The sequence below is a fragment of the Nonomuraea glycinis genome, from assembly GCF_014646515.1.
GTDB classification, from domain to species: Bacteria; Actinomycetota; Actinomycetes; order Streptosporangiales; family Streptosporangiaceae; genus Nonomuraea; species Nonomuraea glycinis.
Window position 1 is genome coordinate 409306 of record NZ_BMNK01000005.1, and the last position, 57671, is coordinate 466976.

The window sequence follows — 57671 nt, forward strand, 5'->3', positions numbered from 1 at the left end:
GAGCCAGTCGTAGTTGCGCACGTCCATGGCGAGCCAGAGGACGTCGGCGGCGCTGTCGACGTCGTGGTCGGCGCGTAGCCGGCCTGTCCGCGCGAGCTCGGTGGCGAACATGACCATGCCGCGGCGGCGGTCGTCGAGGTTCTTCTGCCAGATGGCGGCCGCGTCGGGGTCGGCGGTCGCGGCGCCGGCCAGGGCGATCATCACGGCCGCCTGGCGGGCGTGGGTCTCGGTGAGGTGGCGGGCGTAGCGTTCGAGCTTGGCGCGCGGGTCGGCCAGCGCGCGGATCTCGTCGACGAAGGAGCGTTCGGGCAGGCTGATGGCCTCGTCGTCGCCGGCGACGGTGACGTCGACGAGCTCGGACAGCAGTTGGCGTTTGCTGCCGAACGTCGCGTACACGGTCTGGATCGCGACCCCGGCCTCGGCGGCGATGGCGGTCAGCGGGGTGGCGGCGTAGCCGGGCTCGACGAAGAGCCGCCCGGCCGCCGCCAGGATCGCCCGCCGAGTCTGGCGGGCCTGATCCTGCCTGCGCGCTGACTGGTACTTCCTCTTGACAGCCACCTGAGAAGTGTAGTGCTCTATTGGATAGAGTTCCGCTCTATCAAAAGGTGGCCGCCAAGATGAAGATCAGTCTTTTACGCCAGGCACTGTCCGTGAGCGCCGTGCTCGCGACGCTGTGCACCGCCCTGCCGGCCCATGCCGCCCAGGCCGCCGCGACGCATGCCTGCGCCATCAAGCCCTATGGCCTGATCGGCGCCCGATGGAACGAACTGGGCGGCGAGAAGAGCGGCCTGGGCTGCCCGGCCGCCGTCGAGGCGGACGTCTACCGCGACGGCGTCTGGGCCGGGCGCAGGCAGCGTTTCGCCCGCGGGCAGATGGTGTGGTCGCCCGGCGAAGGTCCCAAGCTGGTGGTGTCGGCGTGGTCGATCGGCGGATACGCCTACGTCGACTGGCGCTCCACCCTGCCGCGCGTCTACCACCGCTTCCTCGTCCGCTGGACCAGCGCGGCCGACTCCGGCGGCGTGAACCGGGAGGTCGGCGGCGGGGACGGCGGACGGATGCGGGTGCGGGTGGCGACCAGCGGTGGCTACCGGTTCTACGTCCAGGGCTGCGACGTCGGCATCTCCGGATCCGGCTGCACGCACGGCTGGACAGTGTCGGTGACCGCGCGATGACACCGAACACCGGCAAGATCCTGCGCGCCGCTGCCCTCCTCGCCGCTGCCCTGCTCGTCCTGTCCGGCTGCGGCCAGGACGGCTCCGGTCGGGACGGCTCCGGCGCGTACGCGGGCGACCCGCCGCAGAGCCTGTCCGCCCAGGACGACCAGAGCGCGGCCGGGCAGGATCCCTGCGGCGGGAACGCCGAGAAGGTCGAGAAGCAGGTACGGCAGGAGCGGGTCCGCTCGGTCACCCTGGCAGGCCAGTGCACCTCCCTGTCGGTCGAGACCACCCTCGGTGACGAGGAGTCGGACGCGGCCAAGAAGATCTGTGACGCCGCGGCCGAGGTGGCCTACTCCGGGGACACCAACGCCATCCGCGTAGTGGGCGCTTCGGGTAAGGAGCTCTCCGTGGGGATCGCCGGTGCCCCGTGCCTGGCCCAGCCCTGAGATCGGCACGGCACGAGCCACGTCGGCCAGGTCGGGGAGCGGTGCCACCGCGGCCCCGATGGAGCGGATGGCGGCTATGCTCAGATTTTGTGCGTGCGGATGAAAACGTGACTACAGGTGATACCGGGCGCTCGTCATCGGCGAACGGGGCCGCGCCGTCGGCTGAGGAGGGGCAGACCAGCAGCGGCATCGAGCGAGCCCTTCAGGTGATCTTCGCTGTCGCGGCGGCCAAGGAGCCGGACATCGGGGTGTCCGAGCTGGCGCGGACCCTCGGGCTGAGCAAGGCCGTCGTGCATCGGGTCGTACGCACCCTCGTCGCCGCCGACTTCTTCTCCTTCGACGAGCGCACCCGCCGCTACCGGCTGGGCCCTGGCGCGGTGAGCGTGGGCCTGGCGGCGATGGCGCAGATCGAAGTGCCGAAGATCGCTCAGCCTTACCTGGAGAGCCTGGTGGCCCGCACCAAGGAGACCGCCACCCTGTCCGTCCGGTACGACACCCAGCGGATGTACCTGACGCAGGTGCTGTCGCCGCAGGAGATTCACATGTCGGTGCAGCTCGGCAGGCTTTACCCGCTGCACGCGGGTGGTTCGTCCAAGGCGATTCTCGCCGCGATGGGCCCCGACGAGATCCGCGCCTATCTCGACTCCCAGGAGCTGGTCGCGCTGACGTCGATCACCATCCAGGATCGTGATCGGCTGCTCGAGGAGCTGGAGCTCACCCGCCGGCGTGGTTACTCGGTGAGCCTGGGGGAGCGGCAGCAGGGAGCGGCCTCGGTGGCCGCCCCGGTCTTCGAGGCGCACGGCCGTGTCTACGGTTCGATCTCCGTGTGCGGTCCCGTCAGCCGCCTCAGCGTCGGCAAGACGGAGGAGTACGGCCGGCTCGTCCACGACGCCGCGGCCGCGGTGTCGCGCCAGCTCGGTTACCGGTCCGCCGACTCGTAACGCCGACCGCGTACCGACCGCCCCTGCGGTGATCACGGCTCAGCCGAACCCCCAGGGCGCTTTGGCATGCCGCGTCCTGAGCCTTCGCGGCCCTCTCTGGGGCGTTCCCGCGTTCCAACACCCGTTCGCGCGTTATGCGGGGCTGCCCACCGGACGGCTGGCCAACGTCGAGCTGACGCGCCCCGGGTCGGTGATGGTGAACCCGTCCGGCCGCCGGTTCGTCAACGAGGCGCAGAACTACCACGACCTGACGAAGGTGTTCCGTGAGGTGGATCCCGCGAACGGGGTGCCACGCCACGCGCCGGCCTGGCTCGTCTACGACGGCGGCTACCAGGAGCGTTATCCGGTGGCCGGCGTGCCGCGCGGCGCGCTGCCGGAGTGGGCCGTCTCCCGGCCCACCCTGGGCGAGCTGGCCGACGCCTGCGGGATCGACGCGGCGGGCCTGGCCGAGACGATCGAGAGCTTCAACGAGGACGCGGCCCGGGGATCGGACCGGGCGTTCGCCCGCGGCGACTCGGTGGCGGACCGCCATCTGGGTGACCCCTCCCTCGGGTCCAATCCGTGCCTGGCGCCGATCGCCCGGCCGCCGTTCACCGCGGTGCCCGTGCACGCCGCGACCCTCGGCACGTGCGGCGGCGTGCTGACCGACGACCACGGCCGTGTCCTGGCGCCCTCGGGCGAGCCGGTGGCGGGCCTGTTCGCGGCGGGGAACGTCTCCGCGAGCCTCTTCGGCGACTGCTATCCCGGCGGCGGGACGTCGCTGGCCGCGGCCGTGGTGCGCGCGTACGCCATCGGGGCGGCGCTCGCCTCCTGATTTACCCGTTTTGCGGGTGGTTGACCGGCGAGAAGCGCTAACATACCCTCTGAGCGGACCACCGTTCGCTATAGCGGAACAAGGAGCCAAGGTGGAAGACGGCCCGCTGACGGGGCTGAGGGTGCTGGACGTGTCCACCATCCTCGCCGGACCGCTGTGCTGCCAGATCCTCGGAGACCAGGGCGCGGACGTCATCAAGATCGAGCACCCGGTCGCCGGTGACGGCATGCGGGGGCACGGACCCTCGAAGGAGGGAGTCGCGCTCTGGTGGAAGGAGATCTCCCGCAACAAGCGGACGGTCGGCCTGAGCCTGTCCGACCCGGCGGGGGCCGAGGTGTTCCTGCGGCTCGCCGAGACGGCCGACGTCCTCGTGGAGAACTTCCGGCCCGGCACGCTGGAGCGCTGGGGCCTCGGACCCGACGTCCTGCACCGGATCAATCCCCGGCTGGTCATCGTCCGGATCACCGGCTTCGGCCAGCAGGGGCCGTACGCGGCGCGGCCCGGATTCGGCACCCTGGCCGAGGTGATGAGCGGATTCGCCCACCTCACCGGGGAGGCGGACGGGCCGCCGACGTTGCCGGCGTTCGGCCTGGCGGACAGCATCTGCGGGATCGCGGCCTCCTCGGCGACGATGATGGCGCTGTGGTCCCGCGAGAAGAGCGGCCGCGGCGAGATCGTCGACATGAGCCTGCTGGAGCCGATCATGACGGCGGTGGGGCCGGGCCCGACCGTGTACGACCAGCTCGGCACCGTCGGCCGGCGCCAGGGCAACCGCTCCGCCAACAACGCGCCGCGTAACGCCTACCGGTGCCAGGACGGCGGCTGGGTCGCCATCTCCACCAGCGCCCAGAGCATCGCCGAGCGGGTGATGACCCTGGTGGGACACCCGGAGGTCATCGCCGAGCCGTGGTTCGCCTCGGGCCGCGAGCGGGCCGAGCACGCCGAGCTCCTCGACTCCTACGTGGGCTCGTGGATCGCCGCGCGTACCCGCGACGAGGTGATCCGCGAATTCGAGCGCGTGGGCGCGGCGGCCGCACCCGTCTACAGCGCCCGCGACCTCACCGAGGACCCGCACGTACGGGCCACCGAGATGCTCACGCGGGTCGAGGACGACGAGCTGGGGCCCGTGCTCATGCACAACGTGATGTGGCGGATGTCCGGTGCTCCCGGACGCATCCGCTTCACCGGCCGGCGTCTCGGCGCCGACACCGACGAGATCCTGCTGCACGAGCTCGGCCTCGACGCCGAGACGGTGGCGGACCTGCGAGCCAAGCGGGTGATCGCATGACCAGCATTGAGACCAGGAACGAGGGACAAGGCGACGTGAGCGGTACCACGACCACCGACCTGCTGCTGCGGGCGGTCGGCGAAGGGGTCCGGATCTACGATCTGGGGCGGCCCCTGACGATCGGCATGCCGCAGTCCCCCAACCATCCCGCCTTCTGGCACGCGCTGCCCCGCAGGCACGGCGACATGGTCCGGGTGGACGGCGGCTCGGCGGCCAACGACATCATCACGATGGGCACGCACGTCGGCACGCACATCGACGCCTTCGCGCACGTGTCCCAGGACGGCAAGCTGCTCGACGGATCGGACGCCGCCCAGGCGAGCCAGGGCGGCCGGTTCGCGGAGCTCGGGGCGCACACGATCGCCCCGATGGTGCGCCGCGGCGTGCTCCTCGACGTCCCCGCGGCCCTCGGCACGCCAGTCGGCTGCGAGGCCGGTTACGAGATCACCCCGGCGGATCTGGAGGCGGCCGTCGAACGGCAGGGCACCCCGATCGGCGCCGGCGACGTGGTCCTGGTGCGCAGCGGCTGGGGGCGGTTCTTCGGCCACAGCGACCGGAGTGTCTACATCGGCAACGACTCCGGCGTCCCGGGTGTCGGCGAGGCCGGCGCGACGTGGCTAGCCGACCAGGGACCGCACGCGGTCGGCGCCGACACGATCGCCTTCGAGTGCCTCAAGCCCGGCAGCGGGCACAGCGTGCTGCCGGCGCACCGGGTGCTCCTGGTCGAGCGGGGCGTCTACATCATCGAGGCGATGGCACTCGACGAGCTCGCGGCCGCCGGTGTGCACGAGTTCGCCTTCATGCTCTCCCCGCTGTCCATCTTCGGCGCCACCGGGTCGCCGGTCCGGCCGCTGGCGGTGGTCGGGGCGTGAGTGAGACGAAGGAACCGGTCCTCGCCCCCGAGCTGTCCCTCTTCGCGGCCAGGACCCTGTCAGGACCGCTGCCCGCGGACGTGGCCGACAGCGTACGCCGCCGCATCCTCGACGTGCTCGGGCTGTGCGTCGCCGCCTACCGGCTGCCGACCAGCGCCGCCGCCGCCGGCTACGCGGCCGACCAGGGCGGACGCCCCGAGGCGTCCGCCGTCGGGGTGGAGACGTCGTTGCCCGCCGCGCAGGCGGCGTTCGTCAACGGGGTGCTCGCCCATTCGCTCGACTACGACGACACCCACCTGCCCTCGGTGCTGCACCCGAGCGCCGCGGTCATCCCGGCCGCGCTCGCCGCGGCTCAGGCGTCCGGCGCCTCGGGGGCCGACACCGTCGGCGCGGTGGCGGTGGGGCTGGAGATCGCGGTACGCCTCGGCATGGCGGGCTACGACCGCGAGCTCGGCAACTCGGTGTTCTTCGAGCACGGGCAGCACGCCACCTCCATCTGCGGCGCGATGGGCGGCGCCGCCGCGGCCGCGCTGCTGATGGGCCTGGGGGCGGAGGGCGTGCAGAACGCGCTGGGCGTCACCGCGTCCTTCGCGGCCGGCATCATCGAGGCGAACCGCACCGGAGGAACGGTCAAGCGGCTGCACTGCGGCTGGGCCGCCCACTCGGCCGTCACCGCCGCGTCCCTGGTCCAGCGGGGCTTCACCGGTCCGCCCACCGTCCTGGAAGGGCGGTTCGGCTTCTTCGAGGCCTTCCTGCGCGGTGAGAGCGACCTGTCCCAGGTGCTCGACGGGCTGGGCGAGACCTGGGCGGTGCCGGGGATCTTCTTCAAGCCGTACCCGGCGAACCACTTCACCCACACCGCGATCGACGCGGGCATCGCACTGCGTGCGCGCGGCCTCCCGATCGACCGGATCGAGCACATCGAGGTACGCGTGCCGTCCGCGGTGATCCGTACCATCGGCCAGCCGCTGGAGAAGAAGCGGGCGCCGGAGACCGGGTACCAGGCCCAGTTCAGCGGGCCGTACGCGGTGGTGGCGGGGCTGATCGGCGGGTCCGGCCTCGGCGTGGGGCTGGACGACTTCACCGACGAACTGGCCCGGGACCCCGCGCGCCGCGCCCTGATGGCCCTGGTCGACGTCGTGCCCGACGAGAAGTGCGACGCGATCTACCCCTACCAGTTCCCCGCCGTGGTCCGGGTCCGTACCGACGACGGCCGCGAATGGACGGAAGAAGTGCTGGCCAACAGGGGAGGGCCGGGCAGGCCGCTGTCCGAGGCCGAGCTCTCCCGCAAGTTCGGCGAGAACGTCGCGGGCCGGCTGCCGGCGGAGACCGCCAGGACCGTGCAGGACCTCGTCCTGCGGCTCGACCGGCTCACCGGCGTGGCGGACGTGCTGCGCCCCCTCACCCGTCTTGACCTGAACGCTCATTAAGGAGACAGCAGTGGCACAGTTCGACCTGATCGTCAGCGATGTCAGGGTCGTCAGGCACGACCGGGCCCAGGCGGAGGTCGCCGACATCGGCGTCGTCGACGGCCGGATCGTCCGCGTCGCGCAGGGCCTGGACCCCGCCGAGGCGCGCACGGTCGTGGACGGCGGCGGCAAGCTGGCCTTCCCCGGCGTGGTGGACGCCCACCAGCACTGGGGGATCTACAACCCGCTGTCCGTGGACACCGAGACGGAGAGCCGGGCGTGCGCCCAGGGCGGCGTGACCTCCGCGCTGACCTACATGCGGACCGGCCAGTACTACCTCAACAAGGGCGGCGAGTACGCCGAGGTCTTCCCCGAGGTCCTGGCCGCCTCCGACGGCCGCGCGTACGTCGACTACGCCTTCCACCTCGCGCCGATGATGCGCAAGCACATCGAGGAGATCCCCGCGCTCGTGCGCGACCACGGGGTGACCTCGTTCAAGGTGTTCATGTTCTACGGCAGCCACGGCCTGCACGGCCGCTCCGCCGACCAGAACGCGTTCCTGATGATCCCCGAGGGGGAGCGGTACGACTACGCGCACTTCGAGTTCGTCATGCGCGGCATCCAGGCCGCCCGCGAGCAGTTCCCCGACCTGGCCGACGAGATCTCCCTGTCGCTGCACTGCGAGACGGCCGAGATCATGACCGCGTACACCAAGCTGGTCGAGGAGGAGGGCACCCTCACCGGTCTGGCGGCCTACAGCGCCTCGCGCCCGCCGCACTCGGAAGGGCTGGCGGTCAGCATCGCCTCCTACCTCGCGCACGAGACCGGACTGCCCACGATCAACCTGCTGCACCTGTCGTCGGCCAAGGCCATGGACGCCGCGCTGCGGATGGCCGAGGCGTTCCCGCACATCAACTTCCGCCGCGAGGTGACGATCGGCCACCTGCTCGCCGACATCGACACGGCCAGCGGCATCGGCGGCAAGGTCAACCCGCCGCTGCGCCCGCGCGAGGACGTCGAGGCGCTCTGGGGCCACCTGCTCGACGGCAAGATCGACTGGGTGGTCAGTGACCACGCCTGCTGCCGTGACGAGCAGAAGTTCGGCGACCAGCGCGACGACGTCTTCCTGGCCAAGTCCGGCTTCGGCGGCGCCGAGTACCTCCTGCCCGGCCTGGTCACCGAGGGGGCCAAGCGCGGCCTGTCCTACGGCGACATCGCCAAGCTGCTCTCCTGGAACCCCGCCCAGCGGTTCGGCCTGCGCTCCAAGGGCGCGATCGCGGAGGGCATGGACGCCGACTTCTCCCTCGTCGACCCCGCGTCCACCTGGACCGTGCGCGCCGAGGAGTCCGAGTCCACTCAGGAGTACACGCCGTTCGAGGGATTCGAGCTCACCGCCAAGGTGGTCGACACCTTCCTGCGCGGTCACCGGGTGCTGGAGGACGGCAAGGTCGTGGGCGACCCGCAGGGCCGCTACCTGCCCCGGCCGGCCGGTCGCTCGTGACCCCTCGCAGTTATCTGTACGTCCCCGCGGACCAGAGCGACAAGCTGGCCAAATCCCGCGCGAGCGCGGCCGACGCCCTCATCCTCGACCTTGAGGACGCCGTGGCCGCGGGGAGCAAGGAGACGGCGCGCAAGCAGGCAGGGGAGTTCGTCGTCTCCCTCGGCTCCGCGCCGGCCACGCCCCAGACCTGGGTACGGGTGAACGCGGACACCGTCGAGGAGGACGTGGCCGCGGTCGCCGCTCCGGGCCTGCGCGGCGTGGTCGTCCCCAAGGCCGACCCCGAGGTCCTGGCCAGGGCGGACGCGGCGCTGACCCGGGCGGAGACGGCACACGCCCGGCCGGCGGGAGCGTTCGCCGTCCTGGCCCTGATCGAGTCGGCCGTCGGCGTCGCGCGGGCGGAGGACGTCGCGGCCGCCCCCCGGGTGGTACGGCTCGGCCTGGGCGAAGCGGACCTGGCCGGCGAGCTCGGCCTGCGGCCCGGCCCGGCGCGTGAGGAGCTGTGGCCGATCCGGTCCCGCATCGTCGTCGCCTCCGCGGCGGCGGGCATCCTCGCGCCGGTGGGACCCGTGGACACCGCGGTGCGCGACACCGGCCTGCTTCAGGAGACCACCCGGACCCTGCTGCGCCAGGGCTTCCGGGCGCGCACGGCCATCTCCCCCCGTCAGCTCCCGGTCATCAACGAGGTGTTCACCCCGGACGCGGACGAGCTCGCGGTGGCGCGTGATCTCCTCGATCGCCTCGCCGAGGCGGAGCGGCGCGGCAGCGGTGTCGCGCTGGACGCCGCCGGCCGGCTCATCGACGCCGCGGTGGCTCGCACCGCCCGCGAGGTGGTGGGCAGAGCGCGCTGACCCGAGAATCCGGTGTCGATGGCTGCTCGAGAGTCGCTCGGCCGGATCCTCCCTGAGGCGAACTGCCCGGATGCGGGCCACCGGGGGACTCAGGGCCGCGATCTCGATCGCGACCCTGAGTCACCTGATGGCCCGCATCGTCATGCCGGGATCTGCGTCAGGAGGCCAGGACGCCGGTCGACGCGAGTGCGGCGGCTTCGGCGCCTGCCCGGCGACCGAACACCGAGCCCGCGGCGAGGCCACTGCCGCCGGGGTAGTTGTGGAAGAACAGCCCGCCCGCCATCTCTCCCGCGGCGAACAGCCCGGGGATCACCTCGTCGGCCTCGTCGATGACGCGACCGGAGGTGTCGATCTTCACTCCTCCGAAGGTGAACGTGATGCCGCAGGTCACGGCGAACGCGAGGTAGGGAGGCTGGTCGAGGGGCTGGGCCCAGTTGCTCTTCGGCGGGGTGAGTCCGGTCGTGCCGAGCCCGTCCTTGACGGCCGGGTTGAACGGCCCGAGGCGGGTGGCCGCGTTGTACTCCTCGACCGTGGCTGTCAGCCCGGCGGCGTCGATGCCGGCCTGCTCGGCGAGCTCGGCGATCGAGTCTGCCTGGAAGCGGGAGACGCCGGGCGCTTCGTACTCGGCCTCGCGCAGCAGGGGAGCCGTCTTCGCGTCGAAGATCTGGAACGCGAGGGCGCCCGGCTGGCGCAGAATCTCCGCGCCGTACTTGGCGTAGGTGTAGTTGCGGATCTCGGCCCCCTCGTCGAGGAAGCGCCGGCCCGCCGTGTTGACCACGATGCTGAGCGGATACGACTGCTTGGTCAAGCGGTTCGTGAGCTCGAGGTCGCCGCTCTCCGGCGCGTTGGCGTCCCACGCCACGGCGTGGCAGCCGCTCCAGTGGCCCGCCGACTGAGCGCCCGCGCGTAGTGCGGCCGTGAGCACGCCGCCGGTGTTGTGCGGGGTGCCGCGCACCTTCGCGAGGTCCCAGTTGGGTCCGAGATACTGCGCGCGCAACATCTTGCTGGCCTGAAACCCGCCGGCGGCCAGGACCACGGCGCCCGCCCGGAACTCCGCCGTGCCCGCCGCCACGCCGACCACGCGCCCGTCGGGATCGCGCAGGACGCGGTCGACGGCGGTGTCGCAGCGGACCCGCACACCGGCACGTTCGGCCGCCGCCAGGTGCTGCGCCACCAGCCCCTTACCGCCGTCGACGGTGGCCAGCGGCAGGCCGCCCCAGAACCGGAAGCGGTTGTCCCGCTCGTATGCCTGGCGCTCGTACTGCAGGCGGAACCGCACTCCGTGGCCGCGCATCCACCGCACGGTGTCGGCGACGCCGTGCACCATCGCGTCGGTCAGTGCGGGATCACACCGTCCGAGCGTCACCCGGCGCATGTCCGCCGCGAACTCGGCAGGACCGTAGGGATCGATATCGGTGTACGGCAGGCGCTCGTCGGGGTCGTCGATGATGTCCGCGAGGTCGTCGATGTCCTGGTAGGTGGTACGGATCGCCCCGGCTGTGAAGTAGGTGTTGCCGCCGATCGTCCCCTCCGGCCCCTTCTCGAGCATCAGGACTCGCGCGCCCCGCTCGGCCGCCGCGTGCGCGGCGCAGAACCCTGCGTTGCCGGTGCCGACGACGATCACGTCCGCGTGGTCATCCATGGATGAAAAACCTCCTGGTCTTGGTGGGACAGGTCAGCTGGCAGTCGGATTCGTCCGCATATGGACTCGTTTGGAGAGGATCCGGATGGCCGTCGCCTTGTGAAAGTGCTGCAGTGTGACGCTCTCCGCCGTGTCGGCGTCGCGTGCGGTGATCGCCGCGAGAATCGCCCGGTGCTCGTCGAGGGCCTGTCTCTGGCGGGCCTCCGAGCTCAGGGTGGTGGAGTTCAGTCGTTCGATCAGGGAGCGCGTCTGCTGCAGGAAACGCCTGAGCGCGGAGTTGCGGGCCGCGTCCCATACCGCGTCATGGAAGGCGTGGTTGAGATCGACGATGTCGGAGACGTCGCCGCCTATGGCCGCTTCGAACCGCTCGGTGAGCTCCTCCAGCAGCGCGAGGTCAAGATCGGTGCGGGTGGAGGCGGCGAGCCGGGCGGCCAGCGCCTCCAGTGAGTCGCGGACGGTGCACGTCTCGGACAGCTCGTCCGCGGAGAGCTCGTTGACGAGCAGGCCGTGCTGCGACGCGCGCAGCAGGCCGTCCGACTGGAGACGGCGCAGCGCCTGCCCCGCCGGAGTGCGGCTCACGTTGGCCCGCGCCGCGATGTCGCCCTCGACCACTCGGATGCCCTCGGGCAGCTCGCCCCGGATGATCGCGTGCCGCAGGTAGTCGTACAGCTCGTCGGCAATGGGCCTGTTGCCGGGCAGTGCAATCGCCGGCGCGTCGACGGGCGCCTCGAAGGGTTCGTCCATGCCTCAGAGAATACATGTGAATACCTCGGTACTCAAAGCGTCTCTTATGCGTCCGACGTCGGGCTCGCGTGCGGCGGAGAGCGGGCTGTGAATTGCGCTGTTCTCGCACGTAGATCGCCGATGGATGCCGGGAAAACTCGTCCTTGTATGTCGGAATACGGTCGAGTACAGTCGCATTCCATGCAAGAGAGAACGGTTGTGGACGCCGTCACAGCAGCGCTGGTCGCTGAGGGCACCGAGGTGATCTTCGCGCTGATGGGCGACGGAAACCTGGACCTGCTCACCCAGATCTCGATGACGGGGCGGATCAAGCTGGTGCACGCCTGCCATGAGCAGGGCGCGGTCGCGATGGCCGACGGCTACGCCCGCTTCTCCGGGAAGCCCGGAGTCGCGAGCGTGACCCACGGTCCCGGTCTGAGCAACACGGCCACGTCGCTGCTGACCGCGGTGGCCGCCCACTCCGCCGTCGTGCTCATCGCCCCCGACACCCCGACCGGAGACCTGAACCATCCGCAGCGGTTCGACCAGCAGTCGTTCATCCGGTCGACGGGCGCGATGTTCCGGCCGCTCCACCGGCCCGACACGGTGCACGCCGACACCGGTGCGGTGTTCCGGCACGTCCGGTTCGGGAAGGGTCCGGCGGTGCTGAACGCCCCCACCGACGTGCTGCTCGCCCCACTGCCGCCTGACACGACGCCCTACCGGCCGGCGGCCGGACCACCGGCTGGACCGGCACCGGATCCCGCGGCCGTCGACGCCGCGGTGGCAGCGCTCACCGCCGCGCGGAGGCCGGTGATCCTCGTCGGCCGTGGCGTGCCGCCCGGAGACGACGCCGCGGCGGTCGGTGAGCTCGCCGACCTGCTGGGAGCCCCGATCACCACCTCACTCAAAGCCAAAGGGCTGCTTGCCACCCATCCCCGCAGCCTCGGCGTGGCCGGCGGGCTCGGCGCGGGCCCCGCCTCCCGCGCGCTGGCGGACGCCGACTGCGTTCTCGTGCTGGGCGCCACCGCTAACCCGTGGACGACCGACGGCGGCCTGGACGGCGGCGTGATCGTACACGTCGATCACGATGCCGAAGCGATGGACAGGCACTCGCGGGCGGCCGTCGCCGTCGTCGGCGACGCTGTCAAGACCGTGGCCGTCCTGCGCGACCGGTTGACCGCCGCCGGTGCGCGCACCGGCTGGACTCCTCCCGCCGAGGAGAACCACCGGGCCGGCTCCGCGGCCGACACCTCACCGGTCCCCCCGCAGGACGTCGTCGACGCTCTCGACGCGGCGCTGCCCGAGGATCGTCTGCTGGTCGTCGATGCCGGTCACTTCGGCTCATACGCGCAGCAGACGTTGCGCAGCTGGGATCCCCGCCGATACGCCTTCACGCACGACTTCGGCGCGATCGGCCAGGCCCTGGGCGTGAGCATCGGCGCGGCCTTCGCCAGACAGGGCGAGCGGGTCACGGTGGTGCTCGGCGACGGATGCCTGATGATGAGTCTCAACGAACTCGCCACCGTGCGGCGCTACGGGCTCCCGCTGACCGTGGTGGTGATGAATGACGGGGGTTACGGCCAGGAGCGTCACAGCCTCAGGGCCAAGGGGCTCCCCGTCACGGAGTCTGAGCATGCGTGGCCGGACATCGCCGGCATCGCCCGGGGTTTCGGAATACCCGCCCACTCCATCGGACACACCGCGGATCTCGCCATCCTGCCGCGGGTGCTGGCCGAGGAGACAGGGCCGGTGCTGTTCGACGTGCACATTGACCCGGACGCCCAGAATCGGGCGTTCGCCGACATAGCCGCTCGGCTGCGAGGTTCCTCGCAGGATGTTGAAGGAGAAAGACGTTGACGCGGATAGATGCGAGTGACGGCGGCCCTGACGCCGCGACCCCGGCTCCGACTCCGGAGGAGGCTTCCCGGGTCGCCAAGGCGGCGTTCATCGGGACCACGATCGAGTGGTACGACTTCTACATCTACGCGAGCACCGCGACGCTCGTGTTCGGCACGCAGTTCTTTCCCGCGATGTCCCCGGTCGCGGCGACACTCGCCTCGTTCGCGACCATCGCGGTGGCCTTCATCGCCAGGCCGATCGGTGGCCTGATCTTCGCCCACTACGGCGACCGGGTCGGCCGGAAGACGACGCTGATCGCGTCCCTGATGCTGATGGGCATCAGCACGATGCTCGTGGGTGTGCTGCCGACCTATGCCACCGCGGGCGCGCTGGCTCCGGCCCTGCTCGTCCTGCTCCGCTTCGTCCAGGGCGCCGCGGTGGGCGGCGAATGGGGCGGCGCCGTCCTGATGGCCAGCGAGTTCGCGCCGCCCGGCAGGCGAGCCCGGCTGTCGAGCTGGGCGCAGCAGGGCGTCACCGCCGGTCTCGCGCTGTCGACCGCCGTCCTGCTGACCGTGACCCTGCTGGTCCCCAAGGAAATCTACGTGGAGTGGGTCTGGCGGTTGCCCTTCCTGTCCAGCGCCGTGCTGATCGTCGTCGGGCTGGTGATGCGGCTGCGCCTCGACGAGTCGCCGATATTCAAGGCCGGCAAGAAGTCCGGCGACACAGCCGGCGCGCGTCTTCCGATCGCGACCGTGCTGCGCGAGTCATGGCGCTCCGTCGTCCTCGCGACCCTCGCGTACGTGACCGTGAGCGCGACCTTCTACGTCGCCTTCGTCTTCTTCCTCTCCCATGCCACCGGGCCGTTGAAGATCAGCCAGGCGGCGGCGCTCACCGCGGTGCTGCTCTCGGCGGGGGCGTACAGCATCGGTCTGAGACTGTCCGCCGGGGTGGCCGACACGCGAGGCCGTCGTACGGCGCTGCTGCTGGGATTCGGCGGGATCCTGGTCGTCGTCTTCCCCTCGATCGCGCTCATCGAGACCGGCTCACCCGTCCTGTTCGCCGTCGGCCTCGCGCTCCTGGCCTTTCCCGTGGGCTGTGCCTACGCCCCGATCGGTGTCTACTTCGCGGAGCTGTTCCCCACCGCCACCCGCTACTCGGGCATCACCGCCGCCAACCAGGGCGGATCGCTGCTGGGCGCGGCGGTGGCGCCGTTCATCGCCATCGCGCTGTTCAGCGCGGTCGGCATGTACGCCGTCGGCGCCTACGTGGTGCTGGTCACGCTCATCAGTGCCGCCGCGGTGTGGGCTCTCGGTGAGACCCGGCACCTGAACTTCGAGCGGTGAGGAGTACCGTGCTCAGCATCGATACCGCCGTCCGGGTGGCAAGTGAGCTGGACCTCGCCCATGTCCCCGAGCAGACGTTGCGCCGCGCCCGGCTCGTCATCGCCGACACCGTCGCGGTCGCCGCCGCCGGGGCCAGGACGGCGGAGATCGCCGCGCTGGTGGCCCTCGACGAGCACGACGCGCTGGTGACCCCGGCGGATCGGGCCGGCGCGGGGCACACGGCGACGGTGCTCACGACACCGCGCCTGAAGGCCCATCCGGCGTACGCCGCGTTCCTCAACGCGACCGCGGGCACCAGCCTCGAGCTCGATGAGGGCATGCGGCCCACGGGCCATCCCGGAATGCACGTGATCCCGGCGGCACTCGCTGTCGCCGAACGGGTGCACGCGCCGGGCGCCGACCTCGTGCGAGCGGTCCTGGCGGGGTATGAGGTCAGCAGCCGGCTCTTCCGCGCGTTCCGCCTGCGGCAGGGCGTCCACCCACATGGACACGTCGGCGCGGTCGGCGCCGCGGTCGCCGTGGCACTTCTCGACGGGACCGATCCGGTGACAGCGGCCACGATCGCGGCGACCAGCCCGCTGTTGTCCGTGTGGCAGGCCTGCTATGACGGCGCGACGGCGCGCAACGCCTACACCGGATACGCCGCGCAGAGCGGTGTACGAGCCTCCGCCCTGGCCCGCGCCGAGTTCACCGGCTCAGCCGCCGCGCTGGAGGTGGCGTTCGGTCAGATAGCGGGCGAGATCGTGAACGGGTCGGTGCTCACCGAGCCGTTGCGCTATGACGACCTCGGCATCTCTCGCAACTACTTCAAGGTCCACAGCGCCTGCGCCCTGTCGCACAGCGCCGTGGAGGCGGCACTGGCCATCACGCCCGTTCGCCCGGAAGAGATCCGTCAGGTGCTGGTCGACACGGTGGCCGTCAACCTGAAGATCGACCGGCAGCCGGCCGCGAACGACCTGTCCGGCCGGTTCTCGCTGCCCTACGCGGTGGCGACGGCGCTCGTCCTCGGCCGCAGCGACGTGGAGGCGTTCCGCTTCCGCCCCGAGGTCGCTGCCGTGGCCGAGAAGGTGCGGGTGAGCGTACGGCCCGAGTTCGAGGCCGAGTGGCCGGAGTCCGCCCCGGCGCGGGTGACCGTGGTGACCGATGACGGCTCCACGGCCGCGACCGTACAGAATCCGCGTGGCCACCACACGCGCCCGCTCACCGAGGCCGAGCACCGGGAGAAGTTCGCCACGCTCGTCGGCGACCGGCGGACGGCGACGGCGTGGTGGGAACGGCTCGACGGGCTGCTCGCGGTCCCCGACTGCGCCGACCTGTTCGACGGAGAGCGATGACCAGGGCAGTGGTGAGCCTGCTGGCCATGGGCGGCACCATCGCCACCGCACCCACCGCGGGCAGGGCCACCCCGCACCACGGAGCCGCCGATCTCGCCGGCCTGATCGAGGACCTGCCGGTCGACATCCGGACGAGCGACGTGCGCACCATCTCCAGCCGGGCCGTCACGCCGGCGGACATGTGGACGCTCGCCGAGGCCGTACGCCGCGAGATCTCCGCCGGCGCCGACGGGGTCGTGATCACGCACGGCACGGACACCCTGGAGGAGACGGCCTACGCACTGGCCCTGCTCGTGGACACCGCCGTTCCCATCGTGCTCACCGGGGCCATGCGTGCCCCGCATCTCCCCGGCGCCGACGGGCCGGCCAACCTCGTCGCCGCCGTCGTCGCGGCGCTCCACAGGCCCCTGGCCCGGTACGGCCCGGTGGTGGTGTTCCAGGACGAGATCCACGTGGCCCGGCTGGTGACCAAACAGCACAGCACCCGGGTCGCGGCGTTCTCCTCCCCGTCCGCCGGACCTGTCGGATTCGTGATCGAGAACGAGGTCGAGCTCCTGCTCGGCCCTCCACCGGAGCCCGACCGGCTGACGGCCACGGCTCCGCCGGACGTGAAGGTGGAGCTCGTCATGGCGGTGGCCGGTTCCGACGGGAGGCTGGTCGACGCGATCGCCGGCGACGTGGCCGGGCTCGTCGTCGCGGGCACCGGCGCCGGGCATCTCTCCCCGGCGCTGGCCGAAGCGGTCGTGCGTTCGGTGCGGTCGGGCCGGCCCACCGTCCTGACCAGCCGCTGCGCCGACGGCCCGATCCTTCGGCGCACGTACGGCGGACCCGGATCGGAGACGCACCTGCTTGGCGAAGGAGTGCTCGCGGCACGGACCCTGTCGCCGGCCAAGGCACGGCTCAGACTGCTCTTCGGCCTGTCCGCAGGACTGTCCGCCGGGGACCTCTTCCCTCCTCGCACCTCACCCACCACGCCCTATGGCGATGAAGGAGCTGACCGTGACCGCATCACGTGACTTCGTCGGATACGGTCAGAATCCGCCGGAGTTCAGCTGGCCGAACGGTGCCCGGCTCGCCGTCAACTTCGTGATCAACTACGAGGAGGGCGCGGAGCGCAACCTCCTCGACGGCGACACCACCCGCGAGACCCTGGTCGAGGCGAAATACGACGTCCCCGAGGGGGAGCGTGAGCTCTTCGCCGAGTCGACCTTCGAGTACGGCAGCCGCGTCGGCATCTGGCGGACGCTCCAGGCGCTGGACGATCACGGCGTCATCCCCACCGTGTTCGCCTCGGCCCTCGCGTTGGAGCGGAACGCGCCCGTGACGGAGGCGATCATCAAGCGAGGGTGCGACGTGGTCGGGCACGGCTACCGGTGGATCCCGCACACCGGCATGACCGTCGATGAGGAACGCCGCAACATCGAGCACTGCGTCACCGCGCTGGAGGGTCTCACCGGCCGACCCGTCAAGGGCTGGTTCACCCGGCCGCCGAACACCGTGCACACCCGTTCGTTGCTGGCACAGGCCGGCCTGGCCTACGACGCCGGCTCGGTCAGCGACGACCTGCCGTACTGGGACCAGGTCGACGGGCGGCCGTTCCTCATCGTCCCGTACTCGCTGGACGTCAACGACACCAAGTTCTACAAGGGACAGTTCTTCACCGCGGACGACTTCGCCCGCTATGCCATCGACTGCTTCGAGGTCCTGCTCGCCGAGAGCGCGCGGCACCCACGGATGATGTCGATCGGGCTCCACCCCAGGATCATCGGGAGACCGGCCCGGCTGGCGGGCCTGCTACGCGTGCTCGACCGGATCAGCGCGCGCGACGACATCTGGATCACGGGACGGGACGCCATCGCCGACTTCTGGCAAGAACGTTTCCCCCCTGCCGAGGGCGCAGCCTGAGCGGCGTGACCGGAAGGCTCGCCGCGTCCCTGGTGCGCTCATCGAGCCAGACCTCGTGCAAGCGGCTTGCCGCGGTCATCCGTCGGCCGGCGCCTGCGGCTCGGGAGCTCCGTCGTAGCGGGTGTAGGTGGCGGCCATCGTCCCTGACGGGTCCAGCCTGGTCAGGAGGGCGTCGCCGATGGCGGTGAGCTGCTCGAGCTGCTCGCCGGTGAGCGCGTCGATGACGTGGTGGTGGACGGTCGCCACGTGGCCCGGCGCCGCCTGCCGTACCTTCTCCCAGCCGTCGTCAGTGAGCAGGACGTTGGTCGTGCGGCGGTTCTCCGGGCAGGAGCAGCGCTCCACCAGGCCCCGCCCCTGCAGGCGGGTCACCACGTGGGAGAGCCGGGGCAGCGTGGCGTTGCTCAGCCGGGACAGCTCGGTCATGCGCAACGTCCGGCCGGGCGTCTCGGAGAGCGTCGCCAGCACCTGATACTCGAACTCCGTCAGGCCGGCGTCGCGGCGCAGCTGGGCGTCGAGCACGCCGGGGAGAAGCGCGAGCACCGCGCGGAGCCGGATCCAGGCGCGTAGCTGCGGCCGGTCGAGCCAGGGAGTATCCACGGTCACGTCCTTGTCGGGAATGGTTGTCGCGACAAGTTTGCTGTACAGAGCAGCGCTTGTCGCGACAACCAATCTTCCCCCACGGAAGCAGCCCCGCCGTCCTGGCACACCGCAGCATCACCGGCATCAAGGAGCCAGCATGACCTCGCCTGACGCCTCTCCGACCGCCGCCGCCGACGCCCGCGTCCCGGCCGCGCACCCGTTCGCCGCGCACCTGCGGCGGACCGCCGCTCTCGAGGCCGCTGACCCGCACCGGTCGTGGACGCCGCAGGACGGGCCGCTGCCCAGCCTCTATCTGTCCCACGGCGGCGGCCCCCTGCCCTTCGGCAGCCCCGAATGGCTCACCCCGCTGCACGACTGGGCCCGCGCCCTGCCCAAGCCGAAGGCGATCCTGGTCGTCTCCGCGCACTGGGAGTCCGCGCCGCTGTCGGTGAGCGCCGACCGGCCCGACGAGCTGGTGTACGACTTCGGCGGCTTCGACCCGCTCTACTACACCTTCCGCTACGACACCCCGGACGCCGGCGCGCTGGCGCGGCAGGTGGTGGGCTCCATGCCGGGCGCCGAGCAGGTGCACCGGCACGCCGACCGCGGCCTCGACCACGGCGCCTGGGTGCCTCTGAAGATCATGTACCCGGCGGCCGACATCCCGGTGCTGCAGCTGAGCCTGCCCACCGAGGACCCCGACCGGCTGCTGGCCATCGGCGAGCGGCTGCGGCCGCTGCGGGAGCAGGGCGTGCTGGTGGTCGGGTCAGGGCACATGACCCACGGCCTGCCCTACCTGACCAGGGAGATGTTCGTGGACAACAAGGTGCCCGGCTGGTCGGCCGACTTCGACGCCTGGGCCGCCGACGCGCTGGCCCGTGGCGACGTCGCCGAGCTCGCCCGCTTCCGCACCGCCGCCCCGGGGATGCCCTACGCGCACCCGACGGTGGAGCACTTCACCCCGCTGTTCGTGACGCTCGGCGCGGCCACCGACCCCACCGCGCCGGTGCTGACCACGCTCGACGGCTATGGCGTCGGCCTCTCGCGGCGTTCCTTCCAGGCCGCTTGAGCCCGAACCGGCAGGACCAGGTCCGGCACGACGAGGAGGTCACCCGCACCGCCGCCTTCCCTCACTCCGCAGGGGGGCCGTCGTGCCGGTGCTGGAGGCGGAGCTGTCGTTTGGCGAACTTCCCGGTCGCCGTCTTCGGGATCTCGGGGATGAAGAGCACCTGCTCGGGGATCCACCAGCGGGCGACGTGCGCGATCAGGTGCTCGCGCACGTCGTCGGGGGTGAGGTCGGCGCCGGGCTTGGGGACCACGTACGCGACAGGGCGTTCGCCCCAGCGGGGGTGCTCCACGCCGATCACCGCGGCCTCGGCGACCCGGGGATCGGCCATGATGGCGCCCTCCAGCTCGACCGAGGAGATCCATTCACCGCCGGACTTCACCAGGTCCTTGGTCCGGTCGACGATGCGCACGTAACCATGGCCGTCGATGGTGGCGACGTCCCCGGTTCTGAGCCAGCCGTCGTCGGTGAACGCCGGGCCCGGCCGCTCCTCGCCCACATAGCGGGCGGCGATGGTGGGGCCGGCCGCCTGCAACTCGCCCGGCGTGGTGCCGTCCCAAGGGACCTCCGAGCCGTCCTCGCCGATCAGCCGGAGCTCGATGAGCGGAGCCGCGGGGCCGGGCGAGCCGATGACCGCGCGCCGCGCGTCCGGGTCCAGGCCGTCGTGCACGGTCGCCGGCCGCGCCACCGTCACCACCGGGCTGGTCTCCGTCATCCCCCAGGCGTTGGTGAGGGGGATCCCGATGGCCTGCTGGTAGGAGCGCGACAGGGCGTCGTCGACCGGGCCGCCCCCGCAGATGATCGTCCGCAGGCCGGACAGGTCGTGGCCGGCCAGCAGCGGCTCCAGGCTGCGCCACACCGTGGGCACCGCGGCGGTGAAGGTGACGCGATGCCGCTCCAGCTGTGAGATCAGCTCCGCGGGCCGCATGGCCGGTCCGGGCAGGACGAGATCCGCGCCGCACATCATCGCGGCGTACGGCAGCCCCCAGGCGTTGACGTGGAACATCGGCACGATCGGCATCACCACGTCACGCTCGCGGATCCCGAACGTGTCGACCATGAGCAGCAGCAGGGTGTGCAGGACCATCGACCGGTGGCTGTAGAGGACCCCCTTCGGATCGCCGGTGGTGCCGGAGGTGTAGCAGAGCGCCGCCGCGGCGTTCTCGTCCGCGATCGCGAACTCCCCGTCGAAGGGCGTGACCTCGGCGAGCAGCGTCTCGTAGTCCAGGATCCGGGGATCGTCGGGCAGCGGCACGTCGGCGCCGTCGTCCATGACCACCACGTGCCGCGGGCTCTTGAGGGAAGCGACCGGCGGCCACACCGCGGGCAGCAGTGACCGGTCGACGAAGAGCACGTCATCGGCGGCGTCGTCGACGATGTAGCGGATCTGCTCGTGGAAGAGCCGATGGTTGACCGTGTGCAGCACCCGGCCGGTGCACGGCACCGCGAGATACAACTCGACGTGCCGCTGGCTGTTCCAGCCGAACGTGCCGACCCGGGCGCCGCCGGGGACGCCGAGCCGGTCCAGCACGGCCGCCAGCCGCCGCGTACGCGCGCAGACGTCGGCCCACGTCGCCGTGGTCTCGCCGCCGACGCGACCCGTCACCACTCGCTTGTGCCCGAAATACCGCTCCACCCGGTGGAAGACGAGGGGGAGGGCCAGGGCGTGCTCCTGCATCAAGCCGTACATCTCGTCGACAGCCTCTCTGGAGCCCTGCGGAGGAAGCTCAGCGCTTACTGAGCGCATAGTCAGTACTGGCGGCGACACTTGTCAAGCAGGCGAGCTCTACGCGCTGGTGGGGCGCCGGTCGCGGACGGCGGCGGTCATGTGGACGGCCAGGTCGGCATAGAAGGCGCCGAGCGTGGCCGGAGTGTCGGTGCCGTCCACCCGATACCAGCGGACCAGATCCACGCCCAGCGACAGGATCGACCGCGCCAGGCGGCTGACATCGTCCGGATCCGCCGTCGCGCCGTCGACGAGGCGGCGCACCGCGTCCCGGAAGACGATGGTGAACTGCGCGCGCAGGTCGTGGATCTCCGCATAGTGCTCGGGAGACAGCGGCGTCAGCTCGTTCTGGCACACCCGCGCCACGGTGTGGTGCTCGGCGTGCCACTCCACGAACGCGGCGACCGCCCGGCGCAGGTGGGTCTCCGGATCGCCGTCGGCGGGCAGCGCCGCCCGCAGCGTCTCCAGGGCACGGCGGTGACCGCTGCGCACGATCTCGAACAGCACCTCTTCCTTGGTGGCGAAGTGCACGTACAGGGCGCCGGGGGTCAGCCCGACCTGGCCCGTGATGTCGCGTGTCGTCGTCGCCTGGAACCCCTTCTCGGCGAAACAGCGCACGGCGGAGCCCAGCAGGGCCTTGGTCACGTCCGAGAGGTCCTCGTCCCAGAACTTCTCGGACGGTTCGTCCAGCCGCACGAGCGGGGGATGGCCACCCCGTCGCGGGCCGCGACGCTTCGCGACCATCCCGGATCCCCCCTGTGCTCACCTCGACGCGCCGACATTACCGTCCCGCTGTTACATGTACGCGCACATCTTGACACCTCCTCGGGCGCGTATTAACTATGCGCTTAGTAAGTAAATCCTGGCTCGCCATGAAGGAGATGGGGGCATGCGCAAGGGCATCGTGGTCACGGCAAAGCCCGGGGTAGAGGACCTGGCGGCCAAGGCCGAGGAACTCGGGTACGACAGCTTCTGGGTCTACGACACGCCGATGGTCAACGGGGACCCCTTCGTCGGACTGGCCCTGTGCGCCAAGGCGACCAGCCGCATCCGGCTTGGGATCGGCGTCACCTCGCCGGCCCTGCGTTCGGCCCCCGCCTGCGCCGCCGCCCTCGGCAGCCTCAACGCCCTCGCGCCCGGCCGCGTCGTCTGCGGCGTCGGCACCGGCAACACCGCCCGGCGGACCCTGGGCATGAAGCCCACCACGATGGCCGCGCTGGAACGTTTCACCCGGCAGCTCCAGGACCTCACCGCGGGCCGCCCCACCGAGTACGGCGAGGGCGGCCGCACCCGCGACGTCCGCTTCCTGCACGTCGGCGACTACGTCAACACCGAGGACCCGATCGAGTTCGTCGTGGCCGCCTTCGGCCTCCAAGCCGCCCGCATCGCCGGCCGCCGTGGCGCCGGCACCATCTCCTTCGGCCTGCTCGACCCGGCGGCCTGGCAGGCGTTCGCCGAGGCGCGCACCGCCGCCGCGGACGAGGCCGGCGTACGGACGCCGACCGCCTCGTACGTGATGACCTCGATGCACATCCTCGCCGAAGGCGAGAACCCCTACGGCGACCTCGCCCGCGACTCGATGGGCCACGTCGCCATGGCGCTGCTCACCTTCACCGCCGACAACCCCGCCTTCGCGGAAGGGCTCGAACCCGAGGAGCGCGAGGCGGTCCAGCGGCTCCTCGACCGGCGTGGCACCACCGCCACCGCCGACGACCGCCACTTCGTGCTGTACGAGAACTACCTCGGCCGCATCTATCCCCAGGACCGCGACCTGATCGTCCCCTCCCTGGTCGACAAGGTCGGCCTGGTCGGCACCCGCGACGACCTGGTCAAGCGCGTCGCCGCCCTCGAAGCCGCCGGTATCGACGAGCTGGTCCTCCAGCCCGTCCTCGACCCCGAGCGGGAGATGGCCGACTTCGCCCGGCTCCTGTGACCGGCCGTTCCCAGGCGGGCACCCTTGACACTGACCTCCCGCTCAGTAACTATGCGCTTAGTAACTGAACCGGCAACCACGCAGCCACCTAGAACCACCCCGGGACGACCAGCGCGAGCGCCGGTGATCTCGTACAGGTCGGTCTGAGTGCGCGCCCCTTCGCCGCCCGCGGCCCGGCCGACCGCGGGAGCCATCACCCCCCACCACGTCGAAGGGTCGGATAGTCATGTTCCGCACCGGATCCCCAGGCACCGCTCTCGCCGCCGGCACCCTCGCGCTCACCCTGCTGACGACGGCCTGCGGCGGCCAGGCCGCCGCGCCTCCGTCCGGCGGAGCCTCCGCGACATCGCTCTCGGGCAAGACGATCGCCCTGGTCGGCTACGGGAACAGCAACCCGTGGGGCGCCTACTTCAACAAGGTCTTCACCGAGCGGCTGGCCCCCACCGGCGTGCGGGTCGGCGACATGACGACGATGGACCCGGGCACCCAGGTCCAGAAGTTCAACCAGGCCGTGGCGCAGAAGCCGGACCTGATCGTGACCTTGATCCTCGACACCACGGCGATGGCGGTGCCGATCAAGAAGGCCACCGCCGCCGGCATCCCGGTGCTCGCCGTCGACGGCCCGCCCGACCCGGGGGTGGCGGACGAGGTGATGTCGGTGCTCTCGGACAACGAGAAGCTCGGCGAGTACGCCGCGCAGAACATCGTCGAGGGCCTCAAGGCCCAGGGCCGCGACTCCGGCGACATCATCGTCCTCACCGGCACCAAATCCATGCTCGTGACCCAGCACCGGATGAAGGGCTTCGCCAAGGTCCTGGCGACCGCGCCGCAGTACAAGGTTGTCGAGGAGCAGGACGCCAACTGGGATCCCCAGCTCTCCGGCACCATCGCCCAGCAACTCCTGGCCAAGCACGGCAAGGACGGGGTGCAGGCCGCGTACGGCATGGCGGACTACATGGCCCTGCCGATCATCCAGGCGGCCAAGCAGGCCGGCTTCGCCATCGGGGGCAAGGACGGCCTGATCGTCACCGGCGGCAACTGCTTCAAGGCCGGCATCGACTCCATCAAGGCGGGCGAGCTGTACGGCACCGCCACCGAGGATCCGGGCACGATCGCCGAGCAGACCGCCGCCTACGTCGTACGGTATCTGGCGGGTGAGAACCCGCCGCGCAGCGAGACCGTCCGTGAGGAACGGGTCACCGCCGCGAACGTGAGCCGGTTCGCCGAGCAGTGCAGCCACGCATGAGCCCATCGGCGACCGACAGCCCCCCGATCCGCGTCGAGGGCCTGGCCCGCGCCTTCAACGGCGTCCCCGCGGTTCGGGAGGTCTCCTTCACCGTGGGCGCCGGTGAGATCCACGCGCTGTGCGGCCACAACGGCGCGGGGAAGAGCACGGTGGTGAAGATGCTGTCCGGGCAGCTCGCCCCCGACCGCGGTCGCATCGTGATCGGCGGTGAGCCGGTCGAGCTGCGCAGCCGCCAGGCCGCTCAGCGCGCGGGCGTGGCGCTCGTGGACCAGGAGCTGAGCGTCGTACCGGCCTTGACGGTGCTCGACAACATGCTGCTCGGGGATCTCGACGTGCCGTTCGTCAACCGCCGGCGCAAGGCCGTGGCCCGGTGCCGGCGGATCCTGGACGACATGGGCCTGGAGCGCATCAGCCCGGACCAGCCGCTGTCGGCGCTCGGCATCGGGGAGCGGCAACTGGTCGAGGTCGCCAAGGCGCTCGGCCAGAACGCCCGGCTGGTGATCCTCGACGAACCCACCGCGACCCTCAGCGACGCCGAGAGCCGGCACGTGTTCGCCGCGATCCGCCGGGTCGCGGCCACGGGCTGCTCGGTCATCTTCGTCTCCCACCGGCTGACGGAGGTCCTTGAGCTGTGCGACGTCGTGACCGTGCTGCGCGACGGCCGCGATGTCGCCACCCACCCCGCCGAGGACCTGACCGTGGACGAGCTGATCACGAAGATGCTCGGACAGACGCGCCGGCCGCCGTCCGCCGCCCGCGAGCCGGGCCGGGACCGCGCACCCGGGTTGCGGATCGAGCACCTGCGCGTGCCCGGACGGCTCGCCGACTTCACCCTCACCGCCCAGGCGGGCCGCATTCACGCGCTGGCCGGCCAGCTCGGCAGCGGCGCCTCCGACGTCCTGCGCGCCCTCGCCGGACTGCACCCCGGGGCGACGGGAACGGCGGAGCTGCGCGGGCGACCGGTCGCGCTCGGCGACCCGGTCGGGGCCGCGCGCGGTGGCATCGCCTTCGTGTCCGGCGACCGCAAGTCCGAGGGCCTGTTCCTCGGCAAGCCGACCGCGTGGAACCTGGTCGCGACCCGCCTGCCCACGCTGGGGCGCGCCGGGGTCGTACGCACCCGTCGCGAGCGCCGCACCGCCCGATCGCTCGCCGAGCGGTCGGGCCTGCCGGAGCGGTGGCTCGACGAGCCGGTGGTGACCTTGAGCGGAGGCAACCAGCAGAAGGTCTTCGTCGGTCGCTGCCTGGAACATGAGAACGTCCGCGCTCTCCTGCTGGACGAGCCGACCCGGGGGGTGGACGTGGGCGGGCGCGCGGAGATCCACCGGCTGCTCCGCCAGGCCGCCGATGCCGGGCTCGTCGTGATGTTCGCCTCCACCGAGTTGGAGGAGCTGCTCGACCTGGGCGACGTGATCGTCACGATGCGGGACGGCCGGACGGTGCGCCGGTACGAAGGCGACACCGACGGCGCGCTGCTCCTGCGCGACATGACCCACGGACCGGGACCGTCATGAACACGGCCGACGACTCCGAGGGTGCCTCCCGGAGGTGGCGGCCCAGGGCCGTCGCGGTCGGCCTCGCCGTTCTCCTCCTGGTCCTGCTCCTCGTCCCGGCCGTGACGACGCCCCGGTTCCTGACCCTCGACAACGCGCGCGCGATCCTCGCCTCGGCCGCCTTCGTGGGCATCACCTCGGTCGGCGCCACCATGGTGATGATCGCCGGGTCCGGGGTGTCGCTGGCCACCTCCCAGATCGCGACCGTCGTGGCGATGCTCTTCCTGGGCCCGCAGCACCTGGGCCTGTGGACCGCACTGCTGATCGCGCTCGCGGCCGGCATCGCGCTCAGCGCGGCGCAGGGCGCGGTCATCGGCTTCTGGAACGCCGACCCGATCGTGCTCACCATCGCCGGCGGGTTCGCGATCGGCGGCGCGGCCACCTGGTTCAGCGGCGGGAGCACGGTCTACCCCGCCGCGCGGGGGTTCGACGTGCTCAACGCCACCCCGTTGGGCCTGCCGCTGGCCGTGTACGTCCTGCTCGCCGTCACGGTGCTCGTCGAAGGGACGCTGCGCCGCACCACGGCCGGTCGGCAGATGTACCTGGTGGGGGAGAACCGGGCCGCGGCGCGCGCCGCCGGCCTGCCCGTCGGCCGGGTCACCGTGATCGCGTGGGCCGTCTCCGGCGCGTGCGTCGCCCTGACCGGGATCTTCCTCGCCTCGTTCCACACCTCCGCCACGGTGACGCTCGGCGGCACCCTCACCCTCGACGCCATCGCGGCGGTCCTCGTGGGGGGCACCGCGATCTCCGGCGGTCACGGCTCCGCCGTGCGGACCCTGGGCGGCGCGGTGCTCATCTCCGTCATCTCCGACGTGCTGCTGCTGCGGGGCTACTCGACCGGCGTGCAGATCCTCGTGAAGGGAGTCCTCGTGCTCGCGGTCGTCGTCCTCGTGCACGTACGCGCCACCAGGGGCCGGCGATGACCCGCCGGTGGCCGGCCCGGCCGGAGCAGCTGATGCCGACGGTCTCCCTGCTGGCCGCGCTGGCCGCGTTCGGGTGCTCGCCGCTGCTGAGCGGCAGGCCCCTTGAGCCGTTCGACGTCTACAACGCGCTGCAGGGCTTCGCCCAGCTCGGCCTCCTGGCCCTCGCCCTCGGGATCACCATGATCGCCGGCGAGTTCGACCTGTCGGTCGCCGGGACGTACGCGCTCGGCGGCATGCTCGCCGTCCAGACCGGCGCGTCCTCCCCGGTCCTGGGCGTCCTGGCCGCCGTGGCCGCCGGCGCCGCCATCGGCGCGGTGCAGGGCGGGCTGATCGCCCGGCTGCGCATCCCGTCCATGCCCGTCACGCTCGCCACGTACATCGCCCTGCTGGGGCTGACGTACGCGATGTCGGGCGGGCTGAGCAGGACCTACACCAACGGCGACGCGACCTTGTGGGTCGACCGGACGATCGCCGGCGTCTTCTCGCCCCGGAGCCTGCTGACGCTCGCCGTGTTCCTCGTCGCCGCGACCGTGCTGGGCCGCACCAAGCTGGGGCGCGAGCTGCGCGCCATCGGCGGCGACCGCCGGGCCAGCCGGGTCGCCGGCGTCGGCGTGGACCGGCGGATCGTCGGGATCTTCACGGTGTCGGGGACCCTGGCGGCGCTGGGCGGCGCCCTGCTCGGCTACAGCTACGCCTCGGCGAACCCGGACCCGGGGCTGCAGCCGCTGATCCTCGCCGTCGTGGCCGCGCTGCTCGGCGGCGTGTCGCTGGCCGGCGGTCGCGGCGCCCCGCTGGGGCTGCTGGCCGGCACGCTGGCGGTGGCGCTGCTCGCGCAGCTCGTGGCGGTCACCGCCCTGCCCGACTTCTCCACCCAGCTGCTGTACGCGGCGCTGCTCGCGGTGATCGTCGCCATCGAGAGCCCCGGGCTGCGTCAGGCGGTGGAGCGGCGGCGAGCCCGCCGCGCGAACGCGGCACGACGCCGGCCAGGCGTCCTGCCATGACCGGTAGAAGGAGCAGGGCGGGCTCCCGTACGACATGGCCGTCGGCCCGTGGGCCACGCGCGACGGCCGCGGACACACCCACACCGGTCCGCGCGAGCGGACCGGCACTTTCGCAAGGAGGACGACCATGACCGAACCGATCACCGTGGCCGAGGGCTTCTGCTTCCTGGAGGCGCCACGCTGGCGCGAGGGGCGGCTCTGGTTCTCCGACTTCTACACCCATCGGGTCCGGTCCATCCGCGAGGACGGCACCGACCTGCGCGAGGAGGCTTACGTGCCCGAGCAGCCCTCCGGGCTGGGCTGGCTCCCCGACGGACGGCTGCTGATCGTCTCCATGCGTGACCGCAAGATCCTGCGCCGGGAGCCGGACGGCACGCTCTCGGTCCACGCCGACCTCGGCGAGCACGCCACCGGGCACGCCAACGACATGGTCGTGGACGGCCAGGGCCGGGCCTATGTGGGCAACTTCGGCTTCGACCTGATGGCGGGCGCCCCGCTGGAGCCGACCTCGCTGCACCGGGTGGACCCCGACGGCCACGTCACGGAGGTCGCCGAGGACCTGTGGTTCCCCAACGGCATCGTCATCACCCCCGGCGGCGAGCTCGTGGTCGTGGAGACGTTCGGCAACCGCGTCACCGCGTTCGACCTCACCGCGGACGGCGAGCTGGTCAACCGGCGGACGTGGGCGGAGTTCGGGCCGCTGCCCACCGACCGCGAACTCGCCCAGGCGCTCGCCCAGCTGCAGGTCGCGGGCGACGGAGCCTGCCTCGACGCGCAGGGCGGTCTGTGGGTCGCGGACGCGATCGGCGACCGGCTCGTGCGGGTCATCGAGGGCGGCACGATCACCGACGAGATCAAGCCCGGCTCACCGGTGTACGCCTGCGCCCTCGGCGGTGCCACGGGTACGACGCTGTTCGCGTGCGCCGCCCCCGACTTCCACGAGGAAGCCCGCAAGGCGGCACGCGAGGGCCGCATGCTCGCCATGCGGGTGACCGTGCCGGGGAGCTGACGGCTCTTCGCTCAAGCTCCCCGGGGACGGATCGCCACGTCATCGATCTGGAACGCGGGCCCGGCGGTGGTCGAGTTCCAGACGAAGGTCCAGTCGACGCGGGTCGTGCCCGCGGGCGCGGTGAACGTGCCGGCCGCCTCGGTCCAGGCGGTCTTCCGGTCCAGGGAGATGGCGTCGGTACGCAGCACCGTGCCGGCCTCGTCGCGCCATCGCACGTTCCACATGACGGCGGGCATGGTCGCCACGGCCTCCCGGTACCACAGCGACACGTGGTAGCTCGTACCGGCGACCACCCCGCTGTATCCGGGGAAGTTGTCGAGCGCCACCGCGCTGCCGGACGCCTGGGCGCTGGTCATCTGCAGCGAGCCCGTGCCACCGTGCGCCCCGCCGGTCCGGTGCGCCAGGTCCGCCCCGTACCACGGGGCGTAGGGCGAGGTCGTCGAGCCGGACTCGAAGTCCTGCTCGGCGATCGCCGGCGGGGCGGGCGTGCCGCCGTCGAACGTGCTGCCGGCGTCCTGGCCGTACTGGGGGCCGATCCACTGTCCGGGTGAGATGCGGCTGCCCATGTCGGTGACCCGGAACTGCCACGGTCCCGTGTAGGTGTTGTCGTGCCAGGAGTTGTGCGACTCGTGGACGATAGACCGCTGGATCACGGCGCCCTTGTACGGGGACCACTCCGGGTAGGTGCCCCAGTTGGACAGCAGCGCCATGTGCCCGCAGTACTGCGTCGGGCAGCCGCCATCGACCGCACCGGGGTCGAAGGCGAACGTGTTGTGGTGGATGTCGACGTTCTTCGTCCACCAGCGGCAGTCGGTGTAGAGCGGCTCGTCGGCGATGGCGGGCGCCGAGCACCGTGCGGTGCTGGTCGGCCCGACGATCAGCGTGCAGTCACCGGTCGTCGAGGCCGGGCTGTTGCAGAACCGGTCGGCGTTCGCCCACGCGGTGATCCCGCCCCAGTTGTTCTCGAGCAGGTTGCCGGTGATCTCGATCTTGCTGGTCCGCGCCTGCACGCGGGGCTCGCCGTCCGCCTCGGACAGGTAGATCGCCGCTTCGGGGAACGGGTCGCCCTTCGCCGCCCGCTCGGCGCCGGAGGCCCAGGCGTTGCCGCGGATGGTGTTGTTCCGGATCACGACGTTGTAGCTGATCTCGTAGAAGATCCCGAGCGAGTCGTTGCCCTCGATGAGGTTGTCCTCGATGAGGAAGTCGTTGTTGTTCGTATCCGCCCAGACGCCCGGCCCGTGGTTGCCGTGGACCCAGTTGCCGGTCACGTCGGCGCCGTTCACCGCCCAGAACTTCATGCCACCGGTACATCCGCACCCAGGGATCTGGTGCTCCCAGTCCTCGGTGTTGTTGCCGGTGAACTCGTTGTCCGCCACCACCAGGCCGGTGATGGTGTTGCCGGCCTTGGCGGCGTTCAGGCCGTACTGCCCGTTGTCCTTGACGCAGTTGCCCCGGATCGTGTTCGTGGCCCCGGCCATCAGCCCCGCGCCGGCGTTGCCGCGGATCGTGTTGTGCTCCACGACCCAGCCGTCGCCGGAGTCGTGGTTGACCACCCCCTCGTCGTGCGGTGCGACGAACCCGGTGATGGTCAGGTACCGGATCGTGACGCCGGTCGCCCGCTGGGTGAAGGCGTACCGGTTCAGCCGCTGCCCGTCCAGCACCGCGCCGGGCGCGCCGATGAACGTCGCGCCGTCGCCGGGCATGATCTGGGCGTACGTGTCGGTGCCCAGCGTGTGCGTGCCGGTCTGGAAGTAGTACGTGGTGTTCGCCTGGCGTAAGTTCACGCCGCTGTTGTCACCCGCGGGGACCACCACCGCGCCGGCGGGCGGTGTGGCCGGGCCGTTCAGCGACGAGCTGCCGCAGACCGCTGCCGCCGCCACCGGCGCCGCCGCCGCCGGATCGACCGCGTCGCCACTCGCGGGCGTCGTGCCACCCATGACAAGCGTGGCGAGAGCCACCCATGCCACTGGCCAGGTTCTTCGCATCCGTGCTTCCTCCGGGTTTGACTTACCTTGACAGAACTTGACCGTCGGCCGCCGCCACTGTAGCGGGAGCTCCCGCTTGTCCTCAAGATCAAAACTGAGGGGGCCGCAGGGCCGATGCCGGCGTCCTGCCGCCGGGCCAAGCCGGTTGATAAATCTTCAACCCTTGAATTCACAACCAATTTGGTGACAATAGTCAGGAGAAGAGTCAAGTAGCTGCACTTTGTGTTCAGGAGGTCCCGTGAGTTCGATCCAACGTGTTCTCAGAGTGCTGCTCGGCGTCACCGCCGGCGCGGCGCTGACGCTGTCCGGCGTATCACCGGCCTCGGCGACCACGGCCACGGCCACGTGGGAGCTGCGCGACCTCGGGCAGCGCACGTGCGCGGCCGGCGGCCATCCCAATACGTACTTCGTCGGTCCCGTCTTCGGGAAGTGGGAGAAAAAGATCACGTTCGGGATTCGGAACCTGCCTTCCAGCTCATACAGCAACGGCGGCGCGATCTGGCCCGGCGAGAATCACGGCAACGCCATCGTCGGGTTCGTCCACGTATCGATCGCACCGGCTCCGCCGGCCGTGTACGTCGCCGAGCTGTGGGCTTCGGACGGAACCGTGGAGCAGACCGTCCCCATCCGCCTCAACATGAGGGCGGACTGCTACGAACAGCGGAACCCGGATATCTGGCCCTGACACTCCGGCTTCTCCACATCACTTCTCGCCGTTTCGAAGTCGCCATCCAGCCTGCCGGCCGGGCCGGCACGGACAGTGTGGGCAAACGCGCAACCACGCGTGCGCCTCCCGCCGCCGCTCGTCGGTGGCGCGGAAGCCGACCTGGACGGCCTGCTTGAGCAGGAATCGCGGGGCGCGGTGGACGAACGCGGTCGCGTCGGGGGCGGGGCGGCCGATGGCGCCCGCCCACGGCACGAACTCCAGGTCCCGGATCTCGCCGCGCACCCGGGCCGACCGTCGGGCACCAGCCGCAGGGCACCATGCGCCCGTGCACGGCCAGGCGCCGGGCCTGATCGGATGCTCGTCGACGGCTGACCGCCTGGCTGGCGGGCGTTCCCGACGTACGGCTGACCGGATGGGCCGTCTCCGTCGCCGAGCTGCTCAGGACCGAGCCGTCCCCGGCCGACGTGTGCTGCTGGAGGCGCGGCTCGCCGACGGCTCCGACCCGGTCGAGAACGTGTGCGCGCTGGTCCTGGGGCGGCGGCGGGTGCTCGTGGTCACCGCGGCGCCCAGCGGCGACCTGGCCGGGTGGATGATCGAGGCCAGGAGCACGCGGTGCTGCTCGCCTACGCCTCCGGCATGACGCTCGCCGCGGCGACCGCAGCGCCGGGGTGCGGCCGGGAACCGCCAAGAACTACCTGGAACATGTCAAGGAGAAGTACCGGAAGGCGGGGCGTCCGGCGTACACGAAGCTGGAGCTCGCGGTCCGGTTGAGAGAGGACGGCCTGGCCATCTGACCCCCTGCCGCCGGTTGGCCGGGGTGAAGGTTCGGGGCCATGCCGCCGCGCGGGAATCATCTGCCGACCGATACCGGAAACCCGCCAACCTCCCAGCGCGCTATCGCGCCTCGAGGCCGGCCTGGTCGGCGGCGGTACGGCCGGCCGCCCAGCCCTCCCGGTCCCAGGACGTGCGGACCGCGTGCGAGACCAGGTTCGGGAACAGGCGCTCGACCGCCTGCTCCACCTCCTGTTCGCGGGCCGCCAGCACCGGCACCAGGTCGGTGCCCCGGCCGGCGCTCTCCTGCGCGACCGTGGCCGCCGTGGCCTCGGCGAGCCGCTCCCCGATCCTGGAGGCGAACGCCGACAGGAACGACTGGCGGAACGTCTTGTTCCTCGACCGGCCGGTGCCGTGCTTCTTGGTGCCCGAGTTCACCAGCGCGGTCTGCGCCTGCACCAGCAGCGAGGTGAACAGCATCTCCACGAAGGACAGGTCCGCCCGGAACCCCAGCACGGTGGCGAACCCCAGCTCCTTCGACCAGATCACCCGGCACCGGTTGGCCTCGGCGATGAGGTCGAGCAGCACGGCCTTGGGCTGCTCGTACGGCGCGTCGATGCCGACCCGGATGCCCGCCGGGTCCTCGCCTCCGCCTGGCCGCGCGTCCAGCATCGCCGCGTCGATGCTGTACTTCGCCATCAAGCTCTGCGCCGCCGACATGAACGTCTCCGCCTCCGCCTCGTACGACGTCGACTCGGCCTTGGCGAGCAGCCCCCGCACCCGTACGAGCGTCTTCTCGCTGACCGCGTGCGGGCGTGCCTGGACCGTACGGCGAGCGGCCCCGGGCGGCGGGCTCAACGACTCAAGCCGCGGCAGCCCGGTCAGCAAACCCAGCAGCTCCAGCACACCGGAGACGGTCACCAGCCGACCGGCCCCGTCGCGCGCCTGCCGCGCCGCCAGGTAGCCACCCTGCCACCACACCGCGGCCTCCAGGCCGGCGAGCTGGTCGCGCCAGCGCTCATCCACCGTGGCCGGCGCGTAGGCCCGCATCTCCCAGGCGATGAGATCGGCCGCCGCCCGCCCGTGCCAGTCGGTCAGCCGTCTGGCCGCGATCCTGACCACGTCGGCGGGCTGCCAGCCGTTGCGCCACAACCCTGAGATCGCCCGGGTCACGACCTCGACCAGCACGCGCTCGGCGTCGTCCCGGTCTGCCAGGAAGGCGGCGGCGGAGTCGAAGGCCGCCTCGTCCTCGCGGGCAAGCGCCTCCAGCGCCGCGCCGACCAGCTCATCAGCCTTGCTCACACGCGCCGTCCACCTTGAGGAGAGTCCGCCAGAACCTTACCGTGACGGAGCCTCCTTCGCTGCGTGGGGAACCCCGGCACGCCGCCCAGTGACACCGTCCCGGCGGCGGACGCGGAGGTCTGCGCGTGGCGCTGCTGAAAAGGGGGCATCGACGGGCGCGCGGGGAGGGGCCTTCTCCGGCGCCGGCCGGCCTGCCGTGGCGACCGGCCGGCGCCGGGAGGTGTCGCGTGGTCAGCCGTGCGAGTCGGTGACCCCTGCGCGTTTGACGGTCACGTCGTCCCCCCAGGTCGAGCAGGAGGGGCCGTTCGGGCCGCCGAAGCGGACGGAGTCGAAGAAGTCGCGGAAGTCGATGTAGAAGTTGCCCTTGCCGCGCGGGCTCGTGACGGCCGTGCAGCCGCCGTAGTCGGGCTCGGAGTAGAGGTGGATGAGCGTGTCGGTGCGGTTCCAGTCGGACTTGGCGCGATCACCCATCCCCAGGGCCGCCAAGCTGGCCGTGCTGCCCGTGAGCTGGACGATGTCCCCGGTGCCGTCGAGGCCGGAGAACAGGCAGTAGTGGCCCTCCTGGCAGCGGTCGTATCCCTCGGCCGCCTGGGCGGGAGTCGCCAGGGCGGTCAGGGCGGCGGCGGCGATCGGTAATGCCAGGATGCGAAACTTCTTGCCCACTTAACCTCCATGGATGAAAGTTTCTTTCCATCCGAACATACCCAGCGAGATCGACTTGCGCCAGACCGTTGTCGCGGGACGCGGGCGGCACTCATCTGCCGGCGTGGGCGTAACCCTTCCTGACCGCTACAGATCGCTATAGGACCTTTTTTGATCGTTCTAGTGCGAAACGTGATCGGCATGCGACGGCATTGTTACCGTCTTGTTAGGTAATCGTATCAATCTTTGATCATCTTCAGTTTGTCCTGTTCGCGTGAACGGGACCCCGGCTCTCCTTCCTGCCCGGCTGGTCGTCACCTGACGCGATCGGCGTCTCGGCCATGCGCTCGCACCCCCCACCGGAGAGGTCCATGCAGACACTCAATCCGATCCGCGCCGCAGCATTACTGCTCGTGACCATCCTCGTCTCGGCGTTGTTCGTCGCGCCGCCCGCGCACGCGGCACCGGCGAAGACCCCGCCCCTGTCGACGCCGTGGACGAGCCAGGCACTCGACGGAACTCCCCTCCCCGACTACCCCCGGCCGCAGATGACCCGCCCCGACTGGCTGAACCTCAACGGCGAATGGCAGCTGCGGCAGTCGGCGACGAACGACGCGCCGCAGTTCGGCGTCACGCTGCCGGAACGCGTCAACGTGCCGTTCGCCGTCGAGTCGGCGCTGTCGGGCGTCATGCGCCCCATCAACGACAACCGCTACTACCTCTTCTACCGCCGAACGTTCACCGTGCCCCAGAGCTGGGCCGGCCGCCGCCTGCAACTGCACTTCGGCGCCGTCGACTGGGAGGCGGCGGTGTACGTCAACGGCCGCCTGATGGGCACCCACCGCGGCGGGTACGACCGCTTCGAGTACGACGTCACCGACGCGCTCAACGGCGGCACCAACGAGCTGGTCGTCAAGGTCTACGACCCCAGCGACTCCGGCCACAACGGCAGCCACCAGGCCATCGGCAAGCAGACCCGCAACCCGTCGGCCATCTTCTACACCCCCGTGTCCGGGATCTGGCAGACGGTGTGGCTGGAGCCGACGCCCACGTCCTCGATCTCCAGCGTCGACCTCTACCCGAACCTGAGCGACAACACCCTGCGGGTACGCGTCTTCACCCGGGGCAACGTCAGCGGCCACTCCGTCCTGGCCGAAGCGATGAACGGCACGACCGTCGTCGGCAGCGCGACCGGCGGGTTCACCGACTTCAGCGTGCCGGTGCCGAACGCCCGCCGCTGGACCCCGGACGACCCGTTCCTGTACAACCTGCGCGTCTCGCTGCGCGACGGCTCCGGCCAGACGGCCGACCGGACCACGCACTACTTCGGCATGCGCGAGGTCGGCACCCGCGTCGTCAACGGAGTGCTGCGGCCGACGCTCAACGGCGAGTTCGTCTACCACCTCGGCACCCTCGACCAGGGCTACTGGCCGGACGGCCTCTACACCGCGCCCACCGACGCCGCGCTCGCCTTCGACCTGCAGAAGCACAAGGAGCTCGGCTTCAACATGGTGCGCAAGCACATCAAGGTGGAGCCGCAGCGGTGGTACTACCACGCCGACCGGCTCGGCCTGCTCGTGTGGCAGGACATCCCCTCGATGCAGGCCGGCAGCCGCCAGATCTCAGCCGCCCACGCCCAGCAGTTCGAGGCCGAGGCGCGGGAGATCGTGGACGAGCACCGCAGCTCACCGGCGGTCGTGGCCTACGTCCCGTTCAACGAGGGGTGGGGCGAGTGGAACCTCACCGACACCCGCCGCGTCATCCAGAACATCAAGAGCCAGGACCCGACCCGGCTGGTCAACGGGCACAGCGGCTTCAACTGCTGCGACTCCCTGGGCGACCCGGGCAACGGCGACATGACCGACTGGCACATGTACCCGGGTCCCGACGCGCCGTCGCCGTCCGCGACCCGGATCTCGATCCTGGGCGAGTTCGGCGGGCTCGGCCTGCGTACGCCGGGTCACGAGTACAGCCCGCACGGCGGCTTCTTCGCCTACGAACAGCAGGCCAGCGCCGCCCAGCTCAACGACCGCTACACCGGCATGGTGCGTGATCTGCGGCAACTGGTCGCCACGAAGGGCCTGAGCGGGTCGGTGTACACCGAGATCACCGACCTGGAGGGTGAGTACAACGGCCTCATGACCTACGACCGCCAGGTGCAGAAGGTCGACACGAACCTGGTGCGCGCCGCGCATCAGAGCTTGCTGGCCACGGCCAGGAACCAGAACGCGGCGCCGAACCTGACGCCCGGCCACGTCCGGTCGTTCCGCTCGACGACCTCCGGCTTCACCGACCGGTACCTGCGCCACGCGAACTCCGTCGCCCGTACGGACGTGATCAGCACGACGAGCCCGGACCCCGCCCGCCAGGACGCGTCGTTCCGCACGGTGCCCGGGCTGGCGGACCCGCGCTGCTACTCGTTCGAGTCGGTCAACCTGCCGGGCCGTTACCTGCGGCATGCCAACTCGGTGGTGCGCCTCGACGCCGACACCGGCGGCCCGTTCGCGGCGGACGCCACCTGGTGCGCCCGTCCCGGACGGTCGGGGAGCGGCACGTCGTTCGAGTCGTCCAACTTCCCCGGCGCCTTCCTGCGGCACCACTCCGACAACGTCTACCTGGCCCGGCCCAGCGGCGCCAACCCGTTCGACGGCGGCGCCACCTTCGACGCCGACGCCACCTGGGACGTGAGCGGCGCCGCGTTGTGGCGCAGCGGTGTCGTCCTGCCCGTGGACGTCCGCCGGTCCCTGCAGGTGCAGACCTGGGGCTTCACCAACCGGTACCTGCGGCACGCCAACAGCCTGGCCGCCACGGAGGTCGTCGACGCGGGCAGCGCCGCGCTGCTGAAGAACGACGCCACCTGGACCGTCCGCCGCGGCCTGGCGGACTCCGGCTGCTACAGCTTCGAGTCGGTCAACTTCCCGGGACGATACCTCCGCCACGCCGCCTCACGCGTCCGCATGGACCCGAACGACCAGAGCACGCTGTTCGCCCAGGACGCGACGTGGTGCGCCCGGCCCGGCCTGCAGGGCGGCGGCGTCACCCTGGAATCGATCAACTTCCCCGGCTCCTACCTGCGGCACTACGACAGCCAGGTGTGGTCGGCCAACGGCACCGGGGGCACGTGGAACCGTCCCCAGATGCTCACGGCGGACAGCACCTGGAACCTGACCACGCCCTGGACGCCATGACGCGATGAGGCGCGGCAGCGGTCGAGAGCCGTTCAGGACGAACGGCTCTCGACCACTCCGCAGCGGATCGGCGGAACCCGTCCGGACTCTAGGGCAGGGTCCATTTCTGGCTGGCGCCGTTGTGACAGGTCCACAGGTGTGCGGGTGTGCTGTCGGCGGAGTTTCCGCCGTTGAGGTCCAGGCATTTGCCGGAGCTCGGGTTGCGGAGGGTTCCGTTGGCCTGTGGGGCCCAGTTCTGTGCGCCGCTTCCGTTGCAGGTGTAGAGCTGGATCTTGGCGCCGTCGGCGGTGGCGGCTCCTGCCACGTCCAGGCACTTGCCGAGGGCGCGCAGGGTGCTGCCGTCCCGGGTCCAGTTCTGTGCCGCGCTGGTGTTGCAGGTGTAGAGCTGGACCTGGGTGCCGTCGGCGCTCGCGCCTCCGCGCACGTCCAGGCACTTGCCCGCCAGCCCCACCACCGGGCCGGAGCCCGAGGACCTGGCGAAGGTGAAGTCGTCGACGTCGAACAACCCGGAGCCGGTCCCCGTGAACGTCAGGTAGACATCGGCGGTGCCGGCCGGGGCGTTCGACAGACTCGTCGAGACGTCCGCGAAGGTCGTCCAGCTTCCGGTGTTCGGCACCGCCACCGAGCCCAGGACCGGACCGGTCGGTGATCCCGTACGGACCTGGATCGTGCCGCCCGGCCCGCCCGAGACCACGCGCGCCCGGAACGTGGTCGCGCCGTTCAGCGGGAGCCCGTTGTAGGCGGCCCAGTCACCGGGGTCGATGTGGCCGAGAGTCTGCCCGTTGTGCGCCCCTTCCTTGGTGAACGGCGCCACCCCGCTCTGCGCCGAGTACGACTCCGCCTGCACCGTGCCGGTGGCGGCCTGCTCCTTGATCCTGATGTTGCGGAACGACACCTCGTCGCCGTCCCCGTGGTTCTGGATGCCGACGTGCCCGGCCAGGCCGCGCGCCGGGTCGGTGTTGGTGAAGTCGTTGATCTTCGTCCCGTTGAGGAAGACCTGGAGCCGTTCGCCCTCGACGAGGATCTCGTAGGCGTTCCACTCGCCCGGCGGGTTCAGCGCCGCGTCCCTGGCGGCGGCGTCGGGCCCCTTGAAGCCGTAGACGGAGCCGGTGGTGCGGTCGGGGGTGTCGGTCGCGTCGATCTGGATCTCGTAGCCGTTGTCCACGGCCGACCAGGGATCGCTCGACGGCGGGAAACCGACGAACACGCCGGAGTTGTCGTCGCCCGCCATCCGCCAGTCGAACTTCAGCGAGTACGACGAGAACTGCTTCGCGCTGTACCAGAGCAGGCCGAGGCCGCCGGTCGAGGTCAGCGTGGCGTCGGCGTTGCCGAAGGAGCCAGGCCCGGCCTGCGACCAGCCGGAGGTGGAGCCGTTGTAGAGGGAGGTGTACCCGGACTCCGGCCGGCAGTCGGCCTTGGCGCGGCCGGCCGCGTACCGGATGCCGCCGAGAAGATGGCCGCGGAAGGCGGGGTCGGTGTAGGAGGCCGCGGTGTGCCCGCCGCCGGTGTAGAACGAGCGCCCGCCCTGGTAGGTCTTGCACCAGATGTGCGGATGGTCGGCTCCCATGCCGCCGCCCGAGTACGACGACTCGTCGAGGGTGGCGAGCACGCGTGCCGTGGCGCGCGGGTTGGTGCGGAAGTTGTACCACTCGTCGGTGCGGGTCCAGGTCTGCGGCAGCGCGGCGGTGGCCGCGTGTCCCCGGTTCTCCACCTTGACGGCGGCCTGCTGGATGGCGGGGTGGGAGGCGAAGTAGGCGCCGACGAGCTCGCCGTAGAAGGGCCAGTCGTACTCGGTGTCGGAGGCGGCATGCACCCCGGTGAAGCCGCCGCCCGCGCGGATGTAGCTCTCGAAGGCGCCCTGCTGGGTGGTGTTGAGCACGTCTCCGGTGGTGTTGAGGAAGACCACCGCCTCGTACCCGGCGAGGTTGGAGGCGGTGAAGGCCCCGGCGTCCTCGGTCGCGGTGACCGAGAAGTCGTTCGCCGCGCCCAGGTCGCGGATCGCCTGGACGCCCGCCGGGATGGCGTCGTGTCTGAAGCCCGCCGTCTTGGAGAAGACGAGCACGTCGAAGGGGGTGTCGGCGGCGACTGCCGGGCCCGCGGGAATGGAGCCCCCGAGCACTGCTGCGACGACGACGGCTGTGCGGAGAATTCTGCGCATGTCACGCTCCCTTAGGGGGAGCGGGGACGCCTGAGGCGTCCCCGCCAGGGTCGCTAGGTGAGGGTCCATTTCTGGCTGGCGCCGTTGTGACAGGTCCACAGGTGTGCGGGTGTGCTGTCGGCGGAGTTCCCGCCGTTGAGGTCCAGGCATTTGCCGGAGCTCGGGTTGCGGAGGGTTCCGTTGGCCTGTGGGGCCCAGTTCTGTGCGCCGCTTCCGTTGCAGGTGTAGAGCTGGATCTTGGTGCCGTCGGCGGTGGCGGCTCCTGCCACGTCCAGGCACTTGCCGAGGGCGCGCAGGGTGCTGCCGTCCCGGGTCCAGTTCTGTGCCGCGCTGGTGTTGCAGGTGTAGAGCTGGACCTGGGTGCCGTCGGCGCTCGCGCCTCCGCGCACGTCGAGACACTTGCCCGCCAGCCCCACCACCGGGCCGCCCGTGACGAGGGTGAAGGCGTCCACGTCGAACAGCGCTCCGCCGGTCCCGCCGGAGAAGGTGAGGTAGAGGGAGGTGGTCCCCGCAGGAGGGCCGGCGATCGCGCCGGTCACCTGGACGAAGGTCTCCCACCCGCCGGTCACCGGCACCGTCGCCGAGCCGAGCACCGTGCCGGTCGCGGAACCCGCCCGGATCTGCAGCGTGCCGCCCAGACCGCCGGAGGAGACGCGGGCGGAGAACGACTTCACGTTGCTGATCTTGTACGGGTCGAAGGAGATCCAGTCGCCGTTGTGGATGTCACCGACGGTCCTGCCGCCCTCCGCGCCGGACTTGGTGATCAGCGCGACGCCGGAGGACGTCTTGTAGTGCTCGGCCTGCCGGTGCTTGGGCTGGAGGATGACCTGCTTGTGGGTGGTGAGGCCGGCACTGTCGGCGTACTCGGCGTCGAAGACCGCGAAGATGTTGGCGGCATCGTCGTGCTCGCCGTCCACGGGGATGGGGATCGCCCCCGAGCAGCCGTTCTGCGAGGTGATCTGGTGGCCGTGGCTGTCGTGCCCGAGCACGTAGGTCATCTTCGCGCGGGCGCAGTCGGCCGCGCCGTCCTCGGGGTCGGAGGCCGAGATCTGGAACGGGACCACGTCGCCGAAGGCGAACAGCTGCCCGTTCGCGGGATTGGCCACGGTGACGGCCGGGGCGGTGTTGCCCACGCCCACCATCGCGTTCGCGCTGCCCGTGGCCCCCGTGGCGTCGCGTACGGTCAGGGTCGCCGTGTAGGTGCCGTTCGTGGTGTAGGTGTGCGTCGGGTTGGCCGCCGTCGAGGTGCCGCCGTCGCCGAACGTCCACGCGTACGTGATCGCGTCGCCGTCGGGATCGCTCGTGCCCGCCGAGGAGAACGCCACCGTCAGGGGCGCCTGACCGGAGGTCGGCGTGGCGCTGGCGACCGCGACGGGAGCGCGGTTGCCGCCCGCGATGTAGTCGAACCGGTAGAGGGCCGAGTTCGCGTCACCGTTGAAGTAGCCGGTGCCGTAGTCCAGGACGTAGAGGGAGCCGTCCGGGCCGAAGGCCTGGTCCATGACCTGTTTGCCGGTCCACGGGAAGGTGCTGATCTCGCCGGGCGAGCCGTCGGCGGCGACGTGGATCGGCTTGATCCAGCCCCGGCCGAACTCGGCGGCGAAGAAGTGCCCGTCGAAGCTCTGCGGGAACTTGGTGGTGGACGGGTTCGCGGCGTCGTAGCGGTAGACCGGGCCGCCCATCGGCGACTCGGAGCCGCTGCCGAACTCCGGCGGGCTGCCCGCGTCCCCGCCGTACCGGATCCAGGCGGGCTTGGCCGCCGGAAGGGTCGTCAGGCCGGTGTTGCGGAAGGAGTTGTTCGTCGGCCCGCCCGCGCAGTTGTACTTGGCCCCGGTGGCGTTCGTCGCGAAGTTCCACTCGTTGTAGGTCTCCGCCGTGGTGTTGGTCCCGGTGCAGTACGGCCAGCCGTAGTTGCCCGGCGCGGTGATCCGGTCGAACTCCACCTGGCCGCTCGGGCCCCGGTTGGCGCTGGACGAGCCGGCGTCCGGACCGTAGTCGCCGACGTACACGGTGCCCGAGGCCTTGTCCACGCTCAGGCGGAACGGGTTGCGGAAGCCCATCGCGTAGATCTCCGGGCGGGTTCCCGTGGTTCCGGGCGCGAAGAGGTTGCCGGCCGGGATCGCGTACGTGCCGTTGGCGTTGACCTTGATCCTGAGGATCTTGCCCCGCAGGTCGTTGGTGTTGGCCGCGCTGCGCTGCGCGTCGTAGGCCGGGTTCTGGTTCGTGCGCTCGTCGATGGGCGAGTAACCGGCGGAGGAGAACGGGTTGGTGTCGTCCCCGGTGGACAGGTAGAGGTTGCCCGCCGCGTCGAAGTCGATGTCACCGCCGACATGGCAGCAGATGCCCCGGTCGGCGGGCACGTCGAGCACGGTCACCTGACTGGCCATGTTCACGGTGTGATCGGCGTTGAGCGTGAACCTGGCCAGCCGGTTGACGCCCCGCCACGCGGTCCAGTCCGTGCCCGTGGCAGGGGCGTCGCCGGCCGGCGTGGACAGCGGAGGGGCGTAGTAGAGGTAGATGTGCCGGTTCGAGGCGAACCCCGGATCGACGCCGACGCCCTGCAGGCCCTCCTCGTCGTGGTTGTACACGGGAAGGGTGGCGATGACGGAGGTGTTGCCGGCCGCGTCGGTGCGCCGCAGCGTGCCGTCCCGGGCGGTGTGCAGCACCGACCGGTCGGGGAGCACCGCGAGCGACATCGGCTCGCCCGTCTCCGCGACCCCCTTGGCGAGGGTCACCTGCTGGAAGTCGGCCGCGTTGATGGGGTGAGCCTGCGCCGGGCCGGCGATCACCGTGAGCGAGGCCGCCACCAGCGTGAACACGGCGGCGACTCGCATACGTAAGCCTGAGGGCTTCGTGACTGGCATGGGGGAGAGGTGTCCCTTCCTGACGGTGCGGCGCCAGGCGGAAGCGCGGGTGGGCGCGAACGCTCGGGCCGAGGGGGGTGGGTCAGGGGGACGCGTGCGCCGACCGCGTCGATGGAGTGTGCTGTGACACGGCGTGCCACCGCCGTCGGCTGAGCTGACGTCAACGTGTCACGCGGATCGGCGGCCGTCAAGAGACGTGACCGGCCCCAATTTCCATGATCACCGGAAGGGAGATACGGCGATTCGGGTAGGGGCTTTTGCTTGACGATCGAAACAACTCCGTTCTAACATGCCGAAATATCGGCATAATAGGCCGAAAATCATGCGAAATGCTCGTTGTATTCCGCCGCCCGGTTCCCTTCGGTCCGGTCGCCGGATCGTCCCGTCGCGCCGAGGCGGGTACGGTCCGCGAGTGCCACCCGGGCAGCACGCCTGGGCGGCGGAGCACTTCCGCGTCCGGCCAAGGCCGAACAGCCTCGCACAGGCGGGCGGCGAACTGGGGAACCCTCGACCCACATCACGGGGCACTCTCAGCGACTTCGACGTGTTCGTTCGCCATGCCGCTTGTATGCGGTTCCCATGCCAGAGCCTCCTACATTGATCCGTATCCCAGCGTTCGGCCCCTTTGAAAAGAGGGAGCCGTCATGAGAAAGAGGGTCAATCGATGGTTCGAACCGTTCGGTCGTTCGCCGACCGACTGCTGGAGAGTCTGGTCCCCAGCACGAAGGCGCAGGCGATGGCATGCGTCGAAAGCTGGCAGCAGATCTCCTGCCCTCCGGTGGGGGGCGCCCCGTACAACCAGATCGGTTTGCGGCGGATCAAGGTCTGCGACGGTGTGACGCAGGTACTGGAGACGCTGCCGTGCGGCACGCCGATCTGTGGTGGGAACACCTCACAGTACGGGCCGTGGGTCCCCTACCACCCGTGCCCGCCTTCCCCCTGCCCGCCGTTCCTGTGCTGAGTTGAGCTGAGCCGTCCGGTGATCGGGCCGCCCCGGTCGGACCGGTATGTGAGTGCCCTCCTCCATCAGGGAGGGACGGGGCGCCGCGACTGGCGAAGAGTCGCGGCGCCCCCTCCACATTAGGGGTTTCCATGGAGTACGTCCTGGTCTGCTGCCGGCTGCTGGTCGGTGTGGTCTTCGTGGTCTCGGCGGCGGGCAAGCTGCGCAGCCGCGGGGCCTACGCCTCCTTCCGCGCCGCCGCCGGTGAACTGGCGCCGCGGCTGCCCTTGGTGCCCGGGGCTCTCGTGCCGCCCGCGGTCGTCGCGGGCGAGCTGACCGCGGCCGTGCTGCTCGCCGTTCCGGTCACGGTCGGCGCCGGGTTCGTGATCGCAGCGGTGCTGCTGGCCGCCTTCACGGGCGCGATCGCGGCGGCCGTACGATCCCGCCGGCGCGTGATCTGCAACTGCTTCGGCCCTTCGTCCACGCCGGTGGGGCGGGGCCGGCTCGTCCACAACGGGGCGCTGCTCGTCGCCTCGCTGACGGGGGCGGTGCTCTCTTTCGGCACCGCGTCCGCATCCCTCGCGCTGGAGCCGGCCGGGGTCGCGGCGGCGGCGGTCACCGGCCTGGCGGGTGCCGCTCTGGTGCTGCTCGCCGACGACATGACCGAGCTGTTCCGGCCACTCGTCTGACCGTCGCGGACAACGACGCACGGGCAACCGTGGAACTACAGAGGATGATCATGTCGAATATCGTTGTGGTGCTCGTCGGCGCAGTCGTGGTGCTGTGCGTGCTCAATCTCGTACTCACCGTGGGAGTGGCCCGGCTGCTGCGTGCGCAGGGGGAGTTGCTGTCCCGGCGAGCCGCTCCGCCCCCGGCCGGCCATCCGCTGCCCGGTGGTTCTTTCGTGGTCATGCGCGAAGCGGGGGAGCGGCTGGGCGCCTTCCGTACCGCCGCCACGGACGGTACGCCTCTCGACGAGGGGTTCTTCGCCGATGCGTCGACCCTCGTCGCCGCGTTCTCCGTCGGATGCCCCGCCTGCGACGAGAGGCTTCCCGAGTTCATCAGGTTCGCCCCGGCCTTCGCCGGCCGTGAGCGCGTGCTCGCCCTCGTGGTCGGCACCGACGGCGCCGCCGAGAAGGCCGCGCTCCTGGAGCCGGTGGCCACCGTGGTGGTGGAGAAGATCCACGGCGGGCCGGTGTGCGGGTCGCTGGGGGTCAAGGCCTATCCGGCGCTGGCGATCGTCGACCCCGGCGGCGTCGTCCGCGCCTCCGGCACCCTGATCCAGGACGCGGCGGCCGCTCTGGAAACGGTCTGACCCATGCGGAAGATCATTCTCGCGTTACGGCTGAGTTGGCAGGCCAGCCCGCTGTTCACCGCGGTCTTCGTCACGCTCACGCTGGCCACCTCGCCGGCACCGGTCGTGACGGCCTGGCTGACCAAACTGGTGCTGGACGACATCACCGCCGGAGCCCTTCCCGCCACGGTGGCGGAAAAAGGCATCGCGCTCGCCGTCACGATCCTGGTGACCGGTCTGATTCCGCACGTCACCCAGTACGCCTCCCGTGAGATCGAACGCCGCGTCGGACTCCGGGCCCAGGAACGCCTGTTCATCACGGCCGAGAGCTTCGTGGGCATGGCCCGTTTCGAGGACCCGGTCTTTCTCAACCGGATGCAGATGGCACTGCTGCACGGCGCCACCACCCCCGGGGCGATGGTCACCGCCGTCCTGTCGATCGTCCGCGCGGTCGTCACCGGACTGGGCTTCCTGGGGTCGCTGCTGGTCATCTCCCCCTGGCTGCCCGCGCTGATCCTCGCCTCAGTCCTGCCGATGCTGGCCGTGGAGCTGTCGCTGGCCCGCCGCCGGGCCGGTCTGTCGTGGCGGCTGAGCCCGATCGAACGCCGGGAGATGTTCTTTCGCGACCTGTTGACCAACGCGCAGGCCGCCAAGGAGATTCGCCTGTTCGGCATCGGCACCTACCTGCGCGAGCTCATGACGGCCCAGCGGCGCCTGGCCGACAGGGAGAACCGCCGGATGGACCGCCGCGAGGTCGGCGTCCAGGCGCTGATCGGTCTGGGGAGCGCCGTGGTGTCGGGTGGGGCGCTGCTGTGGGCGGTGCTGGCCGCCGCCGGCGGCCGGATCAGCGTCGGTGACATCTCGCTGCTGGTCGCCTCGGTGGCCGGCGTGCAGAGCGCGAGTGTGTCACTGGTGCACACCATCGCCCAGTGCCACCGTCAACTGTTGCTGTTCGATCACTACGTGCAGGTGACCGCCGCCGGACCCGACCTGCCCATCGCCCCCTCGCCCCGGGCGATCGCGCCTTTGGCACGCGGGATCGTCTTCCGCGATGTCTGGTTCCGTTACTCTCCCGACCATCCCTGGGCGCTGCGTGGCCTCGACCTGACCATCCCGCGGGGCCGGACAGTGGGTCTGATCGGCCGGAACGGCGCGGGCAAGAGCACCTTGATCAAACTCCTGTGCCGGATGTACGACCCCGAGCGCGGCTCGATTCTGTGGGACGGCGTCGACCTGCGCGAACTGGACCCCGCCGAACTGCGTGCCCGCATCGGCGTGGTGTTCCAGGACTACATGGAGTACGACCTGACCGCGGCCGAGAACATCGGCCTGGGCGATCTGGAGCGCCTGCACGACCGCGAGCGCGTCACCGCCGCGGCCGCCGACGCCGGAGCGCACGCGTTCGTCAGCCGCCTGCCCCGCTCCTACGACACCCTGCTGTCACGACTGTTCTTCCAGGGGGAGGAGACCGCCGAGGACACCTCCGGCGCCATCGGCGTGACTCTGTCGGGCGGCCAGTGGCAGCGGCTGGCCCTGGCTCGCGCGCACCTGCGTGCCGGGTGCGATCTGATGATCCTGGACGAACCCAGCTCCGGCCTGGACGCGGAGGCCGAGTACGAGATCCACCGCACGTTGCGGCAGCGCCGGACGGGCCGTACCAACGTGCTGATCTCCCACCGGCTCAACACCGTGCGCGAGGCCGACCTGCTGGTCGTGCTCGACGAGGGGACCGTCGTCGAGTCCGGCACCCACGAGGAACTGGTGGCCCGCGGCGGCACCTACGCCGACCTGTTCTCCCTGCAGGCCGAGGGCTACCTGGAGGTCCTTCCCGGGCAGGCGGGCCGGTGACCGCTCCGCTCGCCCTCATCCTCATGCCGCTCGCGGCCGGTGCCGCGACGGTGCTCTGGGCTCGCCGGAACCTCCTGGTGGCGACCATCTCGGGCACCAGCATGCATCCCACCCACCGGCCCGGCGACAAGCTGCTGGTACGGCGTCTGCCCGCCGGCCGGATCCGCGCGGGAGACATCGTCGTGGCCGACATCGTGGCCGTCCCGGCGTATGGGGCGGCGCCCTCGTCCGGCCCCGCCCCCAGCAGGGTCGTCAAAAGGGTCGCCGCCGTCCCGGGGGATCCCGTCCCCGCCTCGGTGCCCCGCAGGGCGGGCGAAACCTCGGTCCCCGAGGGGTGCCTCGTCCTGCTCGGCGACAATCCGGGGCAGAGCCTGGACTCCCGCCGGTTCGGGTACGTGCCCGCGACGGACGTGGTCGGCAAGGTGGTCGGCGCTCTCACCGGCGGATAGCCGGAGAGAGCGCCCTGCCGATGCTCACCGGAACCGCCACCCGGCCCCGGCGGGAGACCCGGCCGGGGCCGGACCCCGGTCCTCGTCCTGAAGGCGGGAGGAGGGGCCGCGGATGGCGTCGTCGTCCCGGCGGAGCACGGAGAGGTGAAGTTCACGCAGTTCGGCGGAGGGGTCCAGGCCGAGGTGGTCGCTGAGTGTCGCCGTGGCGGAGTTCCAGGCCGAGATCGCGCCCGCCGCGTTGCCGCCGAGATAGTGCGCGCGCATCAGGTGAGCCCACGAGGTCTCCCGGAAAGGCGCCGCGGCCAGGACGTCATGGATCTCGGGCACGAGGTCGAGCGTGCGGCCCAGGCCCAGGCGGGCTTCCACCAGGCGCTCCCGTACCGTCAGATGCAATTCGTCGAGGGCGGCGAAGCGGGCCCTCATCTGCTCGGAGGCGGCGCAGTCCTGCCCCGCGGGCCCCTGCCACAGGCCGAGCGCCTCCTTGAACGTCGCCTCGGCCGCGTCGGTGCGGCGGGCGCGCAACTCGGCGAAGCCCTGGGCGGCGAGCCGCTTGAACCTGATCGAGTCGACCTCGTCCGGCTCGATGAGCAGGCGATACCCTCCGCCACCGCCCCGTAGGGTGACCAAGCGCTCCCGCAGGGAGAGAGCCGTCAACTGGCGCCGTAAGCGGGCCATGTACAGACGGAGGTTCTTTCGGGCCGAGTCGGGAGATTCATCCCACAAAGACCTCATCAGCCGCTCTACGGGAACCGATCGCCCCTCCTCCAGAAGAAGGGCGGCGAACACTCCCCTGACCGGCGCCGACTTGACGCTCATGGATGTTCTCGCGTTCTCGATCCGTACGCTTCCGAGCAGGCGGAACAGCATTCCTATGACCCCTTTGGTAATCGGTGGAACGGTTCTTCCGCCCGGGGCCGGAAAACGGGGGGCGGCCGTCCACGCTGACGGTGGGCCCGGGGCGGACCGCCGGTCCGCGGACGGCATGCCGTAAGGAGCGGACAGATGGCGGTTCGCCCATCAGCATGGGGAGGCCGCTGGGGAGCGGTCATGAGTGATGACTACTCAACTTCCGGCCGGCACTGGCACCGTCTCAGGAGTTCCCTCTGCAATTCGCGTTGTTTCGGCTATCCGAAATCGAGGCCGATTGTCCGGATATATATTCTTCCGCCCCTGGATCGGGAGACAGGTTCAGGAAACAAATTCGATATCCTGATATTTCTGACATATGGTCTGAACGACGCTTGTGACAGAGACCGCACACCAACGAATTCATCCCAGACGCCGAAGTCGCGGGACTGGCGGAGGTACTACGGGATGGGCCAGAAGAGCGTGCTGGGGCGTTGGCCGTTCGTAGGACGCGCGTCGCAACTGGAGAGGTTCGACGCGTCCCTGGAAGACCCCCGGGGCAGAGGTTTCATCGTCTTCGGACCCGCGGGAGCCGGAAAGTCCCGCCTGATCGAGGAGTGCCTGGAGCGGGCGGAGGGAGCCGGCCGGCGCATCGGCCGTGCGGTGGCCACCGCGGCCGCCGCCTCGATCCCCCTGGGAGCCGTCGCTCATCTGCTGCCCACGGAGGCGGACCTGTCCGATCCGGTCACGGGGTTCGCATCGGTGGCGCGACTGCTGTCCGGGTCCGGAACGAACCCGGCTCCGATGGTGATCGGAGTGGACGACCTCCACCTGCTCGACGCGACCTCGGCGGTGCTGCTGCGGCAGCTGATGGACGCCGGTGTGATCTTCCTCCTCGGCTCGGTGCGCTCAGGGGAGCCGTCCGGCCCGGCGGTGGCGGCGTTGTCGTACGGGGACCCGGTGCAGCAGGTGGACCTCGTCGATCTCGAGCGTTCGCAGGTCGAGACGCTGCTGGAACGGGTCCTCGGAAGGCACGTGGGCAGTAGCACGGTCGGCCGGCTGTTCACCGCCAGCGGCGGCAATCCGCTCTACCTGCGCGAGCTGGTGATCGGAGCGATGACCGGTGGGATCCTGACCTGCGACGGCGAGGTGTGGGAGATGGCCCCGGGCCGGCTGCCGGGGACGCGGCGCCTGACCGATCTCATCCGCTCCCGGCTCTCCGTCGCGTCGCCCGAGGGCCGTGACGTGCTGGAAGCCCTGGCGCTGTGCGAGCCGCTGTCCGTGGCCCAGCTCACCACCGGCGCCGAGCCCCGGACCCTGGACGAACTCGAACAGGCAGGGCTGATCGTCATCCACCGGGAACGGCGGCGCACCGCCGTCCGGCTGGCGCACCCCCTCTACGGCGAGGTGCTGCGCGCCGGCATCACCACGCTCCGGCGGCAGGAAACGTTGCTGCGCCACCTCTCCCTGCTGGAGACAAGCGGGGCCCGGCGGCGTGAGGACGCGATGCGCCTGGCCACCTACCGGCTGGCGGCCACCGGAACGGCGGATCCGGCGCTGCTCATGCGGGCCGCGGCCCTGGCCATCCATACGCGCGCCTACGCCGGCGCGCTCTCCCTCCTGCGCGCCGTACCCGAAGAATGGCACGGCGTTCACTACCGGTTGCTCCTGGGCAAGACGCTGTACGAGGCGGGCGAGTTCACGCAGGCCGAGACCGTACTGTCGCAGGCGGGCGGGCCGACCGGCGACGAGCAGGAGACGCTGCTCGTGACGGCCCTGCGGGTGCAGAACCTCATCTGGGGACTCGGAGCCTCGCGACGGACGGTCCGCGAGGTCATCGAAGCCGCCCGGCACCGGGTCACGAGCCCTTCCGGCCACCAAGCGCTCACCGCCACCGAGGCCGCCGGCTGCTTCGCCCTGGGGGAGTTCCCGCGCGGCCTCGACCTGTGCTCGCGCCTGCCCCTGGAATCCGGGCCGGGACCGGACGTGATGACGTGGCTGATCGCCGCGACGACCAAGTCGGCGACGCTGGCGTTCCTGGGCCGAGGCGAGGAGGCGGTGACCTGGGCCCGGCGCGCCACCTCCGTCAGCGCGGCCGTCGACGCCGAGCTGTACTCCATGACCACCCACGAGGCGGCGCACCAGTCCGTCCTCACGCTGGCTCTGGCGGAGAGCGGTCACCTGGCCGAGAGCCGGGCCGTGGGCGAGCAGGCCTACCGGACGCTCGCTCACGGCCTGCCGAGCCCCGAGCAGAGACTCCTCGCCTTCCAGCTGGGACGTGCCGCGTGGCTGGCGGGCCATCCCGGGCAGGCCCGCCGCTGGTACGCCGAGCTCGCCCGAGCGGCACGCCCCTACACCGCGATCGTCCTGCCGCTGGCGCTCTCCGGGCTGGCCGCGTCGGCCGCGCTGCAGGGCGATCTGGACGCGGCCGACGCGGCCCTGGCCGAGTACGACCGGCTGACGTGCGCGGTGCACATGCCCGAGGAGCGGTTGGGCGTGGCCTGGGTGCACGCCGTCCGAGGCGAGCTCTCCCACGCCCGGGCCGTCCTCACCGCGGCGGCGGACGAGGCGCGGACACGCGGGCAGGTCGCGTTCGAGTCCGTCCTGCTGACCGACCTCGTCCGGCTCGGCGGAGCGGGCGAGGCCGCCGGGCGGCTGGCGGAGATCGCCGAGGCGATCGGCGGCCGGTTCCACCGGGCGCGGGCCGGCCTGGCCGCCGCCTGGGTCGCCGGATGCCCCTACCGGCTGCTCACCGCCGCCGGGGAGATGGAGGCCATCGGCGCCGACCTCCTGGCCGCCGAGGCGGCCGGCGTCGCCGCCGGCATCCTGCGGCAGGCCGGTGACTCCCGCCGCGCCCGGGCCGCCGCGCTCCGCGCTCAGCTGCTCGCCGCCCGCTGCGAGGGGGCCAGGACTCCCGCTCTCGCCACAGGTGGCAGCGGCGCCCGGCTCACCCGGAGGCAGCAGGAGATCGCGCTGCTCGCCGTACAGGGGATGTCCAGCAAGGACATCGCCGAGCGATTAGGCATCTCGGCCCGTACCGTCGACAACCATCTGCGGCACGTCTACGTGGAGTTCGGCATCACCAACCGCGGTGAGCTGGCCACCCGCCTCAACGGTGAGGCTCTGTCCGGGCCGCGCTCCCGCGGGACGTGAGTGCGGGCCGATCCGTCCCGCTTTGGCCGGAGTCCAGGACGAGCGCTTGGCGGCGTTGACGGACGGCGAGGTAGCGCAGTCCGTCGGGCCCGGCGGTGAACTGACGCCGGGCACGGCGCGGCAGCCACAGCAGTGCGCCGGGTTCGAGGTCGATGCCGCCGAGTTCGGTGGTGAGCCGTCCGCTGCCGGCCAGGACGTGGATGAGGACGTCGAGGTTGGGGCCGGTGTGGGCCTCGATCGTCCCGCCGGGCGTCAGGGCGATGATGTCGGAGTCCAGGTCGCGCTCCCTGACCTGGAGTTTCCATGCGGCGCCGGTCACGTCCGCCTCGGCGGTGAACCGGTCGGTGTCGACCAGGATCCGGGGGAGCGGCGTAGTGGCCAGCTTGGTGATCCGGATCCGCCAGTCCCGGACTTCGGTGTTCAGATATTCCCACCGGTAGCTGCCGGCATGGTCGACCTCGAACTCCTCCCGCAGGTGCTTGGGATCGTGGTCGTTGATCAGTACGAACGAGCCGTCAACGGGCAGGGCCTGGTAGGCGGCGAAGATCGTCGGGTGCTTGTCCGGCTTGCGCAGCGGCCGTACGTCCAGCTCCTGATCGGTGGGGGCAGGTGAGTGCACGACTCCTCCTCCGAGAGAGTTTCTACAACTCGATGTTGTGTAAACTCTAGGGCATGACGATGGCACGACCGGCCGGGGGCGGCCTGGAGCCGGCAGGGCGACGCGGCGAGGTGCTGCGGCTGATCCGTGGCGCGCCGGGGCCGGTGTCGATCGCCGAGATCGCCGACCGGCTGGGGGTGCATCTGAACACGGTCAGGTTCCATCTGGACACGCTGATCGAGAACGGCCAGGTCGAGCGCGCCGAGACCGTCCGCCGCACCCCGGGACGCCCTCCGCAACTCTTCCGTGCGGTTCGCGTGATGGATCCGAGCGGACCACGCCATTACCGGCTGCTCGCCGAGGTCCTGGCCGACACCCTCGACGCCGACCCGGACCCGCGCGGCCGCGCCATCGCGGCCGGCCGGGCCTGGGGCAGCCGCCACGGCGACTCGTCAGAGCACGGCGACTCGTCAGAGCACGGCGGCTCATCGGATCACGGCGGCTCATCGGATCACGGTGACGGCCAGGTCGGCGGGGAGCCTGTCGGCCGGCTGGTGTCGCTGCTCGACACCCTCGGGTTCGCCCCCGAACTCGGCGACGACCGACCCCACGCCCACCCGGAGGGTGGCCCGTCACAGATCAGGCTGAGGAACTGCCCGTTCCTCGAACTCGCCTCGAGCAAGCCCCAGATCGCCTGCTCGATCCACCTCGGCCTGATGCGGGGCGCGCTGGACGCCTGGGGCTCCCCGGTCACGGTCGACCGGCTCGACCCCTTCGCGGAACCCGATCTGTGCGTGGCGCACCTGGCCCGGGAAGGAGTCCGATGACCGGCCGGAGGTCATCGGGGCGGTGACCTCACTCCGGCTCGTTCGCCGCCGGGCCCCCTACGGTGAACGCGGTGGTGACCGTCGGTTTGGTCCCAAGCGGAAGCATGGGTCAGCGGGACCTCGAGACCGTTACTTCTCGATCCAGCCGAGGTCAACCGCCCACCCGTGCGTCATGGCTTCGGCCGCGGGCAGCGTGAGGAACGAGACGGCGTACAGAATCACGAGGAGCCCGATCGGAACGGCCCAAGCGCGAGGACGGGTTTCCGACGGACCGGCCCAGTCCTGTCCGTCGTCGGCGGGGCGATACCGGCGGAGCCGCGTCTTCGGAAGTCGACGGTCGGCCGGCCTCAGTGCCCACGAAACGAGAGCGCACGTCCCGAACATCAGCGGCACCCCCCACGTCTGAAGACCGTCGCCGACTATCAGATGCGACACCACGGCACTCGACCACAGGAAAAAGGCACCCGCGTAGGCCCATTCCTTGATCAGCGGGAGCCTGGGCGCGATGATCGCGATGGCCGCACCGGCCTGCCACACGCCCAGAACATAGGCGAAGAAGTGCGGGTATCCCAGGTGGCGCAACTGGGCTTCCACCCATTCGATCGGCACCAGGTTCCACACCGATCCAGCGGTCAACTCGGCGACGATGACCAACGTGGTGGCCCAGAAGGCGATGGGGCGGATCCGGCTCCCGTTCCAGCCGCTTCGTGCGACGGTGGCCGGTTTCTCGTCCGTCGTGTGCTGGACCGTTCTGGCTGCTTGCTTTCTCATCTCAGCCTCCTCGTCAAATCGATCTGGCATGTTCATGAGCTTCTTGCGTTGTGAGCGACTTCGAAGTGGCCGCGGCGACGATCCGCATGTCTTGCGCGCTGAATGGTGTCTCGCTGGTCCGACCACGCAGCACCGCGGAATGTGAGGCGACGCGCCGACCTCACAGTTCACCGCGCTGTCTTGTCGGATCAGTGAGAGCAGACCCGAAACCCAAGGAGCCAGCGCACGATGGCAAGGACACCATGACCACTCCATCCGAGCCGGGCCCGGCCGCGATCACGAGCGAGCGGCGTCAGCTGATCAATCTCGCGTACCGGCTCCTCGGTTCCCTGGCCGACGCCGAGGATGTCGTCCAAGAGGCCTACGCCCGCTGGTGCGCCATGTCCCGGCAGCAGCAGGACGCCATCGCATCCCCCGGCGCCTGGCTGACCACGGTCGTCGGCCGGCTCTGTCTCAATGTGCTCTCCTCGGCACGGGCCCGGCGCGAGACGTATGTGGGCGAATGGATCCCCGAGCCGCTGCCCGAACCCAGGGAGTGGATCACCGGGCGGCCGGATGGCACCACCGCCGACCCGGCCGATCGGATCACCCTGGACGAGTCGGTCAACATGGCCTTCCTCGTCGTGCTGGAGGCGATGACCCCGGCCGAGCGCGTCGCGTTCGTCCTGCACGATGTCTTCCGGTACTCCTTCGCCGAAGTGGCCGAGATCGTCGGCCGCACCCCGGCGGCGTGCCGCCAACTGGCCTCCTCGGCCCGCCGGCGCATCCGTGCCGCGCAGGCGCCCGTGACTCCGGCGGCCCGGCAGGCCCGGATCGTCAGGGACTTCAAGCAGGCGTGGGAGGCCATGGACATCGACGCCCTCGTCGCCCTGCTCGACCCCGACGCCACGGTGATCGCCGACGGCGGCGGCGTGGTCGGCGCCGTGCTCCGCCCGGTCGAAGGCGTTGAGCAGATCGCGCGTTCACTGCTCAATCTCGATGGCAGGCTCCGCGGCCTGACGCTCCTGGAGCGTACGGTCAACGGCCGGCCCGGCCTGATCGCCCAGCTGGACGGCGTCACCGTGTCGGTGTACGCGTTCGGCCTCGCAGGCGACCGGATCAAGCACATCTGGGCCGTACGCAACCCCGACAAGCTCCGGCCGTGGACGGCAGGACCGCGGCACCGGTAACAGCGAGTCGCGCCCGGGCGATAAAAGATGATTTTGACGGGCGCGGTCTCACACTAATCACAGGATGGATGGACGGACGATGACGAAAGCGCCGGAATTGCCGCTGCAGATGCGGCGGAACGGGTTTGACCCGGTCAAGGAACTGGCCCAGGCTCGCGAGGGTGAGGGTGTGGTGCGCATGGAGACGCCGTTCGGCGTGCCCGCGTACCTGGTCTGCCGGCACGAGGATGTTCGCCAGGTGCTGTCGGATCCGGCCCGGTTCAGCAGTGCCCTCACGCCTTTCCCGGGATCCGGGCAGGAGGACGCCGACGAACTGGCCAGGTTGCGGGCCGGGCAGTTGATCGGGTTCGACCCGCCGGAGCACACGCGGTTGCGCCGGATGCTCACCCCGGAGTTCACGGTGCGCCGGATGCGCAGGCTCGAGCCGCGGATCAGCGAGATCGTCGAGGCGGCGCTGGACGATCTGGAGCGGGCGGGCAGGCCGGCCGATCTGGTGGCGCACTTCGCGCTGCCGGTGCCGTCGCTGGTGATCTGCGAGCTGCTGGGCGTGCCCTACGCCGACCGCGCCGAGTACCAGGACCGTTCCGCTCGGCTGCTGGACACCTCGTTGCCGATGGAGCAGCGCGGCGCGACGCTGCGGGAGGACCGCGCGTACATGGCCGGCCTGGTGGCCCGCGCCCAGGCGGACCCCGGCGAGGACATGCTCGGCATGCTGGTGCGCGAGCACGGCCACGATCTCAGCACCGACGAGCTCATCGGCATCGCGCGACTGCTGCTGCTCGCCGGGCACGAGACGACCTCCAACATGCTCGGCCTGGGCACCCTGGCCCTGCTACGGCATCCGGACCAGCTCGCCCTGATCCGCGAGGATCCGGCGCGGATCGAGCCCGCCGTCGAGGAGCTGATGCGCTGGCTGTCCATCGTGCAGGTACTGCCGCCGCGCACGACCACGACGGACGTGGAGATCGCCGGGCACACCATCCCAGCGGGCTCGCTCGTGATGCTCTCGCTGCCGGCCGCCAACCGCGACGGGGCCTTCATCGACGATCCCGATACCTTCGACATCACCCGGGAAGCCGCCGGCCACGTCGCCTTCGGCCACGGCGTGCACCACTGCCTCGGGGCGCCGCTGGCCCGGATGGAGATGCGCATCGCCTTCCCGGCCCTGCTGCGCCGCTTTCCCGGCCTGGCCCTGGCCGACCCGGACGAGCAGGCCGACTTCCGGGCCTTCAGCGCCGTGTACGGCCTGCGCGCGCTGCCGGTGACCTGGTAAGCGGACCGCCGCCCGCCCACCAGCTCTACGACCTGCGTGAAAAACATGACATCAGGTGTCGGGTTTTGAGGCGAGCATGGGCTCACTGATGGGCGGCGTGTGAAAGGTGGATGAAGGTTGACTGCATTCGTACGGGACATCGCGAGCATGGTGCGCGAGACCATCGACGTGGTGGGGGCTCGTACCAACAATCTGCGGGATGTGTCGGTGAGCATCCCCAAGGGACTGCTCGTCGCCTTCACCGGGGTGAGCGGCAGCGGCAAGACCTCGCTGGCGATCGACACGCTGCACACCGAGGCCCAACTGCGGTATCTGGAAGGGCTTTCGCCGTTCGTCCGGCAGTACATCACCCAGCGCAACCGGCCGAAGGTCGACCGCATCCTGGGGCTCGGCGCGACGCTCGCGGTCGACCAGCGCCGGCTGAACCGCAACCCGCGCTCCACGGTCGCGACGATCACCGGCATCGACGGGCACCTGGGGCTGCTGTACTCGCGCCTTCCGGGGATCGACGCAGATCCGGCGGCGGGCAGCGGAGACGCACATCTGACCACCGCTCACTTCGACCGCGCCACCCCGGAAGGCAGCTGTGCGGACTGCCACGGGGTGGGCGGGCGCTGGGAGGCGCAGGAGGACCTGGTCATCACCCATCCGGAGCTTCCGCTCTTCCAAGGGGCTTCGCCTTGGTACGCGAAGTGGCGATCGGGGGAGCACGCGTTCGTCCCGGCGCTCGCCGAGAAGCGGGGCGTGGACCTCGGCCGGCCGTGGCGGTCGCTGCCTGAGGAGTTCCGTCACTGCGTGCTGTACGGCACGGGCGACGAGAAGATCGAGGCGACCATCGACATGACGAACAAGAACGAGACGGCTCAGGTGACCTACACCTCGAGCCAGCCGCTGCGGGGAGCGCTCGCCGAGGTGGAGCGGGTGTTCGTGAACGCCCAGACGTCCAGCGCCAAGCAGCGCTACCTGCCGTACATGCGCAAGCGGTCCTGCGGCGCCTGCGGCGGCAGCGGGTACGACCAGGTGGCCCGGTCCGTACGGCTCGGCGGGCTGACCTACCCCGACCTGATCGAGGTGGACGTACGGGAGGTGCGCGGCTGGGCGCGACGGGTGGCGGACAACCTGAGCTCCCGGCAGCGAGAGGTGGGCGAGCCGCTGCTGCAGGACCTGGGCCGCAGGCTCGGCATCCTGGACCGGCTCGGCCTGGCCCATCTCCAGCTGTCCCGGAGCGCGGCGACGCTGTCCGGCGGCGAGTTGCAGCGGACCCGGCTCGCCGCCCAGCTCAGCACCGAGCTGAGCGGCATCATCTTCGTGCTGGACGAGCCCGGGACCGGGCTGCATCCCGCGGACAAGGCGCACCTGCTCGACATCGCCCTGGAGCTGCGCGCGGCCGGTAACACGGTGCTTCTCGTCGAGCACGATCCCGAGCTGATCGCCCGGGCCGACTGGGTGATCGACATGGGGCCCGGCGCCGGTCGCCTCGGCGGTGAGGTCCTCGTGTCGGGCCCTCCCGCCGACGCGGCCGCCCACCCGACGTCGCTGACCGGGCGCTACCTCGCCGGCCAGGGGCCGCGGCTACGCCGGACCCGCCGCCCGGTCGGGTCAGACACCGGCTGGGTGCAGCTGCACGGCCTGCGTGCGCACAACGTGACCGCGGACCAGGTGCGGTTTCCTGCCGGTCGGCTCACCTGCCTGACCGGGGTGAGCGGCAGCGGCAAGAGCAGCCTGCTCGGTGCGCTGGCGGCGAGCGTGGCGGCCGCCTTGGACGCGACGGCGACCGACCTGGTGCGGGAGGTGACCGGCATCGAGGGGTTCAGCTGGGTCGCCGTCGTCG

50 protein-coding genes (2 of these 50 only partly in view) are annotated in these 57671 nt (G+C 71.0%); 35 read left to right on the top strand and 15 right to left on the bottom strand.

Annotated elements, in window-relative coordinates:
• Positions 1-558, bottom strand: partial view of a TetR/AcrR family transcriptional regulator gene (locus tag IEY87_RS17800; RefSeq protein WP_225277032.1) — the 5' portion only. 93 nt of this gene lie to the left of the window's left edge; only the first 558 of its 651 coding nucleotides appear in the window; the start codon lies at positions 556-558; the stop codon falls past the left edge of the window.
• A gap of 59 nt (positions 559-617) precedes the next feature.
• Between IEY87_RS17800 and IEY87_RS17805 the strand changes: the two genes are divergently transcribed.
• The 9 genes from IEY87_RS17805 (at position 618) to IEY87_RS17845 (ending at position 9276) form a co-directional block, all read left to right on the top strand.
• The gene (locus IEY87_RS17805) at positions 618-1172 is read left to right on the top strand and encodes an LGFP repeat-containing protein (RefSeq protein ID WP_189139777.1); all 555 of its coding nucleotides are present in this window, start codon (positions 618-620) and stop codon (positions 1170-1172) included.
• Positions 1169-1603, top strand: coding sequence for a hypothetical protein (locus tag IEY87_RS17810; RefSeq protein ID WP_189139778.1), 435 nt, complete (start codon positions 1169-1171; stop codon positions 1601-1603). Before IEY87_RS17805 ends, IEY87_RS17810 begins: the two co-directional genes overlap by 4 nt.
• 107 nt (positions 1604-1710) lie before the next feature.
• Positions 1711-2544 carry an IclR family transcriptional regulator gene (locus tag IEY87_RS17815; protein WP_225277031.1) on the top strand — a complete coding sequence of 278 codons (834 nt, stop codon included), beginning with the start codon at positions 1711-1713 and terminating at the stop codon, positions 2542-2544.
• A gap of 28 nt (positions 2545-2572) precedes the next feature.
• Complete coding sequence (locus tag IEY87_RS17820) at positions 2573-3358, top strand: FAD-binding protein (protein WP_225277030.1); 786 nt, start codon at positions 2573-2575, stop codon at positions 3356-3358.
• Between the two features lie 91 nt (positions 3359-3449).
• Positions 3450-4646 (top strand): CaiB/BaiF CoA transferase family protein, encoded by a 1197-nt coding sequence (locus IEY87_RS17825; RefSeq protein ID WP_189139780.1) that lies wholly within the window; start codon positions 3450-3452, stop codon positions 4644-4646.
• Complete coding sequence (locus IEY87_RS17830; RefSeq protein WP_189139781.1) at positions 4643-5518, top strand: cyclase family protein; 876 nt, start codon at positions 4643-4645, stop codon at positions 5516-5518. The genes IEY87_RS17825 and IEY87_RS17830 overlap by 4 nt, the downstream gene beginning before the upstream one ends.
• Positions 5515-6948, top strand: coding sequence for an MmgE/PrpD family protein (locus tag IEY87_RS17835; RefSeq protein ID WP_189139782.1), 1434 nt, complete (start codon positions 5515-5517; stop codon positions 6946-6948). The genes IEY87_RS17830 and IEY87_RS17835 overlap by 4 nt, the downstream gene beginning before the upstream one ends.
• 10 nt (positions 6949-6958) lie before the next feature.
• A complete protein-coding gene (locus IEY87_RS17840; RefSeq protein ID WP_189139783.1) occupies positions 6959-8428 on the top strand; it encodes a dihydroorotase in 1470 nt (489 codons plus the stop codon).
• Positions 8425-9276, top strand: a complete 852-nt coding sequence (locus IEY87_RS17845; RefSeq protein WP_189139784.1) for an HpcH/HpaI aldolase/citrate lyase family protein — start codon at positions 8425-8427, stop codon at positions 9274-9276. The genes IEY87_RS17840 and IEY87_RS17845 overlap by 4 nt, the downstream gene beginning before the upstream one ends.
• A gap of 157 nt (positions 9277-9433) precedes the next feature.
• On the opposite strand, the gene tcuA is transcribed toward IEY87_RS17845, so the two are convergent.
• The gene (gene tcuA, locus IEY87_RS17850) at positions 9434-10918 is read right to left on the bottom strand and encodes an FAD-dependent tricarballylate dehydrogenase TcuA (protein ID WP_189139785.1); all 1485 of its coding nucleotides are present in this window, start codon (positions 10916-10918) and stop codon (positions 9434-9436) included.
• Positions 10919-10951: 33 nt separating this feature from the next.
• Complete coding sequence (locus tag IEY87_RS17855) at positions 10952-11662, bottom strand: GntR family transcriptional regulator (protein ID WP_189139786.1); 711 nt, start codon at positions 11660-11662, stop codon at positions 10952-10954.
• A gap of 180 nt (positions 11663-11842) precedes the next feature.
• Between IEY87_RS17855 and IEY87_RS17860 the strand changes: the two genes are divergently transcribed.
• The 5 genes from IEY87_RS17860 to IEY87_RS17880 are packed head-to-tail and all read left to right on the top strand — an operon-like array spanning position 11843 to position 18065.
• The gene (locus tag IEY87_RS17860; RefSeq protein ID WP_189139787.1) at positions 11843-13501 is read left to right on the top strand and encodes a thiamine pyrophosphate-binding protein; all 1659 of its coding nucleotides are present in this window, start codon (positions 11843-11845) and stop codon (positions 13499-13501) included.
• Positions 13498-14826, top strand: coding sequence for an MFS transporter (locus tag IEY87_RS17865; protein WP_189139788.1), 1329 nt, complete (start codon positions 13498-13500; stop codon positions 14824-14826). Before IEY87_RS17860 ends, IEY87_RS17865 begins: the two co-directional genes overlap by 4 nt.
• Positions 14827-14834: 8 nt before the next feature.
• Positions 14835-16160 (top strand): MmgE/PrpD family protein, encoded by a 1326-nt coding sequence (locus tag IEY87_RS17870; protein ID WP_189139789.1) that lies wholly within the window; start codon positions 14835-14837, stop codon positions 16158-16160.
• The gene (locus IEY87_RS17875) at positions 16157-17176 is read left to right on the top strand and encodes an asparaginase (RefSeq protein ID WP_189139790.1); all 1020 of its coding nucleotides are present in this window, start codon (positions 16157-16159) and stop codon (positions 17174-17176) included. Before IEY87_RS17870 ends, IEY87_RS17875 begins: the two co-directional genes overlap by 4 nt.
• Entirely contained in the window at positions 17160-18065 is a 906-nt protein-coding gene (locus IEY87_RS17880; RefSeq protein WP_189139791.1) for a polysaccharide deacetylase family protein, read from the top strand. Before IEY87_RS17875 ends, IEY87_RS17880 begins: the two co-directional genes overlap by 17 nt.
• Before the next feature lie 75 nt (positions 18066-18140).
• Here the strand turns inward: IEY87_RS17880 and IEY87_RS17885 are convergent, their stop codons facing one another.
• On the bottom strand, positions 18141-18662 hold the full coding sequence (locus IEY87_RS17885) for a MarR family winged helix-turn-helix transcriptional regulator (protein ID WP_189139792.1): 522 nt from the start codon (positions 18660-18662) through the stop codon (positions 18141-18143).
• Positions 18663-18801: 139 nt separating this feature from the next.
• Here IEY87_RS17885 and IEY87_RS17890 point away from each other — a divergent pair, with 139 nt between their 5' ends.
• Positions 18802-19713, top strand: coding sequence for a dioxygenase family protein (locus tag IEY87_RS17890; protein WP_189139793.1), 912 nt, complete (start codon positions 18802-18804; stop codon positions 19711-19713).
• Positions 19714-19774: 61 nt separating this feature from the next.
• Here IEY87_RS17890 and IEY87_RS17895 read toward each other — a convergent pair whose 3' ends face one another.
• Together IEY87_RS17895 and IEY87_RS17900 are read right to left on the bottom strand one after the other, a co-directional pair.
• Complete coding sequence (locus tag IEY87_RS17895; RefSeq protein WP_189139794.1) at positions 19775-21400, bottom strand: long-chain fatty acid--CoA ligase; 1626 nt, start codon at positions 21398-21400, stop codon at positions 19775-19777.
• 96 nt (positions 21401-21496) lie between these two features.
• Complete coding sequence (locus tag IEY87_RS17900) at positions 21497-22132, bottom strand: TetR/AcrR family transcriptional regulator (protein ID WP_189139795.1); 636 nt, start codon at positions 22130-22132, stop codon at positions 21497-21499.
• A gap of 193 nt (positions 22133-22325) precedes the next feature.
• On the opposite strand from IEY87_RS17900, the gene IEY87_RS17905 reads away from it, so the two are divergent.
• From IEY87_RS17905 to IEY87_RS17930, 6 genes are all read left to right on the top strand, one after another.
• The gene (locus tag IEY87_RS17905; RefSeq protein ID WP_189139796.1) at positions 22326-23369 is read left to right on the top strand and encodes an LLM class flavin-dependent oxidoreductase; all 1044 of its coding nucleotides are present in this window, start codon (positions 22326-22328) and stop codon (positions 23367-23369) included.
• Positions 23370-23595: 226 nt separating this feature from the next.
• Positions 23596-24615, top strand: coding sequence for a sugar ABC transporter substrate-binding protein (locus IEY87_RS17910; protein ID WP_189139797.1), 1020 nt, complete (start codon positions 23596-23598; stop codon positions 24613-24615).
• Positions 24612-26126 carry a sugar ABC transporter ATP-binding protein gene (locus IEY87_RS17915; protein ID WP_189139798.1) on the top strand — a complete coding sequence of 505 codons (1515 nt, stop codon included), beginning with the start codon at positions 24612-24614 and terminating at the stop codon, positions 26124-26126. The genes IEY87_RS17910 and IEY87_RS17915 overlap by 4 nt, the downstream gene beginning before the upstream one ends.
• Positions 26123-27088 (top strand): ABC transporter permease, encoded by a 966-nt coding sequence (locus IEY87_RS17920; RefSeq protein WP_189139799.1) that lies wholly within the window; start codon positions 26123-26125, stop codon positions 27086-27088. Before IEY87_RS17915 ends, IEY87_RS17920 begins: the two co-directional genes overlap by 4 nt.
• The gene (locus IEY87_RS17925) at positions 27085-28089 is read left to right on the top strand and encodes an ABC transporter permease (RefSeq protein WP_189139800.1); all 1005 of its coding nucleotides are present in this window, start codon (positions 27085-27087) and stop codon (positions 28087-28089) included. The genes IEY87_RS17920 and IEY87_RS17925 overlap by 4 nt, the downstream gene beginning before the upstream one ends.
• Before the next feature lie 127 nt (positions 28090-28216).
• On the top strand, positions 28217-29098 hold the full coding sequence (locus tag IEY87_RS17930) for an SMP-30/gluconolactonase/LRE family protein (protein WP_189139801.1): 882 nt from the start codon (positions 28217-28219) through the stop codon (positions 29096-29098).
• An 11-nt stretch (positions 29099-29109) separates the two neighbouring features.
• Here IEY87_RS17930 and IEY87_RS17935 read toward each other — a convergent pair whose 3' ends face one another.
• Entirely contained in the window at positions 29110-31065 is a 1956-nt protein-coding gene (locus IEY87_RS17935; RefSeq protein WP_225277029.1) for a right-handed parallel beta-helix repeat-containing protein, read from the bottom strand.
• Between the two features lie 283 nt (positions 31066-31348).
• On the opposite strand from IEY87_RS17935, the gene IEY87_RS17940 reads away from it, so the two are divergent.
• On the top strand, positions 31349-31768 hold the full coding sequence (locus tag IEY87_RS17940; protein WP_189139803.1) for a DUF5980 family protein: 420 nt from the start codon (positions 31349-31351) through the stop codon (positions 31766-31768).
• A gap of 18 nt (positions 31769-31786) precedes the next feature.
• On the opposite strand, the gene IEY87_RS17945 is transcribed toward IEY87_RS17940, so the two are convergent.
• Positions 31787-32032, bottom strand: coding sequence for a hypothetical protein (locus IEY87_RS17945; RefSeq protein ID WP_189139804.1), 246 nt, complete (start codon positions 32030-32032; stop codon positions 31787-31789).
• A 130-nt stretch (positions 32033-32162) separates the two neighbouring features.
• Here IEY87_RS17945 and IEY87_RS17950 point away from each other — a divergent pair, with 130 nt between their 5' ends.
• Complete coding sequence (locus tag IEY87_RS17950; protein ID WP_189139805.1) at positions 32163-32390, top strand: hypothetical protein; 228 nt, start codon at positions 32163-32165, stop codon at positions 32388-32390.
• Between the two features lie 28 nt (positions 32391-32418).
• Positions 32419-32544, top strand: coding sequence for a hypothetical protein (locus tag IEY87_RS46690; protein WP_263651552.1), 126 nt, complete (start codon positions 32419-32421; stop codon positions 32542-32544).
• 100 nt (positions 32545-32644) lie between these two features.
• Here the strand turns inward: IEY87_RS46690 and IEY87_RS17955 are convergent, their stop codons facing one another.
• Both IEY87_RS17955 and IEY87_RS17960 read right to left on the bottom strand, forming a co-directional pair.
• The gene (locus IEY87_RS17955; RefSeq protein WP_189139806.1) at positions 32645-33823 is read right to left on the bottom strand and encodes a DUF2786 domain-containing protein; all 1179 of its coding nucleotides are present in this window, start codon (positions 33821-33823) and stop codon (positions 32645-32647) included.
• A gap of 231 nt (positions 33824-34054) precedes the next feature.
• On the bottom strand, positions 34055-34486 hold the full coding sequence (locus tag IEY87_RS17960; RefSeq protein WP_189139807.1) for a peptidase inhibitor family I36 protein: 432 nt from the start codon (positions 34484-34486) through the stop codon (positions 34055-34057).
• A 350-nt stretch (positions 34487-34836) separates the two neighbouring features.
• Between IEY87_RS17960 and IEY87_RS17965 the strand changes: the two genes are divergently transcribed.
• Positions 34837-37653: an AbfB domain-containing protein gene (locus IEY87_RS17965; RefSeq protein WP_225277028.1), complete on the top strand. Its 2817-nt coding sequence runs from the start codon at positions 34837-34839 to the stop codon at positions 37651-37653.
• A gap of 88 nt (positions 37654-37741) precedes the next feature.
• On the opposite strand, the gene IEY87_RS17970 is transcribed toward IEY87_RS17965, so the two are convergent.
• Both IEY87_RS17970 and IEY87_RS17975 read right to left on the bottom strand, forming a co-directional pair.
• The gene (locus IEY87_RS17970; RefSeq protein ID WP_189139809.1) at positions 37742-39811 is read right to left on the bottom strand and encodes a ThuA domain-containing protein; all 2070 of its coding nucleotides are present in this window, start codon (positions 39809-39811) and stop codon (positions 37742-37744) included.
• A 53-nt stretch (positions 39812-39864) separates the two neighbouring features.
• Positions 39865-42642, bottom strand: coding sequence for a PQQ-dependent sugar dehydrogenase (locus IEY87_RS17975; RefSeq protein ID WP_308112923.1), 2778 nt, complete (start codon positions 42640-42642; stop codon positions 39865-39867).
• Positions 42643-43336: 694 nt separating this feature from the next.
• On the opposite strand from IEY87_RS17975, the gene IEY87_RS17980 reads away from it, so the two are divergent.
• The 5 genes from IEY87_RS17980 (at position 43337) to IEY87_RS18000 (ending at position 47203) form a co-directional block, all read left to right on the top strand.
• Positions 43337-43633: a hypothetical protein gene (locus IEY87_RS17980; RefSeq protein WP_189139811.1), complete on the top strand. Its 297-nt coding sequence runs from the start codon at positions 43337-43339 to the stop codon at positions 43631-43633.
• A gap of 131 nt (positions 43634-43764) precedes the next feature.
• Complete coding sequence (locus IEY87_RS17985; protein WP_189139812.1) at positions 43765-44301, top strand: MauE/DoxX family redox-associated membrane protein; 537 nt, start codon at positions 43765-43767, stop codon at positions 44299-44301.
• Between the two features lie 50 nt (positions 44302-44351).
• Positions 44352-44927, top strand: coding sequence for a TlpA family protein disulfide reductase (locus IEY87_RS17990; protein WP_189139813.1), 576 nt, complete (start codon positions 44352-44354; stop codon positions 44925-44927).
• 3 nt (positions 44928-44930) lie between these two features.
• Complete coding sequence (locus tag IEY87_RS17995; protein ID WP_189139814.1) at positions 44931-46754, top strand: ABC transporter ATP-binding protein; 1824 nt, start codon at positions 44931-44933, stop codon at positions 46752-46754.
• The gene (locus IEY87_RS18000; protein WP_189139815.1) at positions 46751-47203 is read left to right on the top strand and encodes a S26 family signal peptidase; all 453 of its coding nucleotides are present in this window, start codon (positions 46751-46753) and stop codon (positions 47201-47203) included. Before IEY87_RS17995 ends, IEY87_RS18000 begins: the two co-directional genes overlap by 4 nt.
• Positions 47204-47227: 24 nt before the next feature.
• On the opposite strand, the gene IEY87_RS18005 is transcribed toward IEY87_RS18000, so the two are convergent.
• On the bottom strand, positions 47228-48187 hold the full coding sequence (locus IEY87_RS18005; RefSeq protein WP_308426448.1) for an AfsR/SARP family transcriptional regulator: 960 nt from the start codon (positions 48185-48187) through the stop codon (positions 47228-47230).
• Positions 48188-48517: 330 nt separating this feature from the next.
• Here IEY87_RS18005 and IEY87_RS18010 point away from each other — a divergent pair, with 330 nt between their 5' ends.
• On the top strand, positions 48518-51202 hold the full coding sequence (locus IEY87_RS18010) for a LuxR C-terminal-related transcriptional regulator (RefSeq protein ID WP_189139817.1): 2685 nt from the start codon (positions 48518-48520) through the stop codon (positions 51200-51202).
• Here the strand turns inward: IEY87_RS18010 and IEY87_RS18015 are convergent.
• Positions 51159-51821, bottom strand: a complete 663-nt coding sequence (locus IEY87_RS18015; RefSeq protein WP_189139818.1) for a DUF2249 domain-containing protein — start codon at positions 51819-51821, stop codon at positions 51159-51161. The genes IEY87_RS18010 and IEY87_RS18015 overlap by 44 nt on opposite strands.
• Positions 51822-51874: 53 nt before the next feature.
• Between IEY87_RS18015 and IEY87_RS18020 the strand changes: the two genes are divergently transcribed.
• Entirely contained in the window at positions 51875-52627 is a 753-nt protein-coding gene (locus IEY87_RS18020; RefSeq protein WP_189139819.1) for a helix-turn-helix transcriptional regulator, read from the top strand.
• Between the two features lie 129 nt (positions 52628-52756).
• On the opposite strand, the gene IEY87_RS18025 is transcribed toward IEY87_RS18020, so the two are convergent.
• A complete protein-coding gene (locus IEY87_RS18025; RefSeq protein ID WP_225277027.1) occupies positions 52757-53434 on the bottom strand; it encodes a DoxX family protein in 678 nt (225 codons plus the stop codon).
• A gap of 206 nt (positions 53435-53640) precedes the next feature.
• Between IEY87_RS18025 and sigJ the strand changes: the two genes are divergently transcribed.
• The 3 genes from sigJ to IEY87_RS18040 all read left to right on the top strand — a co-directional run.
• A complete protein-coding gene (gene sigJ, locus IEY87_RS18030; RefSeq protein ID WP_189139820.1) occupies positions 53641-54567 on the top strand; it encodes an RNA polymerase sigma factor SigJ in 927 nt (308 codons plus the stop codon).
• A gap of 79 nt (positions 54568-54646) precedes the next feature.
• Complete coding sequence (locus tag IEY87_RS18035; RefSeq protein WP_189139821.1) at positions 54647-55840, top strand: cytochrome P450; 1194 nt, start codon at positions 54647-54649, stop codon at positions 55838-55840.
• A gap of 117 nt (positions 55841-55957) precedes the next feature.
• A protein-coding gene (locus IEY87_RS18040; protein ID WP_225277026.1) for an excinuclease ABC subunit UvrA crosses the window boundary here: on the top strand, positions 55958-57671 show its 5' portion. Its footprint extends 833 nt past the window's final position; the window shows 1714 of its 2547 coding nt (coding positions 1-1714); its start codon is at positions 55958-55960; the stop codon falls past the right edge of the window.

Bases quoted from the DNA above. Each gene is read 5' to 3' on its own strand.
- IEY87_RS17805 (WP_189139777.1), top strand. From the start codon at position 618: ATGAAGATCAGTCTTTTACGCCAGGCACTGTCCGTGAGCGCCGTGCTC.
- IEY87_RS17810 (WP_189139778.1), top strand. From the start codon at position 1,169: ATGACACCGAACACCGGCAAGATCCTGCGCGCCGCTGCCCTCCTCGCC.
- IEY87_RS17830 (WP_189139781.1), top strand. From the start codon at position 4,643: ATGACCAGCATTGAGACCAGGAACGAGGGACAAGGCGACGTGAGCGGT.
- tcuA (WP_189139785.1), bottom strand. From the start codon at position 10,918: ATGGATGACCACGCGGACGTGATCGTCGTCGGCACCGGCAACGCAGGG.
- IEY87_RS17855 (WP_189139786.1), bottom strand. From the start codon at position 11,662: ATGGACGAACCCTTCGAGGCGCCCGTCGACGCGCCGGCGATTGCACTG.
- IEY87_RS17860 (WP_189139787.1), top strand. From the start codon at position 11,843: ATGCAAGAGAGAACGGTTGTGGACGCCGTCACAGCAGCGCTGGTCGCT.
- IEY87_RS17875 (WP_189139790.1), top strand. From the start codon at position 16,157: ATGACCAGGGCAGTGGTGAGCCTGCTGGCCATGGGCGGCACCATCGCC.
- IEY87_RS17890 (WP_189139793.1), top strand. From the start codon at position 18,802: ATGACCTCGCCTGACGCCTCTCCGACCGCCGCCGCCGACGCCCGCGTC.
- IEY87_RS17895 (WP_189139794.1), bottom strand. From the start codon at position 21,400: ATGTACGGCTTGATGCAGGAGCACGCCCTGGCCCTCCCCCTCGTCTTC.
- IEY87_RS17905 (WP_189139796.1), top strand. From the start codon at position 22,326: ATGCGCAAGGGCATCGTGGTCACGGCAAAGCCCGGGGTAGAGGACCTG.
- IEY87_RS17910 (WP_189139797.1), top strand. From the start codon at position 23,596: ATGTTCCGCACCGGATCCCCAGGCACCGCTCTCGCCGCCGGCACCCTC.
- IEY87_RS17915 (WP_189139798.1), top strand. From the start codon at position 24,612: ATGAGCCCATCGGCGACCGACAGCCCCCCGATCCGCGTCGAGGGCCTG.
- IEY87_RS17920 (WP_189139799.1), top strand. From the start codon at position 26,123: ATGAACACGGCCGACGACTCCGAGGGTGCCTCCCGGAGGTGGCGGCCC.
- IEY87_RS17925 (WP_189139800.1), top strand. From the start codon at position 27,085: ATGACCCGCCGGTGGCCGGCCCGGCCGGAGCAGCTGATGCCGACGGTC.
- IEY87_RS17930 (WP_189139801.1), top strand. From the start codon at position 28,217: ATGACCGAACCGATCACCGTGGCCGAGGGCTTCTGCTTCCTGGAGGCG.
- IEY87_RS17950 (WP_189139805.1), top strand. From the start codon at position 32,163: ATGGGCCGTCTCCGTCGCCGAGCTGCTCAGGACCGAGCCGTCCCCGGC.
- IEY87_RS17965 (WP_225277028.1), top strand. From the start codon at position 34,837: ATGCAGACACTCAATCCGATCCGCGCCGCAGCATTACTGCTCGTGACC.
- IEY87_RS17970 (WP_189139809.1), bottom strand. From the start codon at position 39,811: ATGCGCAGAATTCTCCGCACAGCCGTCGTCGTCGCAGCAGTGCTCGGG.
- IEY87_RS17975 (WP_308112923.1), bottom strand. From the start codon at position 42,642: ATGCGAGTCGCCGCCGTGTTCACGCTGGTGGCGGCCTCGCTCACGGTG.
- IEY87_RS17980 (WP_189139811.1), top strand. From the start codon at position 43,337: ATGGTTCGAACCGTTCGGTCGTTCGCCGACCGACTGCTGGAGAGTCTG.
- IEY87_RS17985 (WP_189139812.1), top strand. From the start codon at position 43,765: ATGGAGTACGTCCTGGTCTGCTGCCGGCTGCTGGTCGGTGTGGTCTTC.
- IEY87_RS17990 (WP_189139813.1), top strand. From the start codon at position 44,352: ATGTCGAATATCGTTGTGGTGCTCGTCGGCGCAGTCGTGGTGCTGTGC.
- IEY87_RS17995 (WP_189139814.1), top strand. From the start codon at position 44,931: ATGCGGAAGATCATTCTCGCGTTACGGCTGAGTTGGCAGGCCAGCCCG.
- IEY87_RS18005 (WP_308426448.1), bottom strand. From the start codon at position 48,187: ATGCCGTCCGCGGACCGGCGGTCCGCCCCGGGCCCACCGTCAGCGTGG.
- IEY87_RS18010 (WP_189139817.1), top strand. From the start codon at position 48,518: ATGGGCCAGAAGAGCGTGCTGGGGCGTTGGCCGTTCGTAGGACGCGCG.
- IEY87_RS18020 (WP_189139819.1), top strand. From the start codon at position 51,875: ATGACGATGGCACGACCGGCCGGGGGCGGCCTGGAGCCGGCAGGGCGA.
- IEY87_RS18025 (WP_225277027.1), bottom strand. From the start codon at position 53,434: ATGAACATGCCAGATCGATTTGACGAGGAGGCTGAGATGAGAAAGCAA.
- sigJ (WP_189139820.1), top strand. From the start codon at position 53,641: ATGACCACTCCATCCGAGCCGGGCCCGGCCGCGATCACGAGCGAGCGG.
- IEY87_RS18035 (WP_189139821.1), top strand. From the start codon at position 54,647: ATGACGAAAGCGCCGGAATTGCCGCTGCAGATGCGGCGGAACGGGTTT.